This window comes from Pedobacter psychrotolerans, from assembly GCF_004340665.1.
GTDB classification, from domain to species: Bacteria; Bacteroidota; Bacteroidia; order Sphingobacteriales; family Sphingobacteriaceae; genus Pedobacter; species Pedobacter psychrotolerans.
On record NZ_SLWO01000002.1, the window covers coordinates 403,615 to 461,285 of the forward strand.

41 protein-coding genes and 1 tRNA gene (2 of these 42 only partly in view) are annotated in these 57,671 nt (G+C 37.0%); 12 read left to right on the plus strand and 30 right to left on the minus strand.

Features of this window, described 5'->3' with window-relative positions; genetic code table 11:
- A protein-coding gene (locus EV200_RS05320; RefSeq protein WP_229676774.1) for an alkaline phosphatase family protein crosses the window boundary here: on the plus strand, positions 1-772 show its 3' portion. Its footprint begins 566 nt before the window's first position; only the last 772 of its 1,338 coding nucleotides appear in the window; its start codon lies off the left edge, out of view; the stop codon is at positions 770-772.
- Positions 773-979: 207 nt separating this feature from the next.
- Here the strand turns inward: EV200_RS05320 and EV200_RS05325 are convergent, their stop codons facing one another.
- Positions 980-3,565: a phosphatidylglycerol lysyltransferase domain-containing protein gene (locus EV200_RS05325; RefSeq protein WP_165877868.1), complete on the minus strand. Its 2,586-nt coding sequence runs from the start codon at positions 3,563-3,565 to the stop codon at positions 980-982.
- A 231-nt stretch (positions 3,566-3,796) separates the two neighbouring features.
- On the opposite strand from EV200_RS05325, the gene EV200_RS05330 reads away from it, so the two are divergent.
- The 4 genes from EV200_RS05330 to EV200_RS05345 all read left to right on the plus strand — a co-directional run bounded on the left by EV200_RS05330 (position 3,797) and on the right by EV200_RS05345 (position 8,885).
- Positions 3,797-4,417: an RNA polymerase sigma factor gene (locus tag EV200_RS05330; protein ID WP_132529936.1), complete on the plus strand. Its 621-nt coding sequence runs from the start codon at positions 3,797-3,799 to the stop codon at positions 4,415-4,417.
- 24 nt (positions 4,418-4,441) lie between these two features.
- Positions 4,442-5,446 (plus strand): FecR family protein, encoded by a 1,005-nt coding sequence (locus EV200_RS05335; RefSeq protein WP_132529937.1) that lies wholly within the window; start codon positions 4,442-4,444, stop codon positions 5,444-5,446.
- 117 nt (positions 5,447-5,563) lie between these two features.
- Positions 5,564-8,065, plus strand: a complete 2,502-nt coding sequence (locus EV200_RS05340; RefSeq protein WP_165877869.1) for a TonB-dependent receptor — start codon at positions 5,564-5,566, stop codon at positions 8,063-8,065.
- Between the two features lies 1 nt (position 8,066).
- Complete coding sequence (locus EV200_RS05345; protein ID WP_132529939.1) at positions 8,067-8,885, plus strand: DUF4249 domain-containing protein; 819 nt, start codon at positions 8,067-8,069, stop codon at positions 8,883-8,885.
- 181 nt (positions 8,886-9,066) lie between these two features.
- Here the strand turns inward: EV200_RS05345 and EV200_RS05350 are convergent, their stop codons facing one another.
- The 7 genes from EV200_RS05350 to EV200_RS05380 form a co-directional block, all read right to left on the minus strand.
- A complete protein-coding gene (locus tag EV200_RS05350; protein ID WP_132529941.1) occupies positions 9,067-9,303 on the minus strand; it encodes a hypothetical protein in 237 nt (78 codons plus the stop codon).
- A 46-nt stretch (positions 9,304-9,349) separates the two neighbouring features.
- Positions 9,350-9,814 carry a CHRD domain-containing protein gene (locus tag EV200_RS05355; RefSeq protein WP_165877870.1) on the minus strand — a complete coding sequence of 155 codons (465 nt, stop codon included), beginning with the start codon at positions 9,812-9,814 and terminating at the stop codon, positions 9,350-9,352.
- A gap of 965 nt (positions 9,815-10,779) precedes the next feature.
- The gene (locus tag EV200_RS05360) at positions 10,780-11,229 is read right to left on the minus strand and encodes a helix-turn-helix domain-containing protein (RefSeq protein WP_132529945.1); all 450 of its coding nucleotides are present in this window, start codon (positions 11,227-11,229) and stop codon (positions 10,780-10,782) included.
- A 723-nt stretch (positions 11,230-11,952) separates the two neighbouring features.
- Positions 11,953-12,026 (minus strand) — tRNA-Ala (locus EV200_RS05365).
- A 77-nt stretch (positions 12,027-12,103) separates the two neighbouring features.
- Positions 12,104-12,304, minus strand: a complete 201-nt coding sequence (locus EV200_RS05370; protein WP_132529947.1) for a hypothetical protein — start codon at positions 12,302-12,304, stop codon at positions 12,104-12,106.
- 35 nt (positions 12,305-12,339) lie between these two features.
- The gene (locus tag EV200_RS05375; protein WP_132529949.1) at positions 12,340-12,987 is read right to left on the minus strand and encodes a chloramphenicol acetyltransferase; all 648 of its coding nucleotides are present in this window, start codon (positions 12,985-12,987) and stop codon (positions 12,340-12,342) included.
- Entirely contained in the window at positions 12,984-13,679 is a 696-nt protein-coding gene (locus EV200_RS05380; RefSeq protein ID WP_132529951.1) for an HAD family hydrolase, read from the minus strand. Before EV200_RS05380 ends, EV200_RS05375 begins: the two co-directional genes overlap by 4 nt.
- A gap of 79 nt (positions 13,680-13,758) precedes the next feature.
- Here EV200_RS05380 and EV200_RS05385 point away from each other — a divergent pair, with 79 nt between their 5' ends.
- From EV200_RS05385 to EV200_RS05395, 3 genes are all read left to right on the plus strand, one after another.
- The gene (locus EV200_RS05385; protein ID WP_132529953.1) at positions 13,759-14,337 is read left to right on the plus strand and encodes a Crp/Fnr family transcriptional regulator; all 579 of its coding nucleotides are present in this window, start codon (positions 13,759-13,761) and stop codon (positions 14,335-14,337) included.
- 318 nt (positions 14,338-14,655) lie between these two features.
- The gene (locus tag EV200_RS05390) at positions 14,656-15,270 is read left to right on the plus strand and encodes a hypothetical protein (protein ID WP_132529955.1); all 615 of its coding nucleotides are present in this window, start codon (positions 14,656-14,658) and stop codon (positions 15,268-15,270) included.
- A 326-nt stretch (positions 15,271-15,596) separates the two neighbouring features.
- Positions 15,597-16,226, plus strand: coding sequence for a carbonic anhydrase (locus EV200_RS05395; protein WP_132529957.1), 630 nt, complete (start codon positions 15,597-15,599; stop codon positions 16,224-16,226).
- Positions 16,227-16,355: 129 nt separating this feature from the next.
- Here the strand turns inward: EV200_RS05395 and EV200_RS05400 are convergent, their stop codons facing one another.
- Together EV200_RS05400 and kduI are read right to left on the minus strand one after the other, a co-directional pair.
- A complete protein-coding gene (locus EV200_RS05400; protein WP_132529959.1) occupies positions 16,356-17,123 on the minus strand; it encodes an SDR family oxidoreductase in 768 nt (255 codons plus the stop codon).
- 74 nt (positions 17,124-17,197) lie between these two features.
- On the minus strand, positions 17,198-18,037 hold the full coding sequence (kduI, locus tag EV200_RS05405) for a 5-dehydro-4-deoxy-D-glucuronate isomerase (protein WP_132529961.1): 840 nt from the start codon (positions 18,035-18,037) through the stop codon (positions 17,198-17,200).
- Between the two features lie 184 nt (positions 18,038-18,221).
- On the opposite strand from kduI, the gene EV200_RS05410 reads away from it, so the two are divergent.
- Both EV200_RS05410 and EV200_RS05415 read left to right on the plus strand, forming a co-directional pair.
- Positions 18,222-19,547, plus strand: a complete 1,326-nt coding sequence (locus EV200_RS05410; RefSeq protein ID WP_132529963.1) for a M23 family metallopeptidase — start codon at positions 18,222-18,224, stop codon at positions 19,545-19,547.
- 8 nt (positions 19,548-19,555) lie between these two features.
- Positions 19,556-19,978 (plus strand): secondary thiamine-phosphate synthase enzyme YjbQ, encoded by a 423-nt coding sequence (locus tag EV200_RS05415; protein ID WP_132529965.1) that lies wholly within the window; start codon positions 19,556-19,558, stop codon positions 19,976-19,978.
- Positions 19,979-20,112: 134 nt separating this feature from the next.
- On the opposite strand, the gene EV200_RS05420 is transcribed toward EV200_RS05415, so the two are convergent.
- From EV200_RS05420 to surE, 19 genes are all read right to left on the minus strand, one after another.
- Positions 20,113-21,093 carry a YihY/virulence factor BrkB family protein gene (locus EV200_RS05420; protein WP_132529967.1) on the minus strand — a complete coding sequence of 327 codons (981 nt, stop codon included), beginning with the start codon at positions 21,091-21,093 and terminating at the stop codon, positions 20,113-20,115.
- Positions 21,094-21,191: 98 nt separating this feature from the next.
- On the minus strand, positions 21,192-23,798 hold the full coding sequence (locus EV200_RS05425; RefSeq protein ID WP_132529969.1) for a PAS domain-containing sensor histidine kinase: 2,607 nt from the start codon (positions 23,796-23,798) through the stop codon (positions 21,192-21,194).
- Between the two features lie 101 nt (positions 23,799-23,899).
- Complete coding sequence (locus EV200_RS05430; protein WP_132529971.1) at positions 23,900-25,219, minus strand: alpha/beta hydrolase; 1,320 nt, start codon at positions 25,217-25,219, stop codon at positions 23,900-23,902.
- Between the two features lie 446 nt (positions 25,220-25,665).
- Complete coding sequence (locus EV200_RS05435; protein WP_188754105.1) at positions 25,666-26,055, minus strand: LiaF transmembrane domain-containing protein; 390 nt, start codon at positions 26,053-26,055, stop codon at positions 25,666-25,668.
- A 430-nt stretch (positions 26,056-26,485) separates the two neighbouring features.
- On the minus strand, positions 26,486-27,175 hold the full coding sequence (gene rpiA, locus EV200_RS05440; protein WP_132529973.1) for a ribose-5-phosphate isomerase RpiA: 690 nt from the start codon (positions 27,173-27,175) through the stop codon (positions 26,486-26,488).
- Between the two features lie 254 nt (positions 27,176-27,429).
- Positions 27,430-29,718 carry a GH92 family glycosyl hydrolase gene (locus EV200_RS05445; protein WP_132529975.1) on the minus strand — a complete coding sequence of 763 codons (2,289 nt, stop codon included), beginning with the start codon at positions 29,716-29,718 and terminating at the stop codon, positions 27,430-27,432.
- A 31-nt stretch (positions 29,719-29,749) separates the two neighbouring features.
- Complete coding sequence (locus EV200_RS05450; RefSeq protein WP_132529977.1) at positions 29,750-30,421, minus strand: basic secretory protein-like protein; 672 nt, start codon at positions 30,419-30,421, stop codon at positions 29,750-29,752.
- Between the two features lie 153 nt (positions 30,422-30,574).
- Positions 30,575-31,558 (minus strand): basic secretory protein-like protein, encoded by a 984-nt coding sequence (locus tag EV200_RS05455; protein ID WP_132529979.1) that lies wholly within the window; start codon positions 31,556-31,558, stop codon positions 30,575-30,577.
- 98 nt (positions 31,559-31,656) lie between these two features.
- Positions 31,657-33,489, minus strand: coding sequence for a RagB/SusD family nutrient uptake outer membrane protein (locus EV200_RS05460; RefSeq protein WP_132529981.1), 1,833 nt, complete (start codon positions 33,487-33,489; stop codon positions 31,657-31,659).
- A gap of 10 nt (positions 33,490-33,499) precedes the next feature.
- A complete protein-coding gene (locus tag EV200_RS05465; protein WP_229676775.1) occupies positions 33,500-36,703 on the minus strand; it encodes a SusC/RagA family TonB-linked outer membrane protein in 3,204 nt (1,067 codons plus the stop codon).
- A 28-nt stretch (positions 36,704-36,731) separates the two neighbouring features.
- On the minus strand, positions 36,732-37,292 hold the full coding sequence (locus tag EV200_RS05470; RefSeq protein ID WP_132529983.1) for a discoidin domain-containing protein: 561 nt from the start codon (positions 37,290-37,292) through the stop codon (positions 36,732-36,734).
- Positions 37,293-38,083: 791 nt separating this feature from the next.
- The gene (locus tag EV200_RS05475) at positions 38,084-38,971 is read right to left on the minus strand and encodes an ROK family protein (protein ID WP_132529985.1); all 888 of its coding nucleotides are present in this window, start codon (positions 38,969-38,971) and stop codon (positions 38,084-38,086) included.
- Between the two features lie 301 nt (positions 38,972-39,272).
- Positions 39,273-41,717, minus strand: coding sequence for a glutaminase family protein (locus tag EV200_RS05480; RefSeq protein ID WP_132529987.1), 2,445 nt, complete (start codon positions 41,715-41,717; stop codon positions 39,273-39,275).
- A gap of 720 nt (positions 41,718-42,437) precedes the next feature.
- Positions 42,438-43,439: a LacI family DNA-binding transcriptional regulator gene (locus EV200_RS05485; protein WP_132529989.1), complete on the minus strand. Its 1,002-nt coding sequence runs from the start codon at positions 43,437-43,439 to the stop codon at positions 42,438-42,440.
- Between the two features lie 169 nt (positions 43,440-43,608).
- On the minus strand, positions 43,609-45,261 hold the full coding sequence (locus EV200_RS05490; protein WP_132529991.1) for a RagB/SusD family nutrient uptake outer membrane protein: 1,653 nt from the start codon (positions 45,259-45,261) through the stop codon (positions 43,609-43,611).
- Positions 45,262-45,272: 11 nt separating this feature from the next.
- The gene (locus EV200_RS05495; protein WP_132529993.1) at positions 45,273-48,476 is read right to left on the minus strand and encodes a SusC/RagA family TonB-linked outer membrane protein; all 3,204 of its coding nucleotides are present in this window, start codon (positions 48,474-48,476) and stop codon (positions 45,273-45,275) included.
- A gap of 282 nt (positions 48,477-48,758) precedes the next feature.
- Positions 48,759-49,862, minus strand: a complete 1,104-nt coding sequence (gene lpxB, locus EV200_RS05500) for a lipid-A-disaccharide synthase (RefSeq protein WP_132529995.1) — start codon at positions 49,860-49,862, stop codon at positions 48,759-48,761.
- Positions 49,863-50,017: 155 nt separating this feature from the next.
- The gene (locus tag EV200_RS05505) at positions 50,018-50,290 is read right to left on the minus strand and encodes a stationary phase survival protein SurE (RefSeq protein ID WP_132529997.1); all 273 of its coding nucleotides are present in this window, start codon (positions 50,288-50,290) and stop codon (positions 50,018-50,020) included.
- 10 nt (positions 50,291-50,300) lie between these two features.
- Positions 50,301-51,143, minus strand: coding sequence for a 5'/3'-nucleotidase SurE (surE, locus tag EV200_RS05510; RefSeq protein ID WP_132529999.1), 843 nt, complete (start codon positions 51,141-51,143; stop codon positions 50,301-50,303).
- A 213-nt stretch (positions 51,144-51,356) separates the two neighbouring features.
- On the opposite strand from surE, the gene EV200_RS05515 reads away from it, so the two are divergent.
- Positions 51,357-54,290, plus strand: coding sequence for a M16 family metallopeptidase (locus EV200_RS05515; RefSeq protein WP_132530001.1), 2,934 nt, complete (start codon positions 51,357-51,359; stop codon positions 54,288-54,290).
- A gap of 291 nt (positions 54,291-54,581) precedes the next feature.
- Here the strand turns inward: EV200_RS05515 and EV200_RS05520 are convergent, their stop codons facing one another.
- Positions 54,582-55,631 (minus strand): glycoside hydrolase family 130 protein, encoded by a 1,050-nt coding sequence (locus EV200_RS05520; protein ID WP_132530003.1) that lies wholly within the window; start codon positions 55,629-55,631, stop codon positions 54,582-54,584.
- A 383-nt stretch (positions 55,632-56,014) separates the two neighbouring features.
- Between EV200_RS05520 and EV200_RS05525 the strand changes: the two genes are divergently transcribed.
- Positions 56,015-57,671, plus strand: partial view of a SusC/RagA family TonB-linked outer membrane protein gene (locus EV200_RS05525; RefSeq protein WP_165877871.1) — the 5' portion only. It continues 1,439 nt past the right edge of the window; 1,657 of the gene's 3,096 nt are visible here — the first part of the coding sequence; its start codon is at positions 56,015-56,017; its stop codon lies beyond the right edge, outside the window.

A 57,671-nucleotide genomic window follows, 5' to 3' on the forward strand; every position in this document is an offset into this window, starting at 1 on the left:
TTCTTTGGCTATGGATGAAAACAACAGCCGAATGGCTGCTTACATTTTGCGAAAATATAAACCCAATCTCCTAAGCATTCATATTGCGGGGGTTGATGGCGCAGAACATAAAGAGGGAAGATCTGGTGACGGCGTGAGCAGAGCTGTTGCCTCAGCAGATCATGCGGTAATGAATTTATTAGATGCCATAAAAAAAGCCGGCATGCAAGACAGTACAGCCATCATCATTACAGGCGATCATGGCTTTGTAAATATTGAGAAAACACTCTCGCCTAATGTGTGGCTAACTGAACTTGGCATCGATAGTAAAGTGGGCACAGAAGAACCTATAGCTAAATTTCAGTCTGCCGGAGGATCTGCGTTCTTTCACCTTAAGAACAAAAAAGATCTGGCTATCCTTAAAAAAGTTCGACAGAAACTGGCCGATTTACCAGCTGAATACAAGCAGATGTTCCGGATAGTTGAACGTGATGAACTTGATAAAATCGGAGCAGATCCGCACGCCAGTTTTGCATTGGCGGCTACTAATGGAGTGTACATTCAAGATGCTGCCTCTGGCCCGGTTTCATCACCTAAAAAAGGTGGTGCGCATGGTTACTTCCCGGATAGTCCGGAAATCCGTACCGGTTTTATCATCGCTGGAACAGGAATAAAAAATGGGGTTGTTTTAGAGTCTATCGGACTTGAAGATGTAGCGCCAACTGTTGCACAATTACTTGGCCTTACTCTTTTAAATCCTGACGGGAAGGTAGTAACACCATTTATAAAATAACATCATCTTTAACTGTTTCTGAAGCCTCAATCAAATGATTGGGGCTTTTGGTGTTTAAGTGATCGGTCATTTTCAATGGCCATGTCAATTACAAAACGGTATTTGACATCACCTTTATCCATCAACTCAAAAGCTGTGTTCATACCTTGAATATTTACATGCAATGCGACCACTATTAAATGAACTAAAAGGTAGCAGCTCGTTGGTTTAAGAAGATCGTTCACGGGGTTTCGTATCGGTTCGCATCACTTGGTTTAGTGCAAGCGGTAATAATAAAAGATCATAATCATGTTCGTAAATCAAAAATTTATCATGCCATTGTGGATCGAATTTATCTTTAAAATCACGAATTCCCTGCCAGGCACGTATTGAAGGTAGAATATAATAAATTACCTGCAGCACTTTTTCTAAATAGGTTGAATGTCCATTCATGCCAGAAAATGGAGCTAAACCCATATTAAGCTGTAGATAGCCTTGTTCTTTACAGTATTCAATAAACTTTAAAATCAGGATGTCAATATTTCCGCCACATTCACCATCTAACTTACGAACGAGATCATATGTGGCTTCACCTGGAGCATAATTAGGAATGATGTTTAAAAATGCAACAATTTTCCCTTCCGGATTTTCGAGAGTAATAATATCATGTTGTTTTAATTTCTGCGGATCAAAGACACCTTGTGAAAACCCTCTCTCCTGCCGGCCATTATTTTTCAACCAGGAATCTGAAATAAATTTTAATTGAAGCATCATTTCCGGTGAAATGGGTGCTTGGTAAATTCTTGATTCATAGCCTTCTTTATTAAGTTTATTAACTGCATTACGTAAAGACTTTCTCCGCTTCCCTTCCAGAGAAAATGACTGGACCTCAACGAGTGCCTCCTGTCCGATGTGAAAAGATTTCTTTCCCATTCCCTTAAATATGCTTCTCTGGGTAGCATCTACCCGGTAATAAACCGGACGGAGACCTTTGGCTTGGCAAAATATCTCAAATTCACCAACTATTGCTTTAATATCTTCTGGAGTGTTATTACAAACTGGTCCTTCCAAAACAAGGGCAAAACCTGAAGAAATGCTAAACGCAATAAAGCCTTCTGTATTTCTACCGATAAAATGATATTTGTCTCCGTCTATTTTAAAATAATCTATGGGAGAACACCCATGTTGCTCCAATAGCAATTTTGCATGAGGTGCATTTTTTTTCAGTTTATTTAATGATGGTGCATAAGGAGCTATTAACTTCCAAAACAGCATGGTGAAAAAACTAATGCCTAAAAAATTTAAGGACAAAAGAAAAAACCTGGCAAAAAAGGTTTTGGGTGCTGGCAAATTATTATTTAACAGTATAAATCCATTTAATGTACTGCTGATTGCGCCGTCTAAAGTAAAATCAGTATTGAAATGACTTTTCTGGAGAAAATAAAATCCCAGTATACCATAAGCTAACACAACTAACAAGATCCATACGAGCATAACGGGCTGTAGATTGAAAATACTTTTATGCCTTTTAACATAATAATGAGGAAAGGATACAACCAAGATTATAATGACAAATAAGGCCAATAAAGATTCTTCATAATCAAACCCCTTACTTAAATTTCCGAAGAAGGAAAGTACAACCATACCAAAAACGAGATACCAGGCATTCTTTACTCCTCTGATTAAAAATATTGAACAAATCACTAATAAAACACCCAATGATAATATCATCGCATTAGAGAAATTCATCCCCTCAAGAGGAATAAATTTTCCAATTAATTTTATACGTGATGTAAAAGCAGGGCTAAATACAGAGATAATATTAGTAACCCCTAACACAAAAGCAAAAACTGCAGGCAGCAAACGAATGATTATATTCGTTCTTTTCACAAAAAAACTGATCACACCAGCTATAAGGGGTAGCCAAAACTCAAAACAACGGTACAATAAAGTAATTGAGATTGATTCAGATTCGCTCAACCCGCCCTGCATAAAAGCTAATACCATAGCAATTTCTACAGCACCAATGCCCTTCAGCAATGGCGAAAAGCAATAAAATAAAGTACCAACAGTATAGGCAAAGATGCATAAGCCCAGATTTGGGGATATATCCAGCGCCAACATTGCGATGTATAGATGTAGAATCCCCACCACTTCTGTTAGCAGTGCAACCAAAATTGGCTGAACCCATCGATAGCCTTTGATGTTGATGCTTTGCAGCTGTTGTAAAATCAACTCAACAGAAGGGAAATAGGAATGAAGGCACTTGTAAACAAATCCTTTTCTAATAAACGACCACGCTAGCAGATTTAATAAGAGAAAAACTAAGCAAAGTCCGGCTATATTAATCCACATGCTTGCACTGGCATGTCCAAATAATTGATGCCATAAAAGCACTGGAATAGACAACAATAACAATGAACCAATACCAGCCACAGCATAAACAAAGGATGCCAGGTTAATGGTGGTTTTGGATAATCCCTGTCCATTAATTTCTTTAGCAAAAAAAGCCAGCGCGCTAAATCCTCCAGCAGGTAAAAAAACACTTAGCAGATTACGTTTCAAAAAAAGACGTGTGGCACTAAACAGATTCACTCTTGCGTTTAATATGCGGAAACTAGCCACATAAAGGTAACCTTGCAGATAAATATAAACTACGGTGAGGCTAATTCCGATAATCACCCATAGGTTTAATACACTGATTAAAACAAAAGATTTTTCGATTTCTTGCTGTTCCTGAAATAGAAAAAACACCATCAGTATAGCCATTACAACTATAAATACAATTTTTAGAGGCAAAAGATATCGACGCATATACAGCATAATTAACCAATCATTAAGGATCGGACTCCTGTTTCAAAGACAATGAGGGATTCAAAAAGTCCTACTCAAGCCTTGATGATACAACGATTTATAAAAATGTTATTTTTACATGGGACTATTCATTAATACCGTTGTCATTAGATAAGCTATACTACATCAATGTTTTCTGCCTGACAGATATTATCAGACAGAAAGATAAATTTTAAAGGGCCATATCCACTTATGACAGATTATGATACAGCATTAATTCACGGAATTAATCTGAAAGACAGAAAAAGCTTTGAAGCGCTCTATAAACGTCACTATCGAAAATTATATATGCTGGGTTACCGATATCTGGGCGATCAGGAAAGAACTGAGGAAATCGTCCATGATGTATTCCTCAGGCTGTGGAACAATCCCCTACAAATCAACATCAAGCAATCGGTTACTTCTTATCTTTCCAGATGTATCATTAACAGTGCACTAAACACCATCAAAAAAGAAAAAAGAATGACTAACCATTTTGAGGCATACACGGCTGACTTTGAGGAAGCCGAAGAGGACCATGATGAGGCTACCTTATTGGAAGATAAATTGGTATTACTTGAAAAGGCCATTGAAAGTCTTCCTCCTCAATGTAAGAAGGTACTAATGATGAGCAAATTTGACAAATGCAAACAGCAGGAAATTGCAGATAGTTTAAATATTTCTATTAAAACAGTCAAAAACCACTTAACCAATGCTTATGAAAAGATAAGGGGCTTAATACCAAAGGGTGAGCTACTTATCATTGTTATTGCTTTACTCAACTGCTCCATAGGACTAATTTATCTGAGCGGTGTCTTATTAGCAGGTTGGTAAAAATTTAAATTAATAAGGATCAAAATGAAAAATACAGATACTCCAGATAATATTCCTTATCAGCTGATTTTCGAAGAGCAGAACGGGACCCTCACAGATGAGGATAAAGTAATATTGGAAACTTGGAAAGCAGAAGCTACCGAGAACTTAAATACTTACCGTCAGATCATAGATATTTCAGAAGATTTCAGCTTGTTGGAAATTAGAAATGGGCTTAACCCGGAAAAATCATGGGAGGTACTTAGCCAGTCCATCTTTTCAAAAGAAGAAGTTGAGAATCACATCAAACTAAAGCCTGCAAAAATCAGCTACATCAAATGGATGGCAGCCGCTGCAGTACTATTAATTGTTGGCCTGGCCATCGCTGTGAATATGCGTAGCTGGATTGATACTCAATATTTCCAAACTGGGATAAACGAGCATAAACAATTAATATTACCAGATGGAAGTGAGGTTTTTATGAACCAAAACACCTCACTACGCTATAATAATAAAGAATTTATGAAATCAAGAAATGTAGAATTTATTAAGGGTGAAGCCTACTTTAAAGTGATACATGATTTAAACAGCCCTTTTTTGATCCGAATTGGCGAATTGGATGTGATGGATTTAGGCACCAGTTTTAATCTCTGCGTTGACCCCAAAGCAACTACAGTAGTGGTAAGTAGTGGAAAAGTTGCAATGAAGCAGCATAAAACACAAGAGAAAATTATTTTAAAAGAAAGCGATAAGGGCATATTTAACAAAAGTACACAAACACTGGTACAGCACAAAAATGACAATATCAATTACAAGGCTTGGTATGACAAAACTTTGCACTACCAGCAAACACCGCTCGGTGATGTAGCCCGAGACCTTGAACAGGTATATGGAACAAGAATCCTTTTCGGAAATGATGCTTTAAAGGAGCGCAGATTAAATGGATACTATAAAAATAAAAAGGCAGACGAAATTATAGAGATTATTGGCTCCACGTTGAATCTGAAGGTAACCAAAAAAGATAATCAGTATTTATTTGAAAATCCATAAATCTCGTTCAATGGGATATATCAAAAATATACCCGATATTTAGCGATGATTTCTTGCAGCAAAAAGACCAGAAAGCCCCTATTAATCATATCCCAAACCATATTTTGTTTTTTAGTAATGATGACAGGTGCTTTTGGTCAACAGAATGCACTACATAAAAAAATCACCATACGTTTTCCAAATGTATCCCTGCTTCAGGCGTTAAATTTGCTAACCGTAAATCATGCATTACCCCTATCATTCGATTCTGAAGAAATCAACGCTTCAGAAAAAAAAATAAACGCGTATTTTAAAGATGAGGCAGTTTCTAAAATAATTAAAAACCTGCTTTCAGAAACAGGACTTTCCTATAAGCTCGTGTTAGGTGAAATCATTATTTCCCGGCCTGATACCAAGAATGCCACGCTTAGCGGAAGAGTTGTGGATGCTGAAAGTGGAGAGGATCTTATTGGGGCAACTGTTTACATAAGCAAACGAAAACAAGGAGTAAATACCAACAGTTATGGATTTTATTCACTCACGGCTGAAGAGGGCGTTTATGATATCGAAATAACCCATATCGGGTATGTTCCATTAAAAATTAGTATTGATTTAAAACACCCTTCTCACCACTTAACCGCACGTATGGAAAGGATGGTTAATGAATTGCAGGAAATACAGATCAAAAAATCTGCTAATCAAGATTCACTAGGTTTTCTAAATAATAGCAGAACTTTGAACTGGGAGACAGCCAAACAAAGGCCTTATCTGAAAGGGGAGACTGACGTGATTAAGGCTTTGCAGATGGAAAACGGAGTAGTTTCTTTAACTGAAGGAAGCAGTTACATGTTCATTCGGGGCGGAAACAAAGACCAAAACCTAATTATCCTGGATGAGGCCATTGTTTACAATCCGGGGCATTTATTTGGCCTGACTTCTGTTTTTAATCCGGATGCCCTGAAGAATTTACAAATTTATGCAGATGCCATACCAGCAAATTTTGGAGGCCGGCTCTCTTCTGTTATTGATGTACGCACAGCAGATGGTGATGATAAACAATTCCACGCAAAAGGAGGAATAAGTTTGCTAACAGCCAGGGCTTCTATTGAGGGTCCGATAGTGAAGGAGAAAAGCTCTTTTCTTCTTTCTGCCCGCCGAAGCCTAACCAATCTGCTCAGCAGGGATCTTGGATTATTTGATCTCCGCCCCTCTTACTATGACCTTAATTTTAAAGCAAACTATAAAACCGGAACAAATGACAGAATCTTCCTCTCTGCTTATACTGGCCGAGATGAAGTGATGTCAAACAATGGCTATCTGAATAAATGGGGCAATCAGACTGCTACTTTCCGTTGGAATCATATTTTTAGTCCCAAACTTTTTTCCAATTTATCCCTGATCTACAGCAACTATAAAAATGAATTGACCATTAACGCAGATTCTTCTTCGGGAACAAATAAATGGATAACCGGTATTAGTGATGTTACGTTTAAAGGTGATTTCACGTACTACATTAACCTTCGTCATCAGTTAAAATACGGTTTCAGCAATATTTTTCATCGTTTTATTCCCGGCGAGAGCAAAAATGAATTATATAACGACATTGCCAGAGCAAATGCTGGTGAACATGCCATTTATTTTTCTCATAAACTATCAGTCAGCAAACGAATCTCTATGGTATATGGATTAAGGGCAAGTTTGTTTCATAGCATTTCAGCATCCGAAGGCTATGATTTGGATGAGACATTTCAGCCTGTACTATTGAAGGATGGTTCAAAATCCTATTTCCGTCTCGAACCTCGGTTAACTTTACAATATATGCCAACCCCTATCGGACGTATCCAGTTTAACTACGCCAGGAATTATCAATACATGCAGTTGATTCAGAATGATGAACTTGCTTTTAGTTCTCTGGAAAGCTGGATACCATCTGGCATAAACCTATTGCCACAAAGTTCTGATTTTTTCTCTCTTAATTATGAAGATCGTTTCTTTGGTGGCATATACACGATGGATGTATATTATAAAAAATTAAAGCATCAGCTGGAACTTATTGACCAGGCCCAGCTAATTTCTAACCCATATGTAGAAAGTCAACTCCGGTCTGGCAGTTCAAGTGCATACGGACTGGAAATTGCATTCTCTAAAGAGATAAATCAGTGGAAAGGATCTCTGATGTATGCTTTCTCTAAGGTTTACCGCACGATAAGTACAATCCAGGATGGACAAAGATATCTTGCTGGTTATGATATCCCTCATGCTGTAAAATTACTGATGAGCTACAGCATCTCTCAAGATCTTTCTGTAAGCTCTTTTTTCACTTATAGTTCGGGAAGACCAGTTACGCTTCCGATTGGATACTTTGAACAGAAAGGTTTAAAAGTACCTATTTATGGTGATAAGAATGCATCAAGGATGCCGCCTTATCATCGTTTGGACTTAACACTTCAATGGGCACCAACATCTCATATCAGACAAAGAACCTGGTCTCACACTTTCAGTCTGGGATTATACAATATTTATAACCACAATAATCCCCTTTTTTACAGAATCAGCCAGCAGCCGTCTCAAGAAATTACTTTTGATCATCAATCTTTTTCTGGACGTACAATAGGTATATCATATAATTTCAAATTTTAACATGAAGATTAAAGGATTTTTCGCCATTATATTAACGCTTATTTTGAATGGCTGTAAAAAAAATGAAGCTACCATCCCTGTTCCCTATGATCTGATTATTGAAGGGGGGATTTATACCAATAGTAAAAGACAATATATACGGCTGAGTAAACCGATTTCGCGTTATGAAAAAAACTTACCTACTGTTAAAAATGCCATTGTCATTATAAACGATGGCGAAAATGACATCTATTTCAAAGAAACTGAAAAGCCTGGTATTTATTCTGGAATTGTTGAAAACAATAAAAACTTTTTTGAGCCTTACACCCTTACAGTAGAATACGATAATAAACGTTACACGGCGGTTGATACACTTACACCTGTATACCCGATCGATTTGAACTATATTCCAGCCTCTGCGATGATGGTAGATAATCAGGTAAGGCTAAATGTTCCCAAACATAATTTTGGCACGTTATGGTCTCAGCAGTGGCTCATTTTGCCTGAAGGAGAACTCATGGCTGAAGAACATCTATCCAAAAATTATCCTTTCAGTTATTCACATTCATATGGAACGCCTAATGCGCTACATCCACTTACTCAGAAGGGAAGAGTACTTAACCTTGCACCAAATAGCCTTGTAAATATTTATAAATTTTCACTTTCAGCAGAATACAGCGCCTATTTGTATCGTCTCTTTCAGGAAACAGATTGGAAAGGTATTCTGTCTGCTGCTCCGGGTAATATTAAGGGAAATATTTCGGGGAATGCAAATGGTTTTTTTTATACAACTGATGTAGAAATGCAAACCAGATCCGTAAATTCTCTGATAGGTAAATAATAAATTTACGTTATAACCCCTATCTGGGTTGGTATGTCATTTCTTAATTAAATAAGAGTTTTAATGATCCGGGATTAGAATTTAATTTGTTCCCTTCATAAAGGTACTACTGGCTTAAATTTAAACCGGTACCCTGTAAATAGAAAGAGATGCCCGAAGAACTGGCATCTCTTAGAAGTTATTAATGTTTTATCGGTTTTGCAGGTGTTGTTGATGTGGCTGGTGTTGCTGGTTTAATAGGAGCAGAAACCTCATTTTTTTCATTTTTACCAGGAGCCCTTACAGGAACCGCTTTCTTTACCGTATCCTTTTTTGAAGATTTATTTGCAGGCTTATTCTGCGCATTCACTGCTACTGGCAAGAAACCGGCAACTAATAAAGTAAACATTGTACTTTTTAAAATTGATTTGATTTTCATAATTTTTAATTTAATGTAATTTATACGTGTTGATTTGTGAATTTGATTATTGTTTTTTGGCAGACAATTGTCCTTTTATTTCTCCATTAGGATACTTGGCTGAACTAAGCTGAATGTAGTATTTTTGGTTAATCAAGGCATTTTCGTTTTCAGCATTTAAAATGATCTCTCCATTCAAAGGAGAAGTGTATTTTGTTCCTGTTTTCTTGATAGAGAATATAACGGCATCCTTTTCATTCCTGAACTCGATAACTGAAGGTTCAATAGCGTTGAATTCTACTTTGTAAACTAATTTTTTACTTTTTGGTGAATACAAACCTGAAAGGGTTGCAGTTGCTTTAGAGCCTGATTTGGTCATGCCTGCATCTACTTTTGAATTAACCTGATAACTGGTATCTGTAACGGCAACTTGTTTCTGTTTTTCTTTTTTGCAAGCACTCATAGAAATCACAGTTAAGAAGAGGAAACTAAAAATGGCAGCAAAATTGTTTTTTTTAATTAGTGTTTTCATGTTTAATGTGTTAATATTTAAGTTATAGTCCATTTTGTTGAACTTACTACTAAGACCACCAGCTCTTCTTAAAGTCCTAGTTCTTTTTTTAAAAACTTTGATAAGAGTAGGTATTTTAGCTTTAAAGATTAGGATAAGCCTCTGATTGGGGGTTCCGCTAAAAGTGACCACTGGTTTTCATCAATCGTGGCCATCTTTTTCGGCCTATATTGGTCACTAGATTTCGCTTGAAAGTGGCCATTCGGCTCATTTTAAGCGGCTTTAAGCTTCCGAAAAGCAGGATTGGATTCTTTGGTTGTTTCGTCTAGAGAAACCGAAATGGAGATGTTCTAATGGCCTTAAAATCAAAAATTGTATTTCTTATTCTGATGCGTTTTTAAATTGGGCTGATTTGCTATAAATCGTGTCCAGGAAGGCCGTTTTTCTTGCAAAACCATCTTCCGTGGAGGATTGATAGATCAAATACAGGAAAGATAGACTGGAAAATGAAGGGGAGGAATCTGGGAAGATTGGATATATTTGGCTCAGTCTTTACGATTCCATCAAGACCGGATGGTAAAAAGCGTGGTGCACATTTTGGAATGAAAACTGGTGCACACTTTTAGCGAAATCCCCACCTGGCTCATTTTGGAATATTTTCACTGCCTTTTCTCATTAATGGCCGATATTTTAAAAAACTGCTTTTATGGTTTCCAATCATTCACCTTCTTGCATACTTACTTTTTCAAAGCGAATTCATAATCTTGCTAATTCCTTTCATTATCACCTGGGGAATAACTTTAAGATTAACGAAAAAGGTAATGATCTCTTCTAGAGAATAACAATTTTTTACTACCCTTTATCTAAATACCCCCCGTTAGCGCACGCGTTCCGCGTGCGCCTTTCAACCCTTCAACCCACCCCCGGCGGTACCCCAAACCCCTCATACTCATCCACAATTTTTTGCGTAGAAGCGATTTCACTTTCTAACATAGAAAGTTGATGGCGCATGATTTAAGTTTCTCTAAACACCTGATTTCGAGCACACCAACATACGGGTTTGCAGTTGCACCTTTGAAATTTGTTTTCAATTCATTAAGCAAAAGCCACAGCTTACGGTTGCTGGCATAAGTTTCTTCCATTCTCGAAAGTTTCTCACTAATGATTTCATGTTTCTGTGTTGCACGTTTCTGATCGTAAGTTAGCTTTTTCAACATGGACACTAAAGCTTTTTGATCATTTAAACTGATTTTATCGGTGGCCTGGATCTCGGCCGAATTACTCATCAAAAGTTCAATGGCACTTAACATGTTTAATTCTTTTGCGTTGAGGCTGCGTAAACCTTTTTCGTACAAACTTGCTTTGGTTTTACTACTCCCCATAAGCTTAGCCATGTCTGTTTGTGTTAATCGAAGCTGTGCCCTTAATTTTTTCATTTCATTCAAAGTTTGAAACAAAATACATCTTTTGTAAACAATATTTTTGTAAACAAAAAAAAGTTTACAAGAATTTCGTTTACAAACAGTGAAACATTTTTTCATGAAACATTTTTTTGTTTCGCTGAAAAGTGTTTCAGATTTATTTATAGACGCAAATGAAGGCTTTTTTAAAAATAAATTTTGGCAGGTTTTAAATGAGAAGAGTAAGTTCAATCAACTATTATATTTTAGCCGATTAGCCTCTGTAAATAAAATCACACAATTAAAAAAAACGAAAATTAACTTACGAAGTTTCAAAGGCCAGGAGGGCGGTAGAACTTCGTCAGTTTTATTGGAAGCCCCTATCCGCCTATCGGCACCTATCCCCTGAAAGGGAAAGGCTTTGAAAAAAATATTTATCGACGCTAAAACCGTATTAATTTCGGTCGGTGAAAAACCTCAGTATTCGGAGGATTAATTAGTAGGCTATATTACACCACAATGAGGGGAACTCCCCTCCTAATTTAGGAGGGGCAGGGGGTGGTTAACCATCAAGAGCAGTTTTCAATTGACCAATCATAATCTTCCGAACAATTATGGTGAGACATCGACGGATAAGCTAATATTAAAAAAGATAGTCAACTAGATTTGGTATATCAGCTAAAAAAAAGAATTTTACAAGAGCACTTATAAAAAAGAAAAACCGTCTACCTTACTGAATCAGTAATTTAGACGGTTTTGTGGAGAATATCGGATTCGAACCGATCACCTCTTCACTGCCAGCGAAGCGCTCTAGCCAAATGAGCTAATCCCCCGTTATGCTGCAAAAATAGTAATTTGTTTAGCTAATGCAAATGATAATTCATAATTATTTAACATCCTTGCCAAAGCCCTAAATTTTGATAGCGAAGAGTAACATGATGACCACTACACTCAATGCTGATGGCAATGGATAATAGATACAAAGAAAAAGAATAAAGGTAGCTGCCAACACTAAAACCAAAAACAAGAATGCCTTCAAAAACGTATCCATGTAAAACATGGCTATGATGGCTAACGTGTAAATGGGAACAGAGATGGTAATCAGAAACATTAAACCTAAATTATAAGCTTAATGTTAAGTCATCATTATATTGAAATTAACTCGCCGTTTTTTTGATTAAGCAGTTCCTGATAAACACTAACAAATTGCGACACATGGAATCCATCCATCAAGGAATGGTTAACATGAATGGAAACAGTCATAATTTTACAACCATTCTCCTCTCTTACCTGACCAAAAGATATTTTCGGACAACTGTCTTTAAAAGCAAAACTACGGGCATGTGAGAGTGATTTGAAATTAAGCCATGGCAATGCGGAATAATGAATCACATTTTCACCGGAAGACGACGGGATCAGGCCGGTGCTATTTTCTACCTTCTTAATCTCTTTTATGGCTTCTGTTTTAAATAATTCAAAATCGGGATAGAAATCCAGGTATCCAAAGCCGAAAGTTCCGTTAGGCCGGTTAATGGTAGCTGAGGCGTGAACCTGTTCATATATCCAAACTTCTTCATCAATAATGCGATAACGGAATGGTTCTACCCTATTTGCCGCCAATAGCGATTTGTACAAATAAAGCAGGAAGAACGATACACCTTTTTCCTTTGCTTCTTGATAAGTCAAAGTGCAATCTACATCAACTGTAACACCAAAAAATGGTTCTTCGAATGTATTAAAAAACTCAAAATGATCTTTTCTGATCCAGGTATTTAAATCTAATTTCTCTCTCATGCTATCAATTTTAATAGAACTTCAGATAGACTTTCCATCTGATAAAAATTTGGATGCTCAATGGTATGATCGATACGTTCATGTATCCAGGTGGTATGAAATGGAATGTGAACTGCACTTCCGCCAATGGCCAGAACAGGCAAAATATCAGATTTTAAGGAATTACCAAGCATCAAGAATTCTTCGGGCTTACAATCCAGGTGCTTAATCAATTTCTGATAATCGTTTTCCTGTTTATCACTCATTATTTCGATATGATGAAAATAATGATCCAAGCCAGACTTTGTTAATTTTCTTTGCTGATCCAGCAAATCTCCCTTGGTCGCTACAACCAGTCTGAATTTTCCGTGTAAAGCTTTAAGCACTTCCTCTACACCTTCAAGCAATTCAACAGGTTTATTCAGCATTTCCTGCCCTAAATCAATCGCCTTTTGAATAATTACAGGGTCTACTTTTCCTTCAGTAATCTTTAGCGTGGTTTCAATCATACTCAACATAAAGCCTTTAATTCCATAACCATACAAAGATAGATTCACAATTTCCGTTTGATATAATGCTGCAACAATGCTATGCCTCGGCAAAAAATCTTCTAAAAGAGCAGCAAACTGTTCTTCTGCTTCACGAAAATAGGGCTCGTTCACCCAAAGGGTATCATCAGCATCGAATGCAATGACCGAAATTTGATTATTCATGTTTATGCTTAAATTTAGTGCGACAAAAGTAAAATAACAGAACTATATTAGTAAGGACATTTGTCCCTCCATCAGCCATATGCTCAGAACGAATCTGGAATTTCTTTCCTTTATTGAACAGTTTTATAGCGAAAACGCAGATTCTAATATCTTGCAAAAAACATTTAAGCCTGGCCATAAAATTATTCAGCAGGGAGAAACCATTACCTATGTTTACCTGATAAAGGATGGCATAACAAAATGCTTTATCTCAGAAGAAAACGGAAAGGATTACATTATTGAGTTTTTAGGCAAGGGTGAGGTAATGGGCGAACTGGAAGCGCTAAAGAAAATAAATTGCCTCTGCAACGTTGAAGCAATAAGTGAAGTAATGGTGTATGCCATTCCTGATTACAGGTTCTTTGAATGGATTGAGAAAAACACGGCCTTCACAAAAATCCTGCCGCAGGAATTATCTATAAGAATCATTCAGACCAGCACCAGGGCATCTTATCAACAATTATATACACTAGAATTTGGTCTGTTAAAATTATTGCAGCTTCAGCGCGAAGCTCAAATAACCATCTCCAAAGAAGATATGGCTGCATACTTAGGCATCTCAGTAAGAAGTTTTAACAGGACATTAAAAGCTTTGATGGAGAGAAATAATATGCAATAAGGCCATAAAATTAGCTTGCCATCAACGACAGCTTACAGATTAGGAAAACAAATACCTGATAATCTTGATATTATAATTAAATAATAAATGATTGTAACGTTTTCAATAATTCTCTCGTTTACCACTATAAAATCAATAATATTAAGAATATATTTGTAGCCATTAATTAACACCTCAACCCTTAAATAGAATGAATATATTAACTTCTAACCTGATATGCTATATAAGTTTGCCAATATGAACTTTAACTAGATGCTTAATATTAATTGATAAACCTGTATTTTAAAAACAGTTTTTTTGTTGATTTAATAAAAAATTATGAGTGCTTATATAAACGTATATACCAATTCTTTAACAGACGAACTAATCCCTGAAATTTTTGAACGCTTAAATCAACATGAAAATGTATTAAGCCTGGAGCAGTCATTCACGTTTAAAAATCCCAGAAGTATTTTATCTTTAATATTCAGGTGGACTAAACCCAGTATTGAAATATTAAATACAAGTGATTTAAAAGCCCAGTTTAGCACATCCTTTAAGCCATTTGAGCTTGCAGATTTTAAGAGGAAAAACTTTCGTCAGAAAGTGGTAAAACAAAGTTTTATTGATAAGCTATTGCGTAAGAAAAAAAAGAAAGTATATAAACCCATAAAAATCAGCACTGAAGTAGAAGTACAACTTAAAGGTTATAATAAAGTATTTTCTATTAAATATTATCCTGGAAATTTGTTCGAACACCACCTGGCCTCTTTATTTGGAAGCATTGTAACTGAAATGGGCCTGGGTATTTGTCATTTCACAAATGATGATATTTGGTATACGCATAAAAATGCTGTTGCAGAATGTATGGCGAACCTATATTCTTTGGAAGAACTTTCAAAAGTAACAGAAGAAAAGCCAGTATCAATTTCTCGTGTAAAAACATATTCTTAATTTCACTTCACCTCATCTCTAACTTTAAGGCCTTTAGCAAAAATCATTACTTTAAATCAATAATTCTGATCACTTTCCAACGGCATTCTTTCGGTTGTAGAGAAATGTTATACAATTAGAATGACAAACATTTTATAGGTTAATTTGTTAAAAATCATACAATAGGCTTGATACATCCATCGTTTAGTATGGTGTCGATGTTGAGAAACAATAAATAGTTTATTTGACATCGAACCGTGCATATGGTATGGAAAAAAAAATTCTATTTTTGAAAAAAAATTATCCCTTGATTCATTCCCATATAACTATAAATTAAAAGAAAGAATATGAATGTAGAACAAGTTTTTAAAAATAATGAAGAATGGATTGGCCGGAAATTGGCCAATGATCCGGATTATTTTACTGAATTGGCAAAAGGACAAACTCCTGAGTTTTTATATATTGGCTGTTCTGATAGCCGGGTAACTGCTGAAGATTTAATGGGCATACAACCCGGGCAAGCTTTTATCCATAGAAATATTGCCAACCTTGTAAATAACGTGGATCTAAGTGTAATGACCGTTTTAAATTATGCAGTTCGTCATTTAAAAGTGAAACACATTATTGTTTGTGGCCATTACAATTGTGGGGGTGTTAAAGCTGCCATGCAACCTGCAGATATGGGTATTTTAAACCCTTGGCTGAGAAATATCCGCGATGTTTATCGTACACACCGCGATGAGTTGAACGCAATTGAAGATGAAAGCAGCCGCTATAATAGATTAGTGGAATTAAATGTACAGGAACAATGTGTTAATTTACTTAAAACTGCAGCTGTACAAGAAGCAATTACATTAAGAGGTTTAACGGTGCAAGGCTGGGTTTTTGACATCCATACCGGTCGCTTAATTGATTTAAAAATCGATTTTGATAGTATCCTTAAAGACATTAAGGAAATTTATAACCTTTATTCATAAAGTAAAGATTCTTTAAAAAACAAGACCGGTATCTGAGCGTAAAGGATGTTTCCACCATCTAATTTCAGACACCGGTCTTTATTTTTTTGACTCTGGACTTTGGACTCTGAACTCAAGACTAACAACTCCCTATCGTCCCATCCAGCCGCCGTCAACGGTTAATATCGTTCCATGAACATAATCGCTGGCACTTGAGGCGAGAAACAATGTTGGCCCTTTAAAATCTTCTGGAGTTCCCCATCTTCCGGCAGGTATACGAGACAAAATTGAAGCGCTTCTTTCCTGGTCATCCCGTAATGCTGATGTATTATCTGTTGCAATATAACCTGGGGCGATTGCGTTAACATTTACACCTTTCGAAGCCCATTCATTCGCAAATGCTTTTGTTAATGAAGCAATAGCACCCTTGCTGGCTGCATAACCAGGAACGGTAATACCGCCCTGAAATGACAATAATGATGCTGTAAAAATAACCTTACCACTGCCTCTGGCCACCATATCTCTCCCAATTTCCCGGGTTAAAATAAAGGGTGCATTCTGGTTAACGGCAATTACTTCATCCCACATCTCATCTGGATGTTCTGCAATTGGTTTACGTAAAATGGTTCCGGCGTTATTTACCAAAATATCAATTGCCGGATGATCTGCTTTAACTTTTGCCGCAAAGGCCAGTGTAGATTCACGCTTACCAAAATCACATTGATAGGCATAAAACTTTCTTCCTAAACGGATCACTTCTTCTTCAATTGAGCTTCCTTCCAGTTCCAGGCTGGCTGAAACACCAATAATATCGGCACCAGCCTCAGCCAAAGCCAAAGCCATCGCTTTTCCAATACCTCTTTTACAACCTGTTACCAACGCAGTTTTACCTGCCAAATCAAATATATTAGCTGACATTTTTGTTTAGTTATAAAGGTATTCAGCCTGCAGAAAAAAGACAGAAAGGCTTAAATACCATTTTTTTTTAAAAATTATTTCAATTCAGTTATAGCACAGTGATCCATATCTCCATAATCAAGATTTTCACCAGCCATGCCCCAAATGAAAGTATAATTACTGGTTCCGGCTCCAGAATGGATTGACCAATTTGGAGAGATCACGGCCTGATCATTTTGCATCCAGATGTGGCGGGTTTCTTGTGGCTGCCCCATAAAGTGGCAAACACTCTGCCCCTGTGGAACTTCAAAATAAAAATAAGCTTCCATCCTTCTGTCATGAGTATGTGCAGGCATGGTGTTCCAAACACTACCAGATTTTAGTTCCGTCATCCCCATTTGCAACTGGCAGGTTTGCAAAACACTGTTAACCAAAAGTTTATTGATAATCCGGTGATTTGCCGTTTCTGGAGTTCCCAATTCAACAATTTCAGCTTCAGCCTTACTTACTTTTTTAGTTGGATAAGTATGATGCGCAGGGGCTGAATTGATATAGAGTTTTGCTGGTTCATTTGCATCTGCCGAAGCGAATGAAACTTCCTTTGTTCCTTTTCCAATATATAAAGCTTCTTTGTAATCAAGCTCATATTGTTCACCATCTGCAGTGATGATTGCCTTACCACCAACATTAATAATTCCCAATTCTCTGCGTTCTAAAAAATAACTGGCTTTTAAATCATCAGGATTTGGTAAATCCAATTTCTGATTAACGGGCATCGCTCCGCCAACAATATATCTGTCAAAGTGCGATAAGGTTAGGTTAACTTGGTTAGTCTCAAAAATGGTTTCGATTAAGAAATTTTCTCGCAGTGCTGCGGTATCCATTTGTTTAACTTCTTTCGGGCTCTGGGCGTAACGGCTTTCGAATTTATTCATTGGTTAAAATTTGAGATGTAGTAAAGATTGAAATATCAACCTCCTACCGCAAATATATTTAACCCATCGTTATTAAAGGAATTAATACTCAACTTTGTATCAAATACGTTCAATATAGATTACACCTCCCATTTTCTGTAATGAAACTTGTAGTAGTTTTTTTTGTTATCAAAGAAATTCAACTATGATGCCATCCCGTTTCTTCCACCTCTTGCTTTTCACCCTGATTTCCTCAGCACTTTTTTCCTGCAAAACCGGCTCAGTAAATCTCTTTAAAGCAGCTACTCCACATGAGCAGTATCAGCGAAAGTTAATTAACACCGGACTGGATCAAACAGCCATGGGTTCGGCCTGGATCAAATCAGCATCATTAAGCCTTGATAAAGCTTTAAACATCACTTTGCCGTATCAGGAAACAGGCTATTTCGCTTCGGATAAAGTTCCTGCAGCTGCTTATCAATTCACTGCAACAAAAGGTCAAAAGTTAAACATTTCCATTACTAAAAAACCTGCTGATGCGGCAATGCTCTACCTTGATGTGTGGCATTTACCTACTGGTGGAAATAGCAAAATGGTTGCATCAGCAGATACTTTAAATAATCCCATCCAATATGAGATAGACGTTACCGGAAACTACCTCATCAGGCTACAACCTGAACTTTTACAAAGTGTTCAGTATACTTTAGAAATTACTACCGGACCATCTTTGTCTTTCCCTACACCATCAAACAGCAGCAAAAGTATTGGCAGCTATTGGGGTGATGGCCGTGATAATAATGCCAGGAAACATGAGGGTGTAGATATTTTTGGGAAATTCAGAAGCCCCGTATTAGCCATTGCAGAAGGTACCATTACCCGGGTAAATGAAAATAACCTAGGTGGAAAAGTGGTTTGGTTGAGACCAAAAGGCAAAGATTATACTCTGTATTATGCGCATTTGGATGAACAAATTGCAACTGAAGGCCAAGAGGTAAATGTAGGTGATACCGTTGGCTTAATGGGAAATACAGGAAATGCCAAGAATACAGCTACCCACCTTCATTTTGGAATATATGCTTCTGGCGGAGCCATGAATCCTTTGCCTTTTATTGATCCGGTTACCAAAACACCTCAAAAGATCACGGCTTCGGTTAATAACCTTAATAAAACCTTAAGAACCTCACGAACAGTTAAATTTTTAAATGCACCCTTACAAAGTGCTGGTGTTGTCGAAAGTTTAAGTAAAGCCGCTATTGTAAATGTTCAATCGGCCACGGGTGATTTTTACAAAGCTGAATTACCAGATGGTAAAATTGGATTTATTCAAAGTACAGCATTGAGTGACATCAACAAACCATTAAAAAAAATTAAAATTAATGCACTACAACAAATGGTTTACGATCAGCCAGATCGTACAGCCGCTATTAAAAAGACTTTAATGGCCGGGCAATTGGTGAGTGTTTTGGGTAGTTTTGGAGATTATCAATTTATTAGTGATGAAGATGCACTAAGAGGATGGATTGTTAAGTAATTTTGAATATGAAAGTTTATCAGCAAGCCCTTTCACTTAGAGAAAGAAGAAGAGGATTTCACATTATTACTAATGAAGTAGAAAATGCCCTGCCGGATATTAGTTTAATCAAGGCCGGAATTTGTCAGGTGTTTATTCAGCATACTTCTGCTTCTTTAACCATCAATGAAAATGCAGACCCAACGGTACGGGTAGATTTCGAAATGTTCTTTAATAAAACAGTACGTGAAAACGATCCGGAATATAAGCATGATTATGAAGGTTCGGATGATATGCCGGCACACCTTAAATCTGCATTGCTGGGTAGTTCAGTAACCATTCCAATCCGCAATGGAAGATTAGCGCTTGGCACCTGGCAAGGCATCTACCTATGTGAACATCGAAATTATGGTGGCTCAAGGCAATTGATTATTACCGCCTGGGGAGAATAATCATATTCAACATAAATCTCAAATAACTTATTTAAGATTTTACTATTTCCACCAGGCCTGTTAAATCTATTTTAATGGCTTTGAATTTATTTTTTTGATGTGTTGCTTCCCACAAAATTAATCAGTTGGCATTATTAATTATCCTTTTCAGCTTTCTTCACCTCCTCAATTAATTCAGGATGATTATCCTGAAGAGAAACACGGCCTGTTTCAACTTCTACCTCCTTCATCGTTACCGCGTAATGAGCAGGATAAATTTCAGATCCGAAGGCAATGGCGTAAGCCTTGGTAAATTCGGCACCAAAATATAAAATGATAGAAGAGTAATAAGTCCATAATAGTACTACTACCAATGATCCTGTTGCACCATAAGTTCCCCCCACATCACTCTGTCCGATATAAAGTGATATCGCAAACTTACCAATCATAAATAATACAGCAGTTACTACTGCTCCTGCCATCACATCTTTCCATTTGATAATCGCATCTGGCAAGACCTTAAATATAACGCCAAACACTGTAGAAATTACAAGCAGCGTAATTACCTGGTTAAGAACGTAAAATACATAATATGAAACATCAGCAAAACGAGCTTGTAACCTATCGCTGAATGCATCTAAAACAGACGTAACCGCTAAAGAAACCAACAAAACAAATCCTAAACTGATAATCACAGAGAACGACAAGAAACGATTTTGCAGCAATTTCACCCAACCTCTTTTTGGTTTTGGCTTAATTCCCCAAATGGTATTAATAGAATCTTGAATATCGCCAAAAATAGTGGTTGAGCCAATTAATAGGGTAACAATACCAATAATTAAAGCAATGGTACTTTTACCATCAAGATAAGCATTTTTAATCAATTCTTGTAAAGATGCTGCAGATTCACGACCAAGAAAACCCTCCAGTTGTGCATAAACCTGACCTTCTGCAATTTCCCGACCTAAAAATATCCCACACAACGAAATAATCACCACCAGTAAAGGTGCCATCGAAAATACCGTATAGTAAGCGAGTGAGCCACTTAACTTGGTAACCTTATGATCGCCAAAGCCAGTAAAAGCAGCTTTTAGCACACTCCATATTCCTTTTAAAGTAATTTTATTTTTTGCCATAAGTAGATCGGATCGGATAAATATATACCTATCCTTAACCTCTTATTTGCAGAATTGTTTAAATTTTATAAAATTGAACCTGAAATTTTATGGTCAGCTTATTGATTAACCGGAATAGAAAAACAAAAGGTAGAACCTTTGCCTTCTACGGAATCTACCCAGATTTTACCGCCAAACCTTTTTACAATTTCTGATGAAATATAAAGGCCCAATCCTAAGCCAGGAAAGGTGTGCCGCTTATCTCCACTAATCCTGTAAAATTGTTCAAATACATGATCTTTTAAATCAGGGCTGATGCCAATACCATAATCCCTGACTGAAACCTGAACACGATCACCAAGATCAAGCGTATTGATGACCACTTCATTTGCATCAGGAGAATACTTTACAGCATTGGTTAATAAATTGGTTACCACCTGGCAAATCCGATCCCGATCTCCAACAATTTTCTTTTTGAAACTGAGCTCAGGATGAATGAGGTGTTTAAATGAGGTTCGCTGAACATCTTCGATTACTTCCTCCACCATTTCATTAAAATCGAATTCGGTTTCATTAAACTGTAGCCTTCCTGAATTAATCTTTGTTACATCAAGCAAGTCGTTAATCAGATTACTCAACCGATCTACCTGCTTATTCATTCGCCCCAGAAGATCAGCATTTTTGAAATCTCCTGAACGTTTAAACATCGATTCTACTACCTGTGCATAGGCCTTCAGACTGGTTACAGGTGTTTTCAACTCATGACTTGCAATGCCTAAAAAATCATCCTTTTGCTTTTCCAGTTCCTTTTGATGGTGTATATCGGTGTTGGTGCCATACCATTTTATAATATTTCCATCGCTGTCATTTAAAGGGATTGCCCTTACGAGATACCAACGGTATGTTCCAAATTTATCTAAGCTACGAAACTCAATTTCATATGGATTTCCGGTTTGGAGAGATGAATTCCAGGTTTTTATTGCATGATGAACATCATCTGGATGTACATTTTCTACCCAACGGCTACCCAATGTTTCTTCATCGCTTTTACCGGTTTGCTCAAACCATCTTTTGTTAATATAATCCAGGTATCCATCTGGCTTACTCGACCATACTACCGGAGGTACGCTATTGGCTAAAAATTCAAGCTCCTGAACAGCATTTTGCATGGCTAAATTTTTATCAGCAAGTGTTTGCCTGATGTTTAACTCTGGCCGTAAATCTCTTGCTATTGCCGCAATAGCCACAGGCGTATTGGTAAATTCTTCCCTGATCATATAAAACTGTTTATGAATAGGGATAATTTCTTTAGTTACCTGGTGGATTAACTCCAATTCTCCAGACCATTTTCCATCTGTAAAAAGTATTGGAAAAATTTCGTTTTTAATCTTTTCGTTTGATGATTCGCTATGATAGTCAAAAAGGCTATAGCTTCGAATCTGATTTTCATTGACACCAATCAGAGCGATACCGGATGGATTGATGTATTGAATATGACCATCAATATCACAATAATTACAGAAATCTTCACTGCTGCCAATAATCGCAGCTAGTTTCTGAAGATCGGCTTTTACCTTAATTTCCGGACGCAAATCCCGTGCAGTAGCTCCTCTTCCAATAACTTCTCCGGTTTCCAGATCTTTGATTAATAAATAATTCACCATACAAGGAATATTTTCCTTTGTTTGGTAATTAAGTAAAGTGATATGGCCAGTCCAACCCTTCACCTCATCAATTTCTTTAATGATATGGTTCTGAACACGATTTAACTCCTGTGGTGTGTAGAAATCTTTAGCACTAAATTCACGCACATCAGCATCCAATGGAATACCCAACATTTTTCTGGATGCCTCATTCATGTAAATAACTTTACCTTCCAAGGTTGCAATAGTCATGTGGTCAGCATTTTGATTAATCAATGTCAGAAGCTGATGCTCCCGCTGTCTGGCCTTTACATCAGCAGTGATATCCTGTACAATGCCTGAGAAACGATAGGCAATATTATCCTCATTAAAGTAGGCTTTTCCTTTACAATGAACCCACCTGATTTGGCCATTCACCTGACTGTTCGTTCGGTGTTTAATATCATATTGGCCACCATTATAACCATTAATTGCATTAGCCATCGCATCGCGAACCAGCTCGACATCCATGGGGTGAATACAAGATAAGATTGTCCCATATTTAATAGTAGCATCCTGAGGAAAACCATAAATGGCTTTACATTTTTCATCCAAGATGATGTGTTCATGAATTGGATCCAAATCCCAGGTACCTATTTCGGCCGATGAAAGCGCAAATGATAAACGTTGCTGGGTTTCGATAATCTGTTTTTTTGCATTAACCAGTTCCGTTAAATGTGCGGCAGTATTGATGATGGCAAAAATCTCACCCTGATCATTTTTTATGGGCTTATAGGTAAAGGTAAAATAGAAAGTTTGCAAGATTCCATCTACCACAAGATCTGCTGGAGATTCTTTGGTATGATAAGTTTCTCCACTTCTAAAAACATGACTTAAGATTTCAAAAAAGGGTTGCCCTTCCAATTCCGGGAGTGCATCCATTAGTTTTGTTCCAAGAATGGATGCTGGTTTACCCCACAAATCAAGCATAGCCTGGTTTGCAGCACTTACCACCATATCTTCCCCTACATATATAGCTGTTGGCATAGGAGATGCCTCTACAAGTGAATTATATCTCTCCTGCTCAGAAAATAGCGATACCATTGAATAAGTTTGTTCAATAAAGATAGGAAATACTATCAAATGAAAATTAAAAGCAATAAAAAAGCCCTGATAAAATCAAAGCTTTAGAGAATATTTTATCTTTATTTGCTTTTAATCCAGGTAGCGATATCATTAACCACCACTTCTGAAACATTTTTCGGAATTTGATATTGTGCGGTAGTTCCCTTTTCGGTTTGCACACTTAATAAGTGATTGAGTTCCGGATAATATTTAAGTTGAGCATTTTTCTTCTTTCCCAGTGCCGCACTCCAAAGATCAAAATCAGTTTTACTTACCTGAAAATCATTTCCGCCCTGCAAAACATAAATTTTTTGTTTACTAAGTCCCTTTGCTACATTAACCTGATTATAAGCATTTAAGTCAGCCCAGTATTTTGCTGGTATACCCAATATAACGGAATCTGGCTTAATGGTTGTGCCCAATTGCGCAATTCTGCTTTTATTGATTTGTTTAATGGCTTCATCTAATTGAGCCTTATTGGCTGATGTAGTATCTTTAGAAAGCCCGAACATATATTTGTTCTGCTCCAGAATAATATCAGTAAGCTTTCTTGCTGGCGCTGCTGCCATGATAATTCCGGCAAGATCTGGTGTACTAGTGGCAATTCTTGGTGCCAACATACCACCCAGGCTATGCCCGAATACGTATACTTGCTTTACATTTGCACCTGCAATGGTTTTCGCTAAGGCAATTGCAGCCGCAGCATCATCTAACACCTCCTCCTTTACGGTATAAACAGTCGCAAATTCATTTGGGTAAACCAATGTTCTTTTAACATAGCGTACTGATCCGATTCCTTTTGAAGCCAGGCCACTAGCCAGGTCTTTAAAAGGTTTATTTGCGCCAATTGTTTCATCCATATCGCTAGGCCCTGAACCATGAACAAAAACCACTACCGGAAAATTTTTAACGTTTTTAGGTGTGGTAATAATTGCCGCCAGTTGTTTTCCTGCTCCACCAATGTAAACTGATTTCTCACTATAAAGGCTCGTATCAGCGTAGGTTGGTTTTAAATAAGCCGCTGAAATTTTAGGTGGTGCGAGAAAAATACCTACAATTTTTTGCGCCTTATTAAAGCCTAAAATAAAATTCTGATTTCCATTACTAAATTTGCCCTCAACCGTTACTGCAAAAAATTCACCTTGTGACTTGCTTTGAATAGCATCAAAAGACTCTGCCTTACCAAATTTGGTTCCCATATCTAGCCAGAGTTTCTTTAAGCCGTCTTCAGTTAGCTTTGATTTTAAAGTATCATCAAAAATGGCATGCGCATCTGCAAATTTTTCTTCTTGTAATAATTTAAAAAAATCATTGGCACCATTAAATAGTTGAATCACATTTTGAGCAAATGCACTCGTAGTAAATAAAAGCGCAATAATAATTAAGATACTTTTTTTCATGTTTGGTTTTGATTGTGTTATGATACTCAAAGTTAATAATATTTGCTTCTCAAAAGGATTTAGACCAACTCGCCTTTTCGCTTTAACTTTTTTTAACATTTAATTGATGTTAAAAAAAATAATTAATTGATATAAATATCATGCTGACCAATATTTTACAACTGATAAACAGCGAGTTGACTTATTAATCATTTAGGAATCTACAATCAGCAACATTTATTTGGGTTTCGATTATTTATTTTTTTTTAAAATAAATGCTTGTCCGTACAATAATTCCAGATCTATGCGTTTATGTATGTGAGAGCGTTAATTTAGATGACGGGGATACTGCCTTAATGGTGGAATCCCCGTTTCTTTTTTAAGATGCTTTTTAAGCAAGACTTAAAATAAAAAAAGGGACAATTACTAAAATGTCCCTTTTCATTGATATGATGGAGTGGTGAGTTTTAAAATTTAATTTCTCCTTTTTCTGATGATGGGTTTTGAAAATAATGATCAAATTTCTTAGTCTTATTTGGTTTCAGGATTACATATAAACCAAGTGCAATTAAGATTAGTGCAGCGCTGATTCGTGATAAATCAAAGTCGAATACCGTAATGTCTTTCAAAGTGAAGATTGCTCCGATAATGGTAAGTGCCAGCCAGCCGCCACCTTCAAAATTTTTACGATAACCAATCCACAAACCTGCACCTAACATAACCGTATGCCAGCTTAAGATCCAATGCGGAATATCTAAACCTGTGTTTCTTAGTAAGAATATAGAACCGATGAATACGATTAAAATACCTAATCCTAACTGTTTATTTTGGTGATTGTTTTTAGTTAAATTTTCCATGATTGTTTTGATTTATATTCAAATGTATCATGAAAAGGAAGGCTGGAGAATGGCTTATCTCTCAATTACTTTAATTTATCGGTGAGTTAAATAAATTGATCGGTTAAAATATTTTCCGGGCTTTATTGTCGATGTGTTTATCGGTAAACGGAAATGTTTCGCTTTGAAAGTTCCTGAATCAAGTTCAGGAGGACGCACGAGCGGATTCCTAGAAAACTATCGATACCAGCAAGCGCATTAAGATTGCTTCATCCAATGAAAAATTGGCTTCGCAATGACGATCTTTTGCAAGACAACATTCGAGCAGCAACAAATCGTCTTGCTGAATTAGTTCAGTATCTTAATTGGGATAAATTTAGAGGTTAATATCTCTTGAATTTATAAGAAAGGCCCTGAATCAGTTCAGGATGAGGCACAAGACAGAAGTTCGTTATTCAAAAATGATGATTTCTGATTGATCGCTCATGATTACCCTGGAGGTTAAATTAATAAATAATCCGTGGGCCAATAAACCATCAATTCTATTTAATGCATCAGAAAGTGCTTTAGGATCATCTATCAGGCCAAAATCAGCATCGATAATAAAGTTTCCGTTATCTGTAATGTAATCCTGATTATTGGTTTTTCTTTTTTTTCCTTTACCATTCAGTTGGGAAATCTGATCAAAAACATATTGATAGGCAAATGGGATTACCTCGATTGGCAGTGTAAATGCACCTAATTTTTTCACCTTTTTCGAAGCATCGGTTACAATAATGGCCTTCTTACTCAACGAAGCCATAATTTTTTCTCTGAATAATGCACCTCCGCCACCTTTTATTAAATCTAAAGCTTCTGTAAATTCATCTGCGCCATCAATACTGATATCTACAGATGAAATTTCTCCTAATTCAAGCACTTCAATTCCTAAAGATCTGGCCAGTTCTTCTGTTCGGATGGAACTTGCCACTGCTTTAATACTAAGGCCCTCACCTACCAGCCTACCCAGTTCTTTTATGGCAAATGTGGCGGTAGTTCCCGTACCTAATCCTACAATATCTCCGTTTTTTACATACTTTACAGCTGCTATAGCGGCCGCAAGTTTTTCAGCATCTTGTTGGTTTTGATTGATAACTCCCATGAAGTAAAACTAATAAAATGACAGGGTATTTTGGATTATTTTTTGAGCGGTCAGCTTTTATAATTAAACTTATTTTTTCATAAAGCAAAAAAAATTATTGCGCAATGCAATAATTTCCTTTGAAGTTAGTTTATATAACTGAGAGCGTTAATTTAGATCATGGGGATTCTGCAATTGTGGAATCCCCATTTCTTTTTTCAGCCTCATTTTAAAGATAAACCAGACTGCATCATTAAAATGCAGTCCGATTCTTTTTATTTCTCTGTTGATAATGAATAAGGAAAATCAACTGGTTTAGATCCCCTCACTTTATTCGGAGTGGCTGTCATATTGAAATTCAATACCGCACCTTTTTGTAAGCCACTATGGCTGATCCAGTTTTTAGAATAAGGCTTGCCATTCATTTGGAGCGACTGCACATAACGGTTACTATCACTGTTTGCCGCAGCATTGATGGTAACTATTTTACCATTTTCCAATGTTAAAGTTACCTTTTTAAATAATGGAGCACCTAAAACATACTGATCAGTAGCAGGCGTTACCGGATAAAATCCCATCGCTGAGAAAACATACCATGCAGAAGTTTGTCCGTTATCCTCATCTCCGCAATAACCATCTGGTGTAGGCTTGTACATTCTGTTCATCGTTTCCCTTACCCAATATTGGGTTTTGTAAGGTGCACCACCGTAATTATATAAATAAATCATGTGCTGAATTGGCTGATTGCCATGCGCATACTGACCCATATTTGCAATCTGCATTTCACGAATTTCGTGAATCACACCACCATAAGCACTTTCATCAAAAACAGGTGGCATAGAAAACACAGAATCCAGCTTGGTTACAAACTGATCATGACCACCCATTAACTGAGCAAGACCATCTACATCCTGAAATACAGACCAGGTGTAATGCCAGCTATTTCCTTCAGTGAAAGCACCACCCCATTTAAAAGGACTAAAAGGCGTTTGGAAACTTCCATCTTTATTTTTCCCTCTCATTAATCCGGAAGCCGGATCGAAAAGGTTTTTGTAGTTCATGGCTCTTTTCTTGTAAATATCAATTTCAGATGCTGGTTTACCTAAAGCTCTTCCCAATTGGTAAATGGTAAAATCATCGTATGAATATTCTAATGTTTTAGCCGCATTTTCGTTCTTTTTAACATCAAAAGGAACAAATCCCAAATCGTTGTAGTATTTCACCCCATCACGGCCAACTGCTTCTATTGGTCCTTCATTATTGGCTCCATGTTTTAAAGCTTCCCATAAAGTTTGGATATCATATCCACGCAAGCCTTTGATATAAGCATCAGAAACCACTGATGCAGAATTATTACCCACCATGATATTGGCATAACCCGGACTGCTCCATTCTGGCAACCAGCCGCCTTCTTTATAATCATTAAGCAGGCCTTCCTGCATTTCCTTATTGATAGAAGGATAAACCAGGTTCAGGAATGGATATAAAGCCCTGAAGGTATCCCAGAACCCAGTTCCGGCAAACATGTAGCCAGGTAAAGTTTGCCCGTTATAAGGACTCCAGTGCACCACTTTATTATTGGCATCTATTTCATAGAGTTTATTTGGAAAAAACAGGGTACGGTACAAACAAGAATAAAAAGTACGGGTTTGATCGATTGTACCACCTTCAACAGCAATTTTATTAAGGGTTTTATTCCAGATCGCTCTTCCCTTCGCTTTTGTGGCATCGAAACCATCATTAGCCAATTCCCTTTTCAGGTTTAAATCGGCCTGTTCAAAACTAATAAAAGAGGAAGCCACTTTAGCGATTACCTGTTCACCTTTGGTGGTTTTGAAACCAATAATGGCCCCACTGTGATCGCTTTCTAATTCCAGTTCATCATCTTTTAGTTTGTTCCCGCTCCAGGTTTTAGCCAGTTTGAAATCTTTATTAAAGTAGATAACGAAGTAGTTTTTAAAGTTTTTAGGTAGCGGTCCGCGGGCATATTTTGTGGTGTAGCCTATAATTTTGCGTTCTGCCGGAATAATCTTAATGTATGATCCCTTGTTCTGGGCATCTACCACTACATAAGAACTATCAGTTTTAGGGAAAGTAAACCTGAATTGTGCAGCACGCTCTGTTGGCGTAATCTCTGTAGTTACATCTGCATCGGCCAGGTAAACACTGTAATAATAAGGCTTCGAAACTTCTGCTTTGTGGCTAAACCAACTCGCACGGTCATCCTCTGCAAACCTGAGTTTACCCGTTATCGGCATCATGGAAAATGCGGCATAATCATTCATCCATGGAGAGGGCTGATGGGTTTGTTTAAAACCACGGATTTTATCTGCATCATAGGTATAGGCCCAACCATCACCCATTTTACCTGTTTGTGGAGTCCACATGTTCATCCCCCAAGGCAGGCCAATGGCAGGATAAGTATTTCCATTTGATAAACTTGGCTTAGATTGTGTACCCATTAAAGGGTTTATCCAGTCTACGGGATCAGTAATTTTGCCAACCGTTTGTGCAAAGCTAGCTGAAGCAGCAAAGCTGAGGAAGGCAATAAATAGTTTTTTCATTTATGTTTATCAGTTTATGTGTTTCTATAAATTAAAGTTCAAGATTTTTTGTGTAATCTGTCCAAAGTGCATCCAAATCTTTGCCTGTTAACTTTTTCCAGATTTCTGGTTGATAGCTATGATCCCTTAAAGATGCATCAACCGCTTTGATGGTGCCAGGCTTTACCCTTTTTTCTATCCAGGCAAAAAATCTTGCCGTAATTCTGTAACTATTTTTGTAGCTGTGTTCTGGCTTCAAAGCTGGCAAGGTCCATTTTGCGCCTGCATTATCTACACCAAATTTAAAACGGGCATAATCTGCAATGCCCTCTGTAAGCCATCCTGGTCCAACACTATTGCCATAATCCTGAACAATGTGCATCACTTCATGCGTAACCACATCAATATCTTCGGGATGTTTGTCCATCCAGATCGAGCTATAAGTAACTTTGCCATTTGCAGTAGCCGCTACGCCTTTATAAGCCGTATCCACAAAAAACTTAACTGATTTTAAAGTATTCGGATTATACTCTTTGGCTAGCTTTGGATACACTACAAAAAAGGTTTCAATTAATCTTTTCTTCAGTTTTGGATCGAGTGCAGCATAATTACTTTCAAAAGATAGCGTATAGCCATTTTTCTTTATAGTTTCCTGCGCAGCAAGCTTCGATAAAGGTATTAGGGCAATAATAGCTAATGAAGTTAAAAGGGATATTTTTTTCATTTAATTTTAGTTTATTTCTTTTGGCTAGCGTACGATGACGCAAAATAATGATAATATGTAAAACGTTTTAGTAATTACTCAAAAATTTTACGTTAACCTATAATTCAGGTCATCAATGATGATAAAAATGCCATTTACAGACACTGACAACAGTTAACCTTTCACTAATTTATTGCTGTATTTCAATTTAACCTGATCTGGATTTTTCGAATATTCTTCCCATAATTGATCAATAGATTTTCCGGTCAAACTGCTCCAGCTCTGCGCTGTATATTGATGTGCTCTTAATTGTTGATCCAGTGTGGCAATTAAGCCAGGTTTAACGTTTTGCTCTAACCAGGCAAAAAACCGGGCTGTAATCCGATAGCTATTCTGATAACTTTGTTTCTGGTTAAAAGCAGGCAAGCTCCATTTTGAACCTACATTATCAACACCGTATTGGTAACGAACATAGTCTGCAATCCCTTCAGTTAACCAAACCGGACCAGCACTGTAGCCATATCCCTGTACAATGTGCATGGTTTCATGCGTAACCACATCAATATCTGTTGGATGTGCCTTTAAATATCCGGCGCTGAACAAAATGCGATTCCCACTCGCTTCAGCCACGGCGTTATAGGCCGTATCTACCACAAAAAGCACATCTTTGGTTGATTTATTATTAAAAGCTTTAACCAATATCGGATAGATTTCAAAATAAGTATCGATTAAATTTTTTCTTACAGTTGGATCCAGGTTTGGATCTTTGCTGATAAAGATAAGTTTGTAACCTTTGTGTTTTTTGGTGCTGTAAAAAGACCAGTTTTTGGTTAGCGCCCCCTTCAATTCTTTATTAATCTTTTTTAGAGATTTTCCTTTGATCCAATCGCTGTTTACTTTAATTTCTCCAGCTTTGGCTTTAATAGTTTCCGTTTCGCTATTCGCTACTTCGAGGGTTACATCGCGTTTCGTTCTGTAGCCATCTGCCGAGGCAAACCAGGGATATTGCATATTAAAGGCAAATGTTAAGTTGCTTTCGGTTTCAACATCTAAAGAATTTGCAGGATCGATGATGGAAACCTTAAACTCACGTTTCTTTTGTGCGAAAACTTGAAGACAGCAAGAAAGTACAACAAAAAGTAATATTTTTTTTATCATTAGTTAAGGATTTTTATGTTTTTATAAAAAACAAGATATTTGATAATTATAAATTTTCTAAAATAATACACCGGGCTATTTGCCCGGTGTATATTAAACTACCAACCTGTATTTTGAACAATTAGAGGAACTTTTTGAATTTCACCGTTTGGTATTGGCCACAAATAGTGTTTTTTCTGAAACACACGGTTTTCTACAACAACCGGAGTAAAAAATCCAGGTGCGTTTTGAGCAATATTTAAACCTTTTATTTGTGTATCAGTTGTCTCAGCAATTTTCCACTCTCTGGTGTAAAAATAACGATCCCATTCGAAAGCAAGTTCAACACGTCTTTCCCTTCGGATAGCTTCCCTCATATCAGCAGGTATTGGAAGAGCACCTGTTCCTGAGCCGTAAGGTGGAATACCCGCTCTTGTACGAATCCTGTTTAAATAGATTAAGATATCGGGATCAGAAGGGTTTGACTCTTGCAGGGCTTCAATGTAATCTAAATAAATTTCAGCCAGACGAATGGTGGTAAAAACAGATCTACCAGAAGTCCAGCCGGCAACCGTAAGGTGTTTTCTTGACGTATATCCCGTTTTCGTGTAATCATTATTTGCAATTGCGCCCTTACCTGCGTTTCCGCTGTTAGTAAAATCGGTAACGATGTTAGATTGCGGATTGATCCATTTTCGGCCACTATAAGTAATGCTTGAATAAAAACGCGGTTCACGATTTACAAACATATTACTGATCATTCTTGGTGTATTCTGATCATTCGGATCAGGTGCCTGATAGCTTGAAGTTCCATTAGCCGTATAAGTTGGATCATTTTCTATAGGTAAGCCATTAGCCGTAAAGAAAGCATCTACCAGTTGTTGAGAAGGTGACAAGAATGAACCACCCTTGTCTCCCCCAGAAGCACCATTATGATTCGGCGCCAAAGAATACTGATAAAATGTAACATCACCGCCTCTGGCAAAAATGATTTCAGAATTCCAGCCGTTTAAAAAAACATCCCTTGTCGCAATAAACGCCCTGTTAAAGGCTGTATTTGGCAAGCCAGACGGAGTTGCCGAAACATTGTATAATGCATAGCTAGAGTAACCCGGATTTTCAAGAAATGCTTTTGCTGCTTTAGCCAATCTTGTCCATTTGGCAGAACTTGCTGTTTGGCTAATTAATTGTTTACCATCTGTATTTCTTAGTGCTGCATAATCAGTATTGCCATTAAATAGAGGGCGTGCAGCAGTTAACAAAGTTTTGATTTTGTACGCATCCGCAACTGATGCCGTGATGTGACCGTAATCTTCATTAGCTTGGGGTGTTGCCGGAAGTCCTGCAGCAGCAGCATTTAATTCGCTTACTACATAATCTACACATTCATCCATGGAGTTACGGGGTTTACTGATGGCCTCAAGAGGTGCATCCGATTGGGTAGGATCATTTCCTAGCAAAACCACCGGACCATACTGTCTGATTAAATAGTAATAATATATTGCTCTTAAAGCCTTGGCTTCATTAAAATATCGGTTAACGATATCTATTCCCCCAATGTTACAATCGGTACATTTGTTTACATTGGCCATAAAGGTGCTCGCCGCCTGAATACCTCTGTAATAATTTTGCCAATGGTAATTTACCTGGCTGCTGGTTGCATCCCATGCGCCAGTATTTATGCTTTCGGTGAAGTTCGGCAAGGTATAATCTGCCTCATCAGAAGCTGCTGTCCACGGGCCGGCATTTCCTGAAGCACTTGCCGAGCGATCTTGATTTTGTTCTGGCAAAGTAGAGTAAACGTTAGCAAGCGCCTGATCAACAGTACTTTTTCTTTGATATTGTTGCTCAAAGGTTAACCTATCATCTGGCACTTGATCTAGAAATTTCTTACAGCCATAATTACCAACTAATAGTAATGTTCCAACTGTATATATAAATATTTTTTTCATTCTTTTAATTTTAAAAGTTAGCGGTTAATCCTAGAGAGTAGTTAGATGTTAAGGGGTATCTTGTACCATTATTTGTATTCAGCTCCGGATCCCAAAGTTTGAATTTACTTATGGTAAATACATTATAACCCATTCCATAAATTCTTAAGCGTTTAATACCTAATTTCTTGATACCCTCTTTCAAGGTATAGCCAAAGTCAGCGTTTTTCAATCTTAAGAAACTGATATCACGTAACCACCAAGTGCTTGCCTGATAGTTGTTGCTGTTTGTTCCACCGTAAGATAATCGTGGATAAACTGCATCCTGACGAGGATTTGTAGGTGTCCAACGATCGGCAGCAACGGCTAACATATTACCTAAACCGCCAGAGTTTGCAAATGATGGAATATTTAAAATGATATCAGCATTATCCTGACCTTGAAAGAATAATCCAAAATCGAAGTTTTTATACGTTAATGAGAAACCAAAACCGTACGTGGTACTTGGAAGATCTCCCCTTCCGATAATTGTTCTATCGAATGAGTCAATTTTACCATCACCATTTAAATCTTTGTATTTAATATCACCCGGCATTAGTGTACCAAACTGTGTTGGACTTGCATTGATTTCTGCCTGACTATCAAATAGCTTTTCAGCAATATAACCTACACGTGTTGATGCCAAAATGTTATACCCACGTTGCTCCATCCAAGGATAAGCCTGTGGCGCCTGATCGTTTTCAATTACTTTATCTTTATTGAAAGTAACATTCGCTCTTAAGTTAAGCGACCAATCTTTAGATAGTTGAGCATCATATTGAATGGTACCATCAATGCCTTTATTTTCTACGATACCTAAATTACCGATTGGCGTATTAGCCAAACCGATATAATTTGGCACTGTTCCTCTGGTAATAAACTGGTTTTTCCTACGTTCCTGAAAGAAATCGACAATTAATGATAGGTTGTTTTTAAGGGTCTTCAACTCAAAACCTAAATCTTGTTTACGCGTTTCTGCCCAGGTTACATCTACACCATAAGCCGTTACACCCAAACCACCAGGAGAAATGTTTCCGTTTTGACCAAATGTATAACCACTTGCAGTACCTACTTTTGTTAGATAGTAAAAACGCTCACTTTCATTATCTACGTAGCCGCCACCACTTCCACCACTACCTACAATACCATCAGAATAGCGGAATTTCACCATTTGAATTGCATTTTTTAGAGGTTCGAAAAATTTCTCATTTGATAATAACCACCCTATACCAAAGGCAGGAAAAAAACCATAACGTTTGTCTGGCGCAAAGTTTTCCGAACCATTATAACCTACATTTGCTTCGAAGAAATACTTATCATCATATGCGTAAGTTGCACGACTGGCAATACCTTGTAAACGATATGGTAGAGATAAAGTTAGGTTACCCGCGAAAGGTGTTGTATTATCATTTTGATTATATAACAATAAACCAGTTACTGCGTGTTTACCAAAAGTACGGTTGTAATTAATGGCCGCTTCTAAATAAATCTTTTTGTCGCCGCCATTTCCAATACCATAATTTAAAAATTCCTGGCCTTGAAGTATTAAGCCATATTTATAACCCGAAGCTGGGTTTCCTGGTACAATGTATGGATCACTTGGGTTAATTCTATATAAACTTTCTCTCCTTGTTCTGTTAACTGAGCTATTGCTATTCACGTCAAAAGAAAACATGGTTGTTGCCGATAACCCTGGCATTATTTCTTTTAAGTCTTGTGTTAAACGAATGTTCGAATAAAGCTGGGTACTGTATCCTACCCTATATCCATTTCTGGTTACATCACCATAAGGATTTCGCTGATCTGCCTGCGGACTAATTCCCGGCAAACTTCCATTTGGATAAAGAATTGGAAAAGAGGTTGGGTTAATTAAGAAAGCCTGATTAAAGATATCTTGAGCCAACAAGTTACTCGGATAACTTGTTTGTGCTAAAATCCCTTTAATACCTAAATCCAACTTGGTAGTACCCGTAATATCCCAATTTAAATTGGCACTCACGTTATAGCGTTCGAAATTTTGCTTAGCTGCATCGTTTACTGCTTCATCAGTTTTAAATAAACCATTTTCGCCATAATAACCCAGTGAAACATAATATTTTGCGTTGCTTACGCCGCCAGATAAATTTGCCGTTACTGATCTGTTTCTACCAAAATCCTTATAAATGGCATCAAACCAGTCTACATTTGGATAGAGGATTGGATCTGTTCCTGCTGCAGTTTTTTGAATGGCATCAATAGAATAAGCTGGTGTAAAAGCACCTGCTGCACCACCTCTTAAATAATCAGAATATTTGGCTTCGTTGGCCAAATTCATGTAATCTACACCATCAATTAAATCTGGTTTTTTGGTAAAACGGCTAATACCTTCATAATATTCTACATTGATACGAGGTGCGCCGATTTTTCCTTGTTTGGTATTGATTAAGATTACACCATTTGCACCACGAATACCATATACAGCCGTTGCAGCCGCATCTTTTAGTACGGTGAAATTTTCTACATCGTACACACTAATATCGTTCAGGTTACGGTTTGGAACACCATCAATAATTACCAATGGACCTCTATCATTTGCGGTTAAAGATGATACCCCTCTAATAAAAATATCCGATCCTGTGGCACCTGGTTCACCATTTCTGGATACGTTAACCACACCTGGTATACGACCAGCCAATAACTGGCTCATGCTCGATACTGGTTGTCTCAATTCTGAAGCTTTCACTGAAGATTGCGCTCCTACTAAACTCTCTTTCTTTTGTGTACCGAAACCTACAATAGCTACCTCTTGTAAATCAGAACCGGTTGTTTCTTTTAAACGAATATCTAAAACGGTTTGCGTACCAACTGTAATTTCTTGAGTATCATAACCCACATAAGTGATAATAAGCACTGTATTTTGATCGGGAACGGTAATGGTAAATGCACCATTTACATCAGCGGCTGCACTGATGGAAGCTCCTTTTACCTTAACTCCAGCACCTGGCAATGGCAAACCTGCAGCATCTTTAACAATACCACGGATTACGATATCAGCTTTTAATGGTGAAAGCAAAACCGAACTATTAATTTTAATCGCAGAAGCGTTTGCAGAATTATAAAAACCGCTACTAATCACCAATGCAATTGCAATAGCCTTTAATGCGCAATTTTTAAACCTGAGCTTACCCTCCGTTAAATGTGTAAGTTTTTTCATCATGATTTTTTCTTAGTTTAAATGGTTCAGGTTATTGTTGTTCTTCTGGCACCTCTATTAAACGCCATTCTGATAATTGAAAAAGCGAGCCACTGCCTACTGCAGAAATGCTAATTCGATAGTGATTATAAGGTACTTTGTTTTTGAAGTTGTAAGTATTGGTTAGATTTCGTCCAGAAAACATTTCCTCAGTTCTTTTATCTAGATCCACCCAAGTTGTTCCATCAGTAGAGCCACTAAATTTCCAATCTTTAGGGTCTCTGCCTGGTGCATCGTTACCCGAGGTTAAAGTGTAAGAAGCAACTTGTTGAGGTGATGAAAAAGATAACTGCATGTAAAAATTAGATTGATAAGGGTTGATCAAAAATTTTGTATTGAAATCATTATCAACTGCCTTAGCAGAACCCTCACTGCCAGCAGCACCACCAGAACTTTCTATGTTTACCGAAAGGTTGGCTTTAGCAGTAACATCTACCTTTGCTTTCCAGGTAAAAAGATCAACAGCTGGATATTCTTCTTTACCACAGCCAAAAAGCAGAGCAAAGACTGCGAGAAGGCCGAGGGCTTTCGTAGCATTTTTTAAAAAAATCATAATTAATAATTTAGGTTGTTAGTTACTTAGTATCAGAAATACAGTTAATGTTTTTAACCTTATTCAGATTGTATAGAGAATTTCACTTGGAAACATTAATACTAACATTGTTGATTTGGGCACTCGGTTAAATGCCTGAATAATCAGATTGATTCGTTTGGCTATACCAAATTTTGCTATCCAACCAACAGAATTAATTATTTAAAGATTTACAGTCTTTGGTACTGTGGTTAAATTATAGCAAGATCTAAATCGGTATATTATTACAGCAGCGACATTGAAAAAATTATCCTGCTGTCTAAATCTAACTGAAAGTATAGTGTTTGTTTGATGTTTCTTCTCTAGTTATAAACCTGAATAAGCTATTTAATTCGCTGTTTTTCGAAGATGTTAGTTACGCATCTTTAAAATTTCTTATAATTCAAGAAATTTGAAAACGGTTAAATTGTTGTCAGGAGAATCTGTTAGTTTGTTTTTGTCATAGAGGTTTGGTTAGGGTTAAAGGGTTAGTTATCTAATTCTTTTAAAAGGCAAGAAGCGTATTAACAAATTATATCGCTAAAAGCATTGACTAAAACGTTTTATTAACATTATCAAAAAAAGACCGCTAGTTAGGCGGACTTTGAATGATTTATAAACCACTAAAACGTTTAATTACATCAATAATAATAAAATTTTAATGCGTTACAAAGCAAAATATTTGTTACAATAAAAACATTAAAGCATTTATAATCAATAAGATGATAAAGATGTATAGGGAGGTTATATCATACTTCTATTTAAGCTAAAATTTAGGAGCCTATGGAGTTAACACGCTCATCACAGCAACTGGCTGCTCCAATTAAAGTAGCGTGCTCTTTTAGCTCTGAAACTTTAATGCTTGCATCAATATCATTACCTTTTAAGGCAGCAATTAGTTCTGGCGCAAAGGCATGAAAGGCCTGAGATATGTTTCCACCAATTATGACTGCATCTATCTTATGTTCATTGATGATGGGGATAAGAAATTGTGCCAGATTGTAGCCGAACTCCATAAATACCCGGGTTGCCAAATGATCATCTTCTACAATTTCCACAAGCTCTTTTACACCAGCCATTTCTTTTCCACTTAATTGCTTGTATCGTTTTACAAACCACCGGGTAGAAAGATAATCTTCGGCAATGCCATCCAAAAATGGAGCATTCCATAAATCGGCATCTATTGCCTTCGTTTTTAAACTTAATGATGATCCTAAGCCAGTTCCCAGTGTTAAACCCAATACATTCGAATTTCCCTTGGCGGCACCAGCAAAAACTTCGCCTTGCAAAAATCCTGCGGCATCATTAATGAAATGAATATTTTCCAGAGGAACATCTAAACGACTGGCTAACTCGGCTTTAATATTTACCTGATAAAGTGATTTAAACTTATCCTGATCTTTCATCAAAGATATTCCTTCCTCATAATCAAAAGGACCAGGCATTGCAATTCCTATATTTCGATTACCATTTTTGATGTTCTTAAACGATTGATTGATGACCTCACACCAGGCCGATAAGATATCTTCTTTACTCTCCTGAGAATTTACAGGGCGACGTTTGATTGAATCATCAATCAGGCTTCTTGTTTCTAAATCTACCAATGCGGCTGTTATATGCGAGCCGCCGATATCTACACCCAGTGCTACAGGCTTTTTCATTTTTTATGTATTTCTATTTTAATTTATTTCAATTCTACCAAATAAATCGTTAAACGTTTTACTAAACGAAAACAAAGATTAACTTGATGCAAGATCTGTATGACTAATCTTTGCTCCACATGGCAGTTAAAGTAACATTGGTTGAACACCTGCCCGTGAATAAAATCTTTAATCGGTTACGAAAATAAAGAATCTAAACCAGCAACAAAATTTTCATCGCACTGATAAATAGCCAAATGCTGCTTTTTTACCATATTATTTGATTCCAGCTACAATTTAAGCCAAGGCTAATATTTATTGATTACTTTATATTCCACCGATCAGCAAGCAATTTTATGAAGTATCCGCCGACAACGCTTCTCGCCTGGAAACCAACCTGCTTACCAGTTTTTGTTTCATGCCAGTCTGTTAGTGGTACTTTACTTGTTGTTTCCGTAGCAAATTTGTGTACAGGACTAATGAATTTCTCAAAATCGGCCTGATTGTCTGCTAATGTGGCCGTCCATATAATCCAGTCTGATTTAGTGTAATCTTTCCGACTATCCAGTGGTAAACCAAACTCATTTTGTTTGGTCAGGTAAAAATCTATTTCCTTTTTATACACTGTTTCCGGAAATAGGTTTAATTTTAAAAGCTTATCCCAAACCAGGTTATATTTCTGGCTCCAGGTATTTTTATCATTAAAAGTTAAGGCAAAATGATCACCGCTACTGGCCAAAGTCTGCCAGTTTTTCGCCATCTCCAATGCTGCGTTTTTATATTTAGTTGCAATATCTTTTTTACCTAGTCCTTCGGCCATTTGTGCATACGCACCTAAACCCACAATTGCCTTAACTGATAAGTTCGCATTTCGGGCCAGGTGCCCGGCAAAATCATCCGTACACAACTGATTGGCCGGATCAAAACCTTCCTTTAAAAGATAGTATGCCCAGATGGACATGACTGCCCAATGTTTGGCTGCATAGGTGGTATTGCCATCTGCTTTGGTAATGGCTGCAGCCAAAATAAGCATATTACCCGCTTCTTCTACTGGCATATCTTCTCCATAAATTTGCCCGTTGGCAATTGGATAGACACCAATATCATGCGCTGGATAAGGTTTTTTCCACCTTCCGCTTTCTGAATAATAGAAAATGCCGTTGAGCATGCCTTTTAACAATTCAGGATTGTATAACAAATATTGAGGTGCTGATGGGTACGTTACATCAACTGTATTGATGAAGCCACCGCTAAAGTTTTCTTTTGAGAAAAACAACAAATCTCCATTTGGTGCGTAAACAATTTTATGTGCAGCTATACTCTGCCTGTAAACAAGTTTGCATAAATCCGCATATTCCTTACCACCTACCCTTTTTGCATCGGCATATAGCTTGGCATCAAATGCTTTTGTTTTTGCCTGGAGAGATTCGTAATCCATACTGGCTGCTACCAATTGATCTTCGAAAGTATTTGATGCAGATTTTTTCCAGATGGGAAGCAATTGATCACCAAAATATTCGACAGATTTCAGGTCATCATAACCCAGCATGAGATATTTCTCTATTGGTTTTGAATTAACCGCTCCAAATGGGATCACTGTACCTAAACTTTGTGTTTTAACATTTAAAGCCTGTGTTACTTGTGGATATTTTCCTGTTTTAAAATTTTGGAGATTATCTATCGGTGTTCCAAAAAATTGTGTTGCTTTAAATTGTTTTGGTACAGCAATATACAGGTAACCCCAATCAATTCTTAAGTCATCGTTTTTCTTTTTCAGAACAGGCTGTTCAACGGTTCCGGCTTTTAGAATGGAAAGGTTATTTTCGTTCTTTTTCCAGACCGAAACAGGCTGATCTGGTGTATTTACAGCGAGGTTGGATGATGCACTGAAATAAACATCTACCTGATGCGCTTTTGTATCGGCTGATTTTACGGAATAAGTGAGGTAACTGATTGGTCTGGCTGTTAAATTCAGGTCATTCAGCAGTAAAGGTGAGGTAAAAGTTAAGTTCAGATTTACACCTCCAGCCGTAAAAGTATAAATGGTATTGGTGGCCCCTACCGAAACATTGGTTTGCCTTGCATTTAAAATAGTGGCATTTTGCGGAACTTCCTCTACAATGCCCGCATCTAAAAACCTTCCGCCAGCTGTGTTTTTACAGTCGATGGCTAAAATGTTATCACCCTTATTTAAAATACCATCAACCAGTGGAATATAAATGTATTCATGTACCCAGCCTTCCTTTTCATAAACTTTATGACCATTGAGATACACTGTTACATTGTCATCATGATTGAGCTTTAAATATTTCTTCGTCGCTGTTTTTTGTGCTAAAGTAAATTTTCTTCTGTAGAAGATTTCATCCGTGTTCCATTTGGTTTTTGACTGCTGATCATCACCAAAAGGTGCTTCACCACTTTTCCAATTGGTATCCTTAAAGGTTAAAGTGTTCCAATGATCTGCTGGTTTTTGGGTAGTGAAACGGGCTTGATAGCTTGACTCATCAGCCGCAGCAAGGATGGTTTTATAGGTTTTACTATCCGCACCTAGAAAACGGTATAGCTGCTTATCTACTTTTATGATCCCATCAAGCGCATGCTCTTTACCTGTCCAGTGTTTGGTAGTTGATTGATTTAACCCATCTCCAAAAGACCAAATGCTTAAATAAGTGTCGTGTGTAATTAAGGGATAAGCAGGTGCTTTATCTTGTCCGAATGTATAAAAGCTCAAAAATATTAAAGCTGCCAGTAAAGAAAGGTTTTTCATATAGGTCATATTGGTTAGTTATCTCAGAATAAGTATTTCACGAATTATTTTGGGCGAAAAAGTGTTGTTGTCGTAAAGTTTAACACTGAAAGACAGAAATCAGCCAATAAATAAGTAAAACGTTTTACTATTCAATATTAAGGACTAAAGACTGCAAATACAATGGTTCGCAGTAACATTTATATGACGGAATTATTGGGTTGGTTTTCCTCTGTTCGGTGTTATCACTGTACCAGGTATTATGTTCATATGATATGTGATGTTTACTTAGTTGGTTGGTGATAGCACCAACCAAAGAAGAATTAAAAACTGCCACTGAACGGCTAACCACCCCCAACCCCTCCTAAATTAGGAGAGGAGTTCCCCTCATAGCTAGATAAGGTCTCGTCCTAAAAAAAGTTTACAGTTTTTCTCTGTTGGCTGTTATTACGGTAACAGCCATTGTGTTTATATGATATGTAATGTTGCTGAATAGGTTGGTGATAACACCAACCAAAAAAAAGGAAGAATTAAAAACTGCCACTGAACGGCTAACCACTCCCAACCCCTCCTAAATTAGGAGGGGAGTTCCCCTCATAGCTGCATAAGATCTCGTCCTAAAAAAGTTTACAGTTTTTTTCTCTGGTTGGTATTATCACCGTACCAGCTATTGTGTTTATATGATATATGCTGTTTACTAAGTAGGTTGGTGATAACACCAACCAAAAGAAGAAATTATGATTATCGTTGAATGATCTTGGCTGAGAATACGATTTGTTCGTTATCCAATTTGGTTTTAGAAGAAAGCTGCCTTAAAATTAATTGAATGATGGCTTCAGCGATTTCTTCCAGTGGCTGTTGCACTGCGGAAATACCTGGCGTATGCAATTCAAAAACCTCATGGTCATCATATGCAATTACACTTAAATTTTTTCCGATTTTTATTTTGGTTTGCTTTAAGACTTTAAGTCCGCTGATGGCCAGATAATTGGTAGCAAAAAGTACGGCATCTGTTTCTACATTGCTGAACAGTTTTTCCATTTGCGCCCGGGTTTCACTTTCCTCCTGATTAAAATAAACCTTTAAAACCAGATTTTCATCATAAGTGATACCATAGTCAACAAGTGCTTTCTTATATCCATCTAAACGTTCGGTAATTTGCTGAACATCTATATCTGTAGTAACGAGTGAAATTTTCTTTCTGCCTTGTTTTATAAAGCTTTCTACAGATTCATAAGTTGCCTTGAAGTGATCAGCACCAACATAATTGGTATCTAGACCTGGCAGACTTCGGTCAAAAAGAATAACCGGTTTACTATCAGTTAATAACTGCTGAATATCCTCTTCCAATCCCTTAATTGGCGATATGATATAACCATCAACCTTTCTAGATTTAAACATGTTGATCAGTTCCTTTGCCTTTTCAACATTGTTCTCCGTACTGGAGTAAATAATTTTATAGCCTTTTTTATAGGCTTTATCTTCAATTAATCTGGCTATTCTGGAAAAAAAGGAATTGGAGATATCTTCAATAATTAATCCAATAATATTAGAATTTCCTGTCCTAAGGCTTCGGGCGATTTGATTTGGCTTATATCCGCTTTCGGCAATTATTTTTTCTACCTTTTTAATTACGGCTTCACTAATTGATTTATCGCGGGCTTTACCATTAATGATAAAAGAAACTGTGGTGATGGATACGCCAGCTTCAACGGCAATATCTTTTATAGAAAGGGTTTTCATTTAGGACACTTATTAACTGGGTACATTTCAGGTTAATCAATTTGATATAGCCTGCGATTGGGCTAATATAATGTATAATCGTTAATATTAATCGCTTAATGAAAATGAAACTAACATTTATTGTTAAAATAGAAAAAGGCGCCGTGTGGCGCCTTTTTATTGATGTTAATTAATATCCCGGGTTTTGGGTGAGTTTTGTATTTAAATCTCTTTGTCTTTGTGGTATAGGATACAAAGACCTAAACGATGCAGATGGCGAATGATCCCACCATTTCTCTGTAGTTAATTTACCAAATCTAATTAAGTCATCTCTTCTAAATCCTTCAAATATGAATTCTCTCCCGCGTTCTGCCAGAAGTTCATTTAAATCCAGTGTACTTGTAGTATAAGCTTTTGACGGCCATATTGCCGGATCATATGCTCTGGATTTACAATCATTAATTAATTGAACTGCCTCTGCAGTTGCAACACCACCATTTTTACGCATAATGGCTTCAGCTTTTGCAAAATAAATCCAGGTAAGTCGGTACACGTTCCAATCGGTATTATTATAGTTTGGATCTGGTTCAACCCTTACTCCATTTACTATACCTGGAATAGAATTACCCAATTTGTATTTATTAAATCTAACACCACTATTTTCTTCACCTTCACTCATATTGCTAACGGTAGAATTTTTGGAATTTCTTTGAATATTATCAACAAATACAAGTGGTTTGCCTGCATACTCTACAGTACCTTGAACATCAGACCCATCAGAAAACTTTTTCTGAGTTCCAAACAGTAACCAGCCAGTTTTACGCAAATCATCAGCCTCAAATTTTTCATAAACTCCTGGAATTAAAACAATACCATCGTTACCATTTCTGCCGCCGCCATAAATATCACGTTGTGCAAAATGATAAAACTCGCCTGTCCATGATGGTTCGAATTTAGCTCTGGTAAAATCATAAGCAATGGAGAAAATAACTTCTTTTGATTGATCATTGGTGTTTTTAAATTGATCTGTAATGTTTGGATCAAGAGCCATATTACCATTTTGACCACCCGCCTCATTATTAATTAATTTATCAGCTGCCGCGATGCAATCATCCCACCGCTGTGTACCTGTCCATATCTCTGCATTAAGGTATAACTCCACCAACATGGCGTAACCACTTGCCTGACTCATTCTACCCAATTGTGATTTTGCTAATTTGGGTACGTTATTGATATTATCTTTAATTTCCTTTTCAATAAAGTTGAAAACATCTTTCCTTGCAGTAGTATTTGGCAATACAGGATTTGATGGATCAACCAGATCTGTGGCAATTGGAATATTACCGAACAAATCCATCAGCTTTAGATAGTGGAATGTCCTAAGTAATTTTAGTTCTGCAACATAATCATTCTTTTCCTGTTGGGTAATGCCCATTTGCGCAATATCACGCTTCTCGATGTTTCCAATGGCGTCATTACAAAAACCAACTCCGCCATACATCAGAGACCATGCACTATTAATACCCCCTTCATCAACCGTCCACGTATGGTAATGTAATCTTTTCCATTTACCACCATCTTCACCATGCGGACCCTTTGTTGGCCATGCCAATTGATCGGCTGAAAGTTCTGCTAATCGCCACCAGCTATCCTGACCGGATGGTGTCACCCATGCATTGGCGTGCGTATATGGTCTTAAAACAGCAGAAACAACTTCGTTTTTATTAGAGTAGAATTTTTCAGCCGGGATAACATCGTATGCATTTTCATCTAGTTTAGTGCACGCAGAACCCATACTTACCACTAATGCAAGGGCTGTATATATGATTGATTTATTTTTCATTTGATTATATTTTAAAAGCCTACGTTTACACCAAAAAGGAATGATCTTGTACTTGGATAAGCACCTCTACTATCAATACCTGGACCTAAGCCAGTATCTTGTACGAAATCAGGATCATTACCCGAGTAACCAGTAATTGTAGCTAAATTTTGTCCTGTAGCGTAAACACGCAGGTTACGGATGAACTTCGTTTTTAACTTGAAGTTATAACCTAAAGTCACCTCATCAATTTTAACATTGGTTCCGTTTTCCAGGTAATAGTCTGAATACATAAAAGTATCGTTGATTTCACTATACTTTCCAAAAGCATCTCTTAAATAGTTAGAACCCGTAACAAATGGATTACCGTAAGTTAATGCTGTAGTATTTAAAATTTTATAATCAAACTTACCTCTTAGGAAAACCCTAAAATCGAAATTTTTATAAGTAAAATTCGCGGTATATGAAGCGTAATATTTAGGTATGGCATTTCCCAGTGGAGCAAGATCTGTTAAGTTTTTATCTTTTGAGATGTTTATCTTATCATTACGAACGGCTTCTCCATTTCTATTAAAGAAAAGCCATTTTCCATCAGCATCAAAGCCGGCGAAACGCTTCCCATAAAATATACCTACATCTTCCCCTTCGTAAGTGGTAATGGCATCACCCAAATCTCCTGCACCACCGATACCACCAAATGTTTTAAACTTAACTGCAAAAGCATCATTCGAGTAAGAATTCAAAGTGTTTTTAATGGTACTTCCTGTAAAATCCATGCTGAAGGTAAAATCCTTGGTTTTGATTGCCTGATAACTTAGAGCAAGTTCGATACCTCTTGAAGAAATATTACCTACGTTGGCATAGATCTGGCTTTGAATATATGGCGGTTGAGGTGTAGTGTAAAGATCTAATAAATCCTTAGTTGTTCTATCAAACAAATCCAATGAACCTGTTAACTTGCTATTGAACAAGGTAAAATCGGCCCCGATGTTGGTTTCACGTTTCGATTCCCATTTCAAAAATGGATTTGGGTTACGTGTTGGCCCATAAGTTTCGCGATAACTGCCATCAGGATATAAATATTTTCCACCCGGACCGAGTGTTACCCTTGATGCATTATTTGCAAAACCGGAATTACCCGTTACACCATAACCTGCTCTTAATTTCAAATAATTAACCCACTTTACGTTTTCCATGAATTTTTCTTCGGTAACATTCCAACCTAATGATACTGCTGGAAAATTTCCCCATTTGTTATTATCACCGAAACGAGAAGAACCTTCACGCCTCAAAATTAATTGCAACAAATATTTATTGTCAAACGCGTAGTTCACTCTTCCGAAAAATGCAATTAGCGTATTGTCGTTTTTATAACTGCCCATTGACGCTTTTCCATCTGCTAATGCCTGTCCAACACCCATGTTATCTTCATTGAACTGATCGTTCAGAAAACCTCTGGTACTCATTCTAGCACCTTCTTCTATATTGTAACGATAACTATAACCTGCCAATGCAGTAAAAGAATGTTTATCTGCAACAACTGTATTATATTGTAAAGTGGGCTCAAAGGCATAGGCCTGAGAAAGGAAATTATTTTTGAAAGCATAACCGCCGCTAGGGTAATCACTATTCTCGAAAGAATCTTCACTTGCTAAGGTTGCATATCCACCATCTAAATAATTGTCACGCTGCATAGATCCGAAAACACTTGCTTTTAATCCTTTAGTAATGTCAAAATCAGCTTTTAAATCTGCTGATGTTGTTTGCTGCTTGCGGTAACTGGTGTTATTAAATAATCTGGCATATTGGTTTGTACTTTGATTATCGTAGTAATATGAACCATCTGGATTGTAAATTGGCTTAGTCGGATTTTTACCTAGCTCTTCTTCCCAACCGCTTCTGTTTAGCTCATTATTAAAAAAATCTGATGTTGCTCCATTAGATAGCAAATTCGCATTATTAACATTTGTAGCTAAGTTTAGTTGGATGTTCAACTTATCATCAAAGCCTTTTTGATTGATATTCAATCGACCTGTATATTCTTTCCTTCCGTTTTCTAAAGCAATACCTTGTAAATCGCGGTAATTTAAACTTGCGCGATAGCTCGTTTTATCAGTACCACCTGATAACGCAAGATTATGATTTTGCGATAAATTGTCACGGTTGATCAGTGAACCATATAAGTCTTCACTTGCACCGTAATCACGGGCATTAACCTCTCCTGAATTGATTTTTGCCCTAAATTCTTCTGCTGATAAAAAATCTAATCTGTTTTGAATAAATTCTTTACGAATGTAGCTGGAGTAATTAAAGGTTGGCGGCCCTGGTTTGCCTTTTTTTGTTGTGATTAAGATTACCCCTGCATTTGCACTGGTGCCATAAATGGCAGCTCCAGATCCATCTTTTAACACATCGACCGATAAAATATCATCCTGTTGAAGCAAATCAGGATTACCGCCCGGAATCCCATCAATTACATAAAGCGGACTGGCACTACCCGCAACTGAAACCACACCACGGAGCTGCACACTTGGTCCTGAGTTTGGGTTCGAACTCCCAGCCCGGGTGATGTTTAATCCAGCAACTTTTCCCTGAATAAGATCTAACGGACTTCGGGCACCACTTTGTCTAAATTGAGCAGTGTCAACGTGAGCAACAGCTGATGTTACCTCCTTCGATTTCATAGTACCATAACCAACCACCACTACATCACTCAAACTTTGAGCTCCTGAAGGGACAAGGTTAATCGTCAAAGGCGAAGCTCCCGTTCCTGCCGCAACGGATTTAGATTGGTAACCAATGTAGCTAAAAACCAAGACATCAGTTGGTGAGCCAACATTAATGCTGAATTTACCATCGCCTTGGGTTACAGCTGCCCCGGTTTTGCCTTGAATTTTAATTCCAACTCCTGGCAATCCGATTTTTTTTTCATCTAAAACGATTCCCGTAATAGTCTTTTGTGCTACTGCAGTTTTCGGCGCAGCGGCTGGCACATCTTGAGGAGGAGGTGCTTGTACAGGGCTTGACCCTCCTAAGGGGTTTACCGGAACTTTAACAGAATCAGCTGGCTTTGAAGCCGGCACTTTTCTGGTAGTATCCTGTCTTTTCGTAGTGTCTTGCTGAAAATAAAAACGATTTGTTTTAAATTTTTCGCTTTTAATTTCTGCAAACAGCTGGTGGCTTGAAAGTAGGAACAGGCATAGAAACCCCGTTATCCTGAGTAAATTAATTTTCATTAGCAATTTATTATAGGTAAATATGGATAGAATTAGTCTCTACAAATGATTGACCTTTAAAGCAGAAATGCTTTCTTATGACATTGGCACATTTATTCATTCGTTAACAGTTATTTGGTTAGTTATCTGATGATAAGATTGAATTGGGTCAATATTAAGCAAATATCCATCTATTAAAACGATTTAGTAAGTAAAAAACGTGTTACAAAAACGTTTTAGCTTAATTACGCCGGTAATGTAATACTTCAGAATTTATTGATGGATTAGAGGAAAAGCTTGAATTTAATTTAGATAAGATGTGATCAATTGTGCTGTTTTAGCTGATGCACCGGGCTTTCCCATCAAGCCTAACAATTGTTTATAATTACGGAGCATTTCATTTCTACCCTCCCCATCCAAGATCTGCACCAGCTCCTGGTTTACCTTTTGCGGATTGCAATCTTCCTGAATCAGTTCGGTCACAATTTTCCTATTTACGATGAGGTTAACGAGTGATATAAATTTGATTTTCACGAGCATCCTGGCGATTGCAATGGATATTGTGCCACCTTTATAAACCACTACCTGTGGTACTTCAAATAAAGCGGTTTCCAGCGTAGCGGTACCCGAAGCTACAATTGCAGCATGAGCCACATTCAACAGATTATAAGTGTTGTTAAAAAGTAAATGAACTTTTTTCTCTCCGGTAAACCGCTGATAATAACCTTCAGAAAAAGTTGGTGCAGCAGCAATGACAAAGGTATAGTCTGGATAATTTTCGGTTACACTCAACATCACAGGCAACAAACGTTCAATTTCTTGCTTTCTACTTCCAGGAAGTAAGGCAATTATTTTCTGATCACCTATTTTATGGTTTATCCGAAAATCTGCATCAGGGTTAAATTGTGCAATTTCATCCAATAATGGATTACCCACGTAATCTACTTCCATTCCCCATTCGCGATAAAAATCTACTTCAAAAGGCAGGATGCAAAACAGGTGGTCGACTATTTTTTTTATTTTAAGTACCCGTTTTTGATTCCAGGCCCATACTTTTGGTGAGATATAATAACAAACCTTAATGCCATTGGCTTTCGCAAAATCTGCTATTTTAAGGTTAAACCCGGGAAAATCAATCAAAATCAAAACATCCGGTTTCCAGCTAAGTACATCTTCCTTGCAGGCTTTCATGTTTTTAAAAATAGTTCGCAAATTCAAAACCACTTCTGTAAAACCCATGAAGGCCATCTCAGCATAATGCTTAACCAGTTCACCGCCTTCTACCTGCATTTTATCGCCACCAAAATACCTGAAAACAGCATGGCTATCCTCTACTTTTAAAGCTTTCATCAGGTTTGCACCATGTAAATCGCCGGAAGCTTCTCCTGCTACGAGGTAATATTTCATAATTCTTATGTTATAACAAAATCGTCATTGCGAGGAAGCACGACGAAGCAATCTTTTATATTGTTATCCTGATTCATTAATCCTTTTTTGTTCCGGAAAGATTGCTTCACCCCAGCTCATACTCCTCTTCTTCAGTTCGCAATGATGCCTGTTTTTTAGAAAACTTTATAAGCAAAGAAAATTAAAGCGCACAAAAATGTAGCTGCTAAAATTCCTCTTCCAATGTTGAGTTTATGGTATTTGAAAAAGTATTGCATGACATAAGCGTTGACGGCAATACTCCCAATATACAATAAATCGGCTTTCGCCAGAACTGCAACATGATGAATGATATACCAGGCCAATCCACATAAAATTCCCGGAATTATTAAACCCAGGCCGAGTCCAATCCAAACAGAATCATTCAGTTTCTTTAACTTATCATTCATTATTGATCGATTAACCTAAATTTATTCCATCAGGTGATGAAACCTGAATGGCCTGATCAGATTTTGCTTTATTCACTACATCAAAATCCCAGCTGCTTAAAGTTTGAATGGCGTGATGAGCGGTTAAATCAAATTGTACTGGAACAATGGAAACATATCCATGTTCTAAAGCCCATACATCGGTATCTTCTCCACGATCAAAATTTTCGAACACACCGGTAAGCCAATAGTAGGGCCGGTTGTAAGGATCGGTTCGCTCATCAAATTCTTCCATCCATTTAGCATTCGCCTGCCTGCAGATCTTTATGCCTTTTAAATCTCCACCTTTGGGGAAATTAACATTTAACAAAGTACCTTCCGGCAAACCATTAGCTAAAACCTGCTTACAAATATTTTTAATATACTTTTTGGTATGGCTAAAATCCGCATCAGCGGCGAAATCATCCATAGAAAAACCAATGGATGGAATCTTTTCAATGGCACCTTCCACCGCAGCAGACATGGTGCCTGAATAAAGCACATTAATAGAATTGTTCAATCCATGGTTAATTCCTGAAACACATAAATCAGGCTTTTTACCTTTGAATATTTTATTTACAGCAATTTTTACACAATCTACCGGTGTACCACTGCACTTATACATTTCTACACCTTCATAAAGAGAAACTTTATCAAAACGAATCGGCTTTCCAATTGTAATGGCGTGCCCCATTCCGCTTTGCGGACTATCCGGCGCAACCACTACTACATTGCCGATTTCCTGCATTACTTCCATCAGATTCTTTATTCCTGTGGCCGTAATTCCATCATCATTAACCACTAAAATATTAGGCTTAGAACTTTGCTTTGTCATACCGGCAAAAATACAGATAATTAAATTCAAGGCACAACAAACGCCAATTTAATATGCTATTTTCATTGGTTCACCATCTTTTGATTGAGATTTGTAAAAAGCATTTCATTCAATAAAAGAAAGCATATATATTTGGGTGAAAATGAGTGCCTTATTTCACATTCTAGAAATAGGCAAATAGGCACCATTTCCTTAAACCAAAACAACAATTCAATGAAAATCAAACTATTTACTTTAGCTTGTTTTCTAATTACAGGTACAATTGCCCAGGCACAAAATACCTATCAATGGAAAACAGGATCATCTGGTGGCTACAGCTATAAATATGTAACAAACGACCCCACCAAGACCCGTTTTTATACTTTAAAAAATGGCTTGACTGTTATTTTATCGCAAAATAATAAAGAACCCAATATTGTTTATAAAATGGCCGTTAGGGCGGGTAGCAATACTGATCCTCGAACCAATACCGGTTTGGCGCATTATCTGGAGCATTTATTATTTAAAGGAACAGATAAATTCGGCACTTTAAATTACGCGAAGGAAAAACCATTATTGGATAAAATTGAGGCCCTTTATGAAACCTACAATAAAACTACTGATCCTGTAAAACGGAAAGAAATCTACGCTGAAATTGATAAAGTTTCAGGAGAGGCGTCTAATTATTCTATCGCGAATGAATACGATAAAATGATGAAATCAATTGGTAGCGGTTCAACAAACGCACATACTTCGGTTGAGGAAACTGTTTATGAAGAAGACCTTCCATCTAATGCGGTTGATAAATTCTTATCTGTTCAGGCTGAGCGTTTCCGTTCACCAGTTTTCCGTATTTTCCATACTGAACTGGAAGCTGTTTATGAGGAAAAAAATATCGGCATGGATAATGACGGACGTAAAATGTATGAGAAAATGCTTTATGCTTTATTCCCAACACATAATTATGGTCAGCAAACCACTATTGGTACGATAGAGCATCTTAAAAATCCTTCTTTGGTAGAGATCAGAAAATATTACAACAAATATTATGTGCCCAATAATATGGCCCTGATTATGTCTGGTGATATTAATTACGATGACTTAATCAAAAAAGTGGATAAGGAATTTTCATACATGGTTCCAAAGCCATTGGCACTTTACAATCCTGCAGCAGAAAAACCCCTTACACAAGTACAAAAAGTTGATATTTATGGACCAAGTGCAGAAAACTTATACGTAGCTTATCGTGGTTTTGCACAAAATACACGTCAAAGTTTATTGCTTGATTTAATTGGCAGCATCTTATCTAATGGCAAGGCTGGTTTGATGGATATCAATATAAACAAGCAACAAAAGATGTTAAGGGCTGGTGCAGGTTATAACCAGATGAAGGACTATGGGATCTTCGTTTTATCGGGTTCTCCTAAAGCCGGACAAAGTTTAGAAGATGCGCAGAAATTATTATTGGAGCAGGTTGATTTGCTTAAAAAAGGTGAATTTGATGAAAGTTTGATCAAAGCTACCGTAGCGAACATCAAATTAGCTGAGTTACAGGCGTTCGATAATAATGATGTACGTGCAGATTATACCATGACTGCTTTTATTCAAAATCGTGGAACTGAATGGGATAAAATGCTGGCCTCTACCGATGCAATGGGTAAAGTAACCAAAAAAGAAATTGTAGATTTTGCTAACAAATTCTTCGTTAACGATTATGTTTCTGTTTTAAAACACAAAGGTGAAGATAAAAGCATTTTAAAAGTTGAAAAACCAACCATTACAGCGGTTAAAACCAATACAAATGAAGTTTCGCCATTCACTAAAACCATTATTGATGCTCTGGTTAAACCCATTGCACCTAAATTTTTAGATTATACCAAAGATCTGAATTTTGGTAAAGCTGGCATTGCAGATGTAATTACTGTTCAAAATACAGAAAATGGTATCTTCCGCATGAACTACCGTTTTGAGATGGGTTCTTATAATTACAAATTATTGCCATACGCATCGCAATACCTGGCTTTTTTAAGCACTGATAAATATTCTGCTGAAGATATCAGTAAAGCTTTCTATAACCTTGCCTGTAATTATACCTTAAATGTTGGCACAGATGTAACTACGGTAAGCTTATCTGGTTTGCAGGAAAACTTTGATAAAGCTGTTGCTTTATTAGAAGACGTATTGGCAAACTGTAAGCCAAACGAAAAGGCGCTGGAAGACCTGAAAGGCAGGATTTTAAAATCAAGAGATAATGCAAAATTAAATAAATCATCAATATTAAGTGGTTTAATGAGTTATGCACAATATGGTTCTGATAATCCATTTAATTATGGGATAACCAATGATGAAATCAAGAATATGAAATCATCTGACTTAATTTACTTATTGCACAATTTAACCAATTACCAACATACCATTACTTATTACGGACCTAAAACATTAAGTGCTTTTTCTGCGGATATTGTTAAGGTACATCCGTTAGCTAAGGATTTTACACCAGTGGCACCAATGAAGAAATTTGTTTACACCAAAACAGATTCTAATAAGGTATACTTTGCAGATTACGACATGGTGCAGGCTGAAATCCGCTGGGTAAGAAATGGTGGTTTATATGATCCATCAAATGCAGCAAAAATTAGCTTATTCAATAATTATTTTGGTGGTGGCATGGGCTCTATAGTATTCCAAACCATCCGCGAATCAAAAGCCTTAGCCTATTCAACTTTTGCGGTTTATTCCTCTCCAAACAGTAAGGAGAAAGAAAATGCTGTAATTGCTTACGTGGGTACACAAGCAGATAAAATGAATGAAGCTGTTGCCGGTATGAATGAATTGCTTACCACTTTACCTGAATCGGATAAGTCATTCAATCTTTCAAAAACAAATTCATTAAATAGTTTAGAAACTTCCCGTATTACAAAAGATGGAATTATTGCAAGCTATTTTTCTGATAAAAAATTAGGTTTTGATCACGATTCGAGAATAGATGAATATGCAAATCTTAAGCCATTAAGCTTTACAGATGTAAATGCTTTTCACCATGATAATTTATCTTCGAAGCCTTACAATTATTGTATTGTTGCTTCAGAGAAAAAAATCAATCTTGCAGATTTAGCCAAATTTGGTCCGGTGAATAAATTAACCTTAGAGCAGATTTTTGGATACTAAGTTAGACTAAAGCTTAAAGACTAAAGAAAAAGCGATTTCTGGAAACAGGAATCGCTTTTTTTATGAGTGTTGGTCTGGAAATGTTCTCCAAATCACTGAATTGTGGATTTGTAATCCACTTTAATAGAACATTAAAATTCGTAATAATCTGCGCTTCCTAGGAAGTAACGGTCAAGCAATGATATAAGCGTTGGTCTGGAAATGTTTTCCAGACCATTGAACTGTGGATTTGTAATCCACTTTAATAGAACATTAAATATTTCTTCAATCCAAACTTGTATGAATCAAAAACTACAGCCATTTCAATGCCCCCAAAATTTCCTGGATAGAAAATTTAGCTCCGCAAACAAATTCATCAGCGGCTCCATAATAAATCGTCAATACATCCCCATTCACAAGATGACCGTTAGTAAACACTACCTCACCAAAAAAACCATGTATTTCATAATCCGCTGTCGGCACCATAATGGGCTGTTCAGTTTGAGCCAGTATTTTTGATGGATCACTTAAATCCATTAAGAAAGCACCTAAACAATACTGGTGTTTCTCATTTGCACCATGATATATCGAAAGCCAGCCTTGTGCAGTTCTGATTGGGGCTGCTCCCGCCCCTACACGTTTGCTATCCCATTGATGGTTTCTGGTTTTGATCAGGCATTGATGGTTTCCCCAATGAATTGCATCCGGCGACTCGGCCAGCCAGATATAATTCCCACCTAAATCGACACTACTTGGACGGTGAAGGGCATAAAACTTTCCATTAATTTTTTCTTCAAAAATTGCACAGTCTTTATTATGTGGGGAAATAATCATTCCATGCTTTTTGAAGGTCTTCCAGTCTTTTGTAGTGCGAAGTCCTACACCTACCCCATGTGCAGATACGGCTGTATAGGTGAGGTAATAAGTATCATCAATTTGAGCGACCCGGCAGTCTTCTATTCCAAAGGCTTCATTTTTGCCTTCACCCTGCAATAGAGGAAATCCTTCAGGCTGATAAAAATGAATTCCATCTTCACTGCAAACCAAACGGAGGTGCGAAAGTGTGGTTAAATAATCCGTTCCTCTATAACGAATGATCCTTGGGTCGTCTGCTATTAATTCAGGATCATTTTCTTTTATCGATATAATCTCAATTCCTCCATCTTTCAGTACAGGAAAAGAAATAATACCAGGTTCCTGCTTGGGCCGCTCTGCCACCCGGATGATCATCCAGACTTTTCCATCAAAGCTAAATACACCTGGATTTAACAAACAGGCGATTTCTAAACCCGGTGTACTTGGAACCAAATCTGTTGGCGATAAAATTGGGTTTTCAGAAAACCGTTTTGCGTATTCCTTCATACATTCATCTTAAAATTGTTATTGCATTAAAATCAATCAGATTATTTAAAATAGTCGCCTGATATACCGTTTATATTTATTGTGGTTTATTTAAGTAATCATTCTGGCTTTTCTCACTGAACGATCATCAATACACACTCTTTCATTTAATTTTACTACAGTTTCCTTTCATTTCTAAAGAAAAAAAGTTTATAATTTTCATTAATTAACAGCAAACCCAAACAAAAAACAGGCGTTTTATAGCTTTTGTTTCAACCAGACCACGATGAAATGTTAAAAAGCACCCAAAAGTTGACGTTAATATATTTATCTGCTTTTTTTGATTAAATTGATATGTCTATTCTCAAAAACAAGCAACATATACTAACTAAAACTAAAAATTAATGAAAAAACTACTACTTAGTATGATTTTAACTTTCGGATTAATTTCATTTGCTTTCGCACAAAGCAAAGTCATTAGCGGTAAAGTTACTTCAGGCACATCCGGCCCTATTCCGGGCGTAAGCGTGTTTGTAAAAGGCTCACCAGCTAATATCACACAAAGTGATGCCACGGGCTATTACAAATTAACCGTTCCTAATGAAGCAAAAACACTTGTTTTTAGTTTCATTGGCTATACTACTATTGAACTGCCTATCAATGGAACTACAGTTAACGCGAATCTTAAAGAAGAAAACACCACACTTTCTGATGTGGTAGTGGTGGGTTATGGTACGCAGAATAAACGGGATGTATCTGGATCAGTTGCTTCTGTGAAATCTAAAGATCTGGAGAACTTACCTGTAACCAGTTTCGAACAAGCTTTGCAGGGTAAGGCTGCCGGTGTGCAAATATCTGCCCAAAACGGAAAACTCGGTCAGGGCATTACGGTTCGGGTTCGTGGTGCGGCTTCTGTTACTGCGGGTAGCGAACCGCTTTATATTGTAGATGGAATTCCCATTACTTCAGGAAACTTCTCAAGCACATCTTCTCCAACAAGTGCCTTGGCAGATTTAAATACAAATGATATTGAATCCATCGAGGTGTTAAAAGATGCTTCTGCTTCAGCCATCTACGGGGCAAGGGCATCAAATGGTGTTGTTTTAATTACCACTAAACAAGGTAAAAGTGGTAAAACATTAATCCAGTTTAATGCGCTTGGCGGAATAAGTACACCTTCAAATCATAGAGAATTTCTGAATGCCGAACAATATGTTCAACTCATGAGAAGAGCCGGACAAGGTGCTGCTAATCAGGATTTCTTAAATGGAGATTATACAACCTTACAGGAAGCACTTGATGACTATAGTACAATCGTTGAAAACAGATTGAACCGTTATTCTGCAGGAAACAATGATTATCAAACCTATAAAGTGAACACCAATTGGGAAAGAGAATCTTATCAGGATAATCCGGTAACGCAACAATACGATTTAAACCTTACAGGCGGAACCGAAAAAACAAAATTTTATATCGGCGGACAAGTTTTGGATCAAAATGGTATTATTGTTGGCAATAGCTACAAGCGTTACAGTGGAAGATTAAATCTAACTAATAAAGCGACTGATTTTTTAGAAGTTGGTGTGAATCTGAATTTTTCCAATAGTATCAATAACCGTCTGTCTAATGATAATGCCTTTTCCAGTCCGCTACAATCAGTTGCCCTATCGCCAATTACACCATTTATTGATCCAAGATCTGGTTTAATCAGTGGAACTTTACCTGGAGCTGCTACAAATTATCCCGTTTATTATAATCCATTCATTGGTATTGAAAATGCTGCATACAAAGCAACGGTTTACCGCACCATCGGGAAAGCGTTCGCCAATGTTAATATTGCTAAAGGATTAAAATTCAGCACTGATTTTTCTATTGACAACTTAAACCAGAATGAAGAAAGTTATTATGGCTCACTAACATTTAGGAATACAGGGACTTCCAATGGTGATGGACAAAATATCTCCACATTCGTAATTAATGCCAACACCAATAATTTCTTCAGCTACAATACCACAGCTGGCAAAAGTACTTTTGATGCTATTTTAGGAACAAGTTATCAAA

What these genes read in the sequence shown, in the direction of transcription:
- EV200_RS05385 (WP_132529953.1), top strand. Translation starts at nt 13,759, where the DNA reads ATGCTCAGAACGAATCTGGAATTTCTTTCCTTTATTGAACAGTTTTAT.
- lpxB (WP_132529995.1), bottom strand. Translation starts at nt 49,862, where the DNA reads ATGAAATATTACCTCGTAGCAGGAGAAGCTTCCGGCGATTTACATGGT.
- EV200_RS05345 (WP_132529939.1), top strand. Translation starts at nt 8,067, where the DNA reads ATGAAGATTAAAGGATTTTTCGCCATTATATTAACGCTTATTTTGAAT.
- EV200_RS05425 (WP_132529969.1), bottom strand. Translation starts at nt 23,798, where the DNA reads ATGGTATCGCTATTTTCTGAGCAGGAGAGATATAATTCACTTGTAGAG.
- EV200_RS05360 (WP_132529945.1), bottom strand. Translation starts at nt 11,229, where the DNA reads ATGAAAAAATTAAGGGCACAGCTTCGATTAACACAAACAGACATGGCT.
- EV200_RS05445 (WP_132529975.1), bottom strand. Translation starts at nt 29,718, where the DNA reads ATGAAAAAACTATTTATTGCCTTCCTCAGCTTTGCTGCTTCAGCTAGC.
- EV200_RS05355 (WP_165877870.1), bottom strand. Translation starts at nt 9,814, where the DNA reads ATGAAAACACTAATTAAAAAAAACAATTTTGCTGCCATTTTTAGTTTC.
- rpiA (WP_132529973.1), bottom strand. Translation starts at nt 27,175, where the DNA reads ATGGGAGTTATCAATCAAAACCAACAAGATGCTGAAAAACTTGCGGCC.
- EV200_RS05485 (WP_132529989.1), bottom strand. Translation starts at nt 43,439, where the DNA reads ATGAAAACCCTTTCTATAAAAGATATTGCCGTTGAAGCTGGCGTATCC.
- EV200_RS05490 (WP_132529991.1), bottom strand. Translation starts at nt 45,261, where the DNA reads ATGAAAAATAAATCAATCATATATACAGCCCTTGCATTAGTGGTAAGT.
- EV200_RS05330 (WP_132529936.1), top strand. Translation starts at nt 3,797, where the DNA reads ATGACAGATTATGATACAGCATTAATTCACGGAATTAATCTGAAAGAC.
- EV200_RS05375 (WP_132529949.1), bottom strand. Translation starts at nt 12,987, where the DNA reads ATGAGAGAGAAATTAGATTTAAATACCTGGATCAGAAAAGATCATTTT.
- EV200_RS05430 (WP_132529971.1), bottom strand. Translation starts at nt 25,219, where the DNA reads ATGAAAAAAAGTATCTTAATTATTATTGCGCTTTTATTTACTACGAGT.
- EV200_RS05340 (WP_165877869.1), top strand. Translation starts at nt 5,564, where the DNA reads ATGATGACAGGTGCTTTTGGTCAACAGAATGCACTACATAAAAAAATC.
- EV200_RS05380 (WP_132529951.1), bottom strand. Translation starts at nt 13,679, where the DNA reads ATGAATAATCAAATTTCGGTCATTGCATTCGATGCTGATGATACCCTT.
- EV200_RS05455 (WP_132529979.1), bottom strand. Translation starts at nt 31,558, where the DNA reads ATGATAAAAAAAATATTACTTTTTGTTGTACTTTCTTGCTGTCTTCAA.
- EV200_RS05435 (WP_188754105.1), bottom strand. Translation starts at nt 26,055, where the DNA reads ATGGAAAATTTAACTAAAAACAATCACCAAAATAAACAGTTAGGATTA.
- EV200_RS05465 (WP_229676775.1), bottom strand. Translation starts at nt 36,703, where the DNA reads ATGATGAAAAAACTTACACATTTAACGGAGGGTAAGCTCAGGTTTAAA.
- EV200_RS05420 (WP_132529967.1), bottom strand. Translation starts at nt 21,093, where the DNA reads ATGGCAAAAAATAAAATTACTTTAAAAGGAATATGGAGTGTGCTAAAA.
- EV200_RS05460 (WP_132529981.1), bottom strand. Translation starts at nt 33,489, where the DNA reads ATGAAAAAAATATTTATATATACAGTTGGAACATTACTATTAGTTGGT.
- kduI (WP_132529961.1), bottom strand. Translation starts at nt 18,037, where the DNA reads ATGAATAAATTCGAAAGCCGTTACGCCCAGAGCCCGAAAGAAGTTAAA.
- EV200_RS05505 (WP_132529997.1), bottom strand. Translation starts at nt 50,290, where the DNA reads ATGAATGATAAGTTAAAGAAACTGAATGATTCTGTTTGGATTGGACTC.
- EV200_RS05410 (WP_132529963.1), top strand. Translation starts at nt 18,222, where the DNA reads ATGATGCCATCCCGTTTCTTCCACCTCTTGCTTTTCACCCTGATTTCC.
- EV200_RS05520 (WP_132530003.1), bottom strand. Translation starts at nt 55,631, where the DNA reads ATGAAGGAATACGCAAAACGGTTTTCTGAAAACCCAATTTTATCGCCA.
- EV200_RS05370 (WP_132529947.1), bottom strand. Translation starts at nt 12,304, where the DNA reads ATGTTTCTGATTACCATCTCTGTTCCCATTTACACGTTAGCCATCATA.
- EV200_RS05475 (WP_132529985.1), bottom strand. Translation starts at nt 38,971, where the DNA reads ATGAAAAAGCCTGTAGCACTGGGTGTAGATATCGGCGGCTCGCATATA.
- EV200_RS05325 (WP_165877868.1), bottom strand. Translation starts at nt 3,565, where the DNA reads ATGCGTCGATATCTTTTGCCTCTAAAAATTGTATTTATAGTTGTAATG.
- EV200_RS05480 (WP_132529987.1), bottom strand. Translation starts at nt 41,717, where the DNA reads ATGAAAAACCTTTCTTTACTGGCAGCTTTAATATTTTTGAGCTTTTAT.
- EV200_RS05470 (WP_132529983.1), bottom strand. Translation starts at nt 37,292, where the DNA reads ATGATTTTTTTAAAAAATGCTACGAAAGCCCTCGGCCTTCTCGCAGTC.
- EV200_RS05400 (WP_132529959.1), bottom strand. Translation starts at nt 17,123, where the DNA reads ATGTCAGCTAATATATTTGATTTGGCAGGTAAAACTGCGTTGGTAACA.
- EV200_RS05415 (WP_132529965.1), top strand. Translation starts at nt 19,556, where the DNA reads ATGAAAGTTTATCAGCAAGCCCTTTCACTTAGAGAAAGAAGAAGAGGA.
- surE (WP_132529999.1), bottom strand. Translation starts at nt 51,143, where the DNA reads ATGACAAAGCAAAGTTCTAAGCCTAATATTTTAGTGGTTAATGATGAT.
- EV200_RS05515 (WP_132530001.1), top strand. Translation starts at nt 51,357, where the DNA reads ATGAAAATCAAACTATTTACTTTAGCTTGTTTTCTAATTACAGGTACA.
- EV200_RS05395 (WP_132529957.1), top strand. Translation starts at nt 15,597, where the DNA reads ATGAATGTAGAACAAGTTTTTAAAAATAATGAAGAATGGATTGGCCGG.
- EV200_RS05335 (WP_132529937.1), top strand. Translation starts at nt 4,442, where the DNA reads ATGAAAAATACAGATACTCCAGATAATATTCCTTATCAGCTGATTTTC.
- EV200_RS05495 (WP_132529993.1), bottom strand. Translation starts at nt 48,476, where the DNA reads ATGAAAATTAATTTACTCAGGATAACGGGGTTTCTATGCCTGTTCCTA.
- EV200_RS05350 (WP_132529941.1), bottom strand. Translation starts at nt 9,303, where the DNA reads ATGAAAATCAAATCAATTTTAAAAAGTACAATGTTTACTTTATTAGTT.
- EV200_RS05390 (WP_132529955.1), top strand. Translation starts at nt 14,656, where the DNA reads ATGAGTGCTTATATAAACGTATATACCAATTCTTTAACAGACGAACTA.
- EV200_RS05450 (WP_132529977.1), bottom strand. Translation starts at nt 30,421, where the DNA reads ATGAAAAAAATATCCCTTTTAACTTCATTAGCTATTATTGCCCTAATA.